Annotated in this window: 61 protein-coding genes and 2 pseudogenes (1 of these 63 only partly in view); 36 read left to right on the forward strand and 27 right to left on the reverse strand. The window is 56.7% G+C overall.

Annotated features, from left to right (window positions below):
- The 6 genes and pseudogenes from ACFDSS_RS01505 to ACFDSS_RS01530 all read right to left on the reverse strand — a co-directional run.
- Positions 1–295, reverse strand: a pseudogene (locus tag ACFDSS_RS01505) (mechanosensitive ion channel family protein); the annotation flags it as partial.
- A 1-nt stretch (position 296) separates the two neighbouring features.
- Positions 297–596 carry a 4a-hydroxytetrahydrobiopterin dehydratase gene (locus tag ACFDSS_RS01510; RefSeq protein ID WP_375253985.1) on the reverse strand — a complete coding sequence of 100 codons (300 nt, stop codon included), beginning with the start codon at positions 594–596 and terminating at the stop codon, positions 297–299.
- Positions 593–1,777: a GNAT family N-acetyltransferase gene (locus ACFDSS_RS01515; protein WP_375253986.1), complete on the reverse strand. Its 1,185-nt coding sequence runs from the start codon at positions 1,775–1,777 to the stop codon at positions 593–595. Before ACFDSS_RS01515 ends, ACFDSS_RS01510 begins: the two co-directional genes overlap by 4 nt.
- A gap of 31 nt (positions 1,778–1,808) precedes the next feature.
- A complete protein-coding gene (locus ACFDSS_RS01520) occupies positions 1,809–2,561 on the reverse strand; it encodes a glycerophosphodiester phosphodiesterase family protein (protein WP_375253987.1) in 753 nt (250 codons plus the stop codon).
- Positions 2,558–3,019 carry a RidA family protein gene (locus ACFDSS_RS01525; protein WP_375253988.1) on the reverse strand — a complete coding sequence of 154 codons (462 nt, stop codon included), beginning with the start codon at positions 3,017–3,019 and terminating at the stop codon, positions 2,558–2,560. The genes ACFDSS_RS01520 and ACFDSS_RS01525 overlap by 4 nt, the downstream gene beginning before the upstream one ends.
- Positions 3,020–3,086: 67 nt before the next feature.
- Positions 3,087–5,267 carry a transglycosylase domain-containing protein gene (locus ACFDSS_RS01530; RefSeq protein ID WP_375253989.1) on the reverse strand — a complete coding sequence of 727 codons (2,181 nt, stop codon included), beginning with the start codon at positions 5,265–5,267 and terminating at the stop codon, positions 3,087–3,089.
- Between the two features lie 272 nt (positions 5,268–5,539).
- On the opposite strand from ACFDSS_RS01530, the gene ACFDSS_RS01535 reads away from it, so the two are divergent.
- The 5 genes from ACFDSS_RS01535 (at position 5,540) to ACFDSS_RS01555 (ending at position 10,299) form a co-directional block, all read left to right on the forward strand.
- A complete protein-coding gene (locus ACFDSS_RS01535; protein WP_375253990.1) occupies positions 5,540–5,878 on the forward strand; it encodes a P-II family nitrogen regulator in 339 nt (112 codons plus the stop codon).
- 25 nt (positions 5,879–5,903) lie between these two features.
- Complete coding sequence (locus tag ACFDSS_RS01540) at positions 5,904–7,211, forward strand: ammonium transporter (RefSeq protein ID WP_375253991.1); 1,308 nt, start codon at positions 5,904–5,906, stop codon at positions 7,209–7,211.
- Between the two features lie 221 nt (positions 7,212–7,432).
- Positions 7,433–8,434 (forward strand): N-acetyltransferase DgcN, encoded by a 1,002-nt coding sequence (dgcN, locus tag ACFDSS_RS01545; protein WP_375253992.1) that lies wholly within the window; start codon positions 7,433–7,435, stop codon positions 8,432–8,434.
- Positions 8,435–8,476: 42 nt separating this feature from the next.
- Complete coding sequence (dgcA, locus tag ACFDSS_RS01550) at positions 8,477–9,436, forward strand: N-acetyl-D-Glu racemase DgcA (protein ID WP_375253993.1); 960 nt, start codon at positions 8,477–8,479, stop codon at positions 9,434–9,436.
- Positions 9,433–10,299 carry a D-amino-acid transaminase gene (locus ACFDSS_RS01555; protein ID WP_375253994.1) on the forward strand — a complete coding sequence of 289 codons (867 nt, stop codon included), beginning with the start codon at positions 9,433–9,435 and terminating at the stop codon, positions 10,297–10,299. Before dgcA ends, ACFDSS_RS01555 begins: the two co-directional genes overlap by 4 nt.
- 147 nt (positions 10,300–10,446) lie before the next feature.
- Here ACFDSS_RS01555 and ACFDSS_RS01560 read toward each other — a convergent pair whose 3' ends face one another.
- Genes ACFDSS_RS01560 through ACFDSS_RS01570 form a run of 3 tightly spaced genes read right to left on the reverse strand, consistent with a single transcriptional unit; the run spans position 10,447 to position 11,949 of the window.
- The gene (locus ACFDSS_RS01560) at positions 10,447–10,899 is read right to left on the reverse strand and encodes a TerB family tellurite resistance protein (RefSeq protein ID WP_375253995.1); all 453 of its coding nucleotides are present in this window, start codon (positions 10,897–10,899) and stop codon (positions 10,447–10,449) included.
- 4 nt (positions 10,900–10,903) lie between these two features.
- Complete coding sequence (locus ACFDSS_RS01565; protein ID WP_375253996.1) at positions 10,904–11,197, reverse strand: DUF1244 domain-containing protein; 294 nt, start codon at positions 11,195–11,197, stop codon at positions 10,904–10,906.
- Positions 11,198–11,211: 14 nt separating this feature from the next.
- On the reverse strand, positions 11,212–11,949 hold the full coding sequence (locus ACFDSS_RS01570) for an N-formylglutamate amidohydrolase (RefSeq protein ID WP_375253997.1): 738 nt from the start codon (positions 11,947–11,949) through the stop codon (positions 11,212–11,214).
- Positions 11,950–12,066: 117 nt separating this feature from the next.
- Between ACFDSS_RS01570 and pyk the strand changes: the two genes are divergently transcribed.
- The 9 genes from pyk (at position 12,067) to ACFDSS_RS01615 (ending at position 19,770) form a co-directional block, all read left to right on the forward strand.
- Positions 12,067–13,512 (forward strand): pyruvate kinase, encoded by a 1,446-nt coding sequence (gene pyk / locus ACFDSS_RS01575; protein ID WP_375253998.1) that lies wholly within the window; start codon positions 12,067–12,069, stop codon positions 13,510–13,512.
- A gap of 34 nt (positions 13,513–13,546) precedes the next feature.
- Complete coding sequence (locus ACFDSS_RS01580; RefSeq protein ID WP_375253999.1) at positions 13,547–13,771, forward strand: hypothetical protein; 225 nt, start codon at positions 13,547–13,549, stop codon at positions 13,769–13,771.
- A 222-nt stretch (positions 13,772–13,993) separates the two neighbouring features.
- On the forward strand, positions 13,994–14,194 hold the full coding sequence (rpmI, locus tag ACFDSS_RS01585) for a 50S ribosomal protein L35 (protein ID WP_375254000.1): 201 nt from the start codon (positions 13,994–13,996) through the stop codon (positions 14,192–14,194).
- A gap of 17 nt (positions 14,195–14,211) precedes the next feature.
- Positions 14,212–14,574: a 50S ribosomal protein L20 gene (gene rplT / locus ACFDSS_RS01590; protein ID WP_375254001.1), complete on the forward strand. Its 363-nt coding sequence runs from the start codon at positions 14,212–14,214 to the stop codon at positions 14,572–14,574.
- 150 nt (positions 14,575–14,724) lie between these two features.
- The gene (pheS, locus tag ACFDSS_RS01595) at positions 14,725–15,798 is read left to right on the forward strand and encodes a phenylalanine--tRNA ligase subunit alpha (protein ID WP_375254002.1); all 1,074 of its coding nucleotides are present in this window, start codon (positions 14,725–14,727) and stop codon (positions 15,796–15,798) included.
- A 111-nt stretch (positions 15,799–15,909) separates the two neighbouring features.
- Positions 15,910–16,338, forward strand: coding sequence for an ASCH domain-containing protein (locus tag ACFDSS_RS01600; protein WP_375254003.1), 429 nt, complete (start codon positions 15,910–15,912; stop codon positions 16,336–16,338).
- Between the two features lie 156 nt (positions 16,339–16,494).
- Positions 16,495–18,891, forward strand: coding sequence for a phenylalanine--tRNA ligase subunit beta (gene pheT / locus ACFDSS_RS01605; RefSeq protein ID WP_375254004.1), 2,397 nt, complete (start codon positions 16,495–16,497; stop codon positions 18,889–18,891).
- Positions 18,888–19,310: a GNAT family N-acetyltransferase gene (locus tag ACFDSS_RS01610; protein WP_375254005.1), complete on the forward strand. Its 423-nt coding sequence runs from the start codon at positions 18,888–18,890 to the stop codon at positions 19,308–19,310. The genes pheT and ACFDSS_RS01610 overlap by 4 nt, the downstream gene beginning before the upstream one ends.
- Before the next feature lie 13 nt (positions 19,311–19,323).
- Entirely contained in the window at positions 19,324–19,770 is a 447-nt protein-coding gene (locus tag ACFDSS_RS01615) for a YtoQ family protein (RefSeq protein ID WP_375254006.1), read from the forward strand.
- Between the two features lie 6 nt (positions 19,771–19,776).
- On the opposite strand, the pseudogene ACFDSS_RS01620 reads toward ACFDSS_RS01615, so the two are convergent.
- Positions 19,777–20,261 (reverse strand): annotated as a pseudogene (locus tag ACFDSS_RS01620) (glutathione S-transferase family protein).
- A gap of 155 nt (positions 20,262–20,416) precedes the next feature.
- Between ACFDSS_RS01620 and mscL the strand changes: the two are divergent.
- Positions 20,417–20,851: a large conductance mechanosensitive channel protein MscL gene (mscL, locus tag ACFDSS_RS01625; protein ID WP_375254007.1), complete on the forward strand. Its 435-nt coding sequence runs from the start codon at positions 20,417–20,419 to the stop codon at positions 20,849–20,851.
- A gap of 51 nt (positions 20,852–20,902) precedes the next feature.
- Here mscL and ald read toward each other — a convergent pair whose 3' ends face one another.
- Positions 20,903–22,021, reverse strand: coding sequence for an alanine dehydrogenase (gene ald / locus ACFDSS_RS01630; protein ID WP_375254008.1), 1,119 nt, complete (start codon positions 22,019–22,021; stop codon positions 20,903–20,905).
- A gap of 138 nt (positions 22,022–22,159) precedes the next feature.
- Here ald and ACFDSS_RS01635 point away from each other — a divergent pair, with 138 nt between their 5' ends.
- On the forward strand, positions 22,160–22,618 hold the full coding sequence (locus ACFDSS_RS01635) for an Lrp/AsnC family transcriptional regulator (RefSeq protein ID WP_375254009.1): 459 nt from the start codon (positions 22,160–22,162) through the stop codon (positions 22,616–22,618).
- Here ACFDSS_RS01635 and ACFDSS_RS01640 read toward each other — a convergent pair.
- Positions 22,615–23,829 (reverse strand): Coenzyme F420 hydrogenase/dehydrogenase, beta subunit C-terminal domain, encoded by a 1,215-nt coding sequence (locus ACFDSS_RS01640; protein WP_375254010.1) that lies wholly within the window; start codon positions 23,827–23,829, stop codon positions 22,615–22,617. The two genes, ACFDSS_RS01635 and ACFDSS_RS01640, sit on opposite strands and share 4 nt — an antisense overlap.
- Positions 23,830–23,968: 139 nt before the next feature.
- Here ACFDSS_RS01640 and ACFDSS_RS01645 point away from each other — a divergent pair, with 139 nt between their 5' ends.
- Both ACFDSS_RS01645 and ACFDSS_RS01650 read left to right on the forward strand, forming a co-directional pair.
- On the forward strand, positions 23,969–24,991 hold the full coding sequence (locus ACFDSS_RS01645; RefSeq protein WP_375254011.1) for an aspartate-semialdehyde dehydrogenase: 1,023 nt from the start codon (positions 23,969–23,971) through the stop codon (positions 24,989–24,991).
- Positions 24,992–25,139: 148 nt separating this feature from the next.
- The gene (locus ACFDSS_RS01650) at positions 25,140–26,792 is read left to right on the forward strand and encodes a DUF4139 domain-containing protein (RefSeq protein WP_375254012.1); all 1,653 of its coding nucleotides are present in this window, start codon (positions 25,140–25,142) and stop codon (positions 26,790–26,792) included.
- Positions 26,793–26,837: 45 nt separating this feature from the next.
- On the opposite strand, the gene ACFDSS_RS01655 is transcribed toward ACFDSS_RS01650, so the two are convergent.
- A complete protein-coding gene (locus ACFDSS_RS01655; RefSeq protein WP_375254013.1) occupies positions 26,838–28,484 on the reverse strand; it encodes a 4Fe-4S dicluster domain-containing protein in 1,647 nt (548 codons plus the stop codon).
- Between the two features lie 202 nt (positions 28,485–28,686).
- Here ACFDSS_RS01655 and greA point away from each other — a divergent pair, with 202 nt between their 5' ends.
- The 10 genes from greA to zapE are packed head-to-tail and all read left to right on the forward strand — an operon-like array spanning position 28,687 to position 36,949.
- Entirely contained in the window at positions 28,687–29,157 is a 471-nt protein-coding gene (gene greA / locus ACFDSS_RS01660) for a transcription elongation factor GreA (protein ID WP_375254014.1), read from the forward strand.
- 14 nt (positions 29,158–29,171) lie between these two features.
- Complete coding sequence (locus ACFDSS_RS01665; RefSeq protein WP_375254015.1) at positions 29,172–30,167, forward strand: hypothetical protein; 996 nt, start codon at positions 29,172–29,174, stop codon at positions 30,165–30,167.
- Between the two features lie 5 nt (positions 30,168–30,172).
- The gene (locus tag ACFDSS_RS01670; protein ID WP_375254016.1) at positions 30,173–31,102 is read left to right on the forward strand and encodes an AEC family transporter; all 930 of its coding nucleotides are present in this window, start codon (positions 30,173–30,175) and stop codon (positions 31,100–31,102) included.
- A gap of 37 nt (positions 31,103–31,139) precedes the next feature.
- Positions 31,140–31,967, forward strand: coding sequence for an S-formylglutathione hydrolase (fghA, locus tag ACFDSS_RS01675; protein WP_375254017.1), 828 nt, complete (start codon positions 31,140–31,142; stop codon positions 31,965–31,967).
- On the forward strand, positions 31,964–32,410 hold the full coding sequence (locus ACFDSS_RS01680; protein ID WP_375254018.1) for a YaiI/YqxD family protein: 447 nt from the start codon (positions 31,964–31,966) through the stop codon (positions 32,408–32,410). The genes fghA and ACFDSS_RS01680 overlap by 4 nt, the downstream gene beginning before the upstream one ends.
- Entirely contained in the window at positions 32,407–33,360 is a 954-nt protein-coding gene (locus ACFDSS_RS01685) for a DMT family transporter (protein ID WP_375254019.1), read from the forward strand. The genes ACFDSS_RS01680 and ACFDSS_RS01685 overlap by 4 nt, the downstream gene beginning before the upstream one ends.
- Before the next feature lie 28 nt (positions 33,361–33,388).
- On the forward strand, positions 33,389–34,012 hold the full coding sequence (locus ACFDSS_RS01690) for an HAD family hydrolase (RefSeq protein ID WP_375254020.1): 624 nt from the start codon (positions 33,389–33,391) through the stop codon (positions 34,010–34,012).
- Positions 34,009–34,923 carry an ornithine cyclodeaminase family protein gene (locus tag ACFDSS_RS01695; RefSeq protein ID WP_375254021.1) on the forward strand — a complete coding sequence of 305 codons (915 nt, stop codon included), beginning with the start codon at positions 34,009–34,011 and terminating at the stop codon, positions 34,921–34,923. The genes ACFDSS_RS01690 and ACFDSS_RS01695 overlap by 4 nt, the downstream gene beginning before the upstream one ends.
- Before the next feature lie 32 nt (positions 34,924–34,955).
- Complete coding sequence (locus ACFDSS_RS01700; RefSeq protein WP_375254022.1) at positions 34,956–35,888, forward strand: alpha/beta fold hydrolase; 933 nt, start codon at positions 34,956–34,958, stop codon at positions 35,886–35,888.
- Between the two features lie 2 nt (positions 35,889–35,890).
- A complete protein-coding gene (gene zapE, locus ACFDSS_RS01705; RefSeq protein ID WP_375254023.1) occupies positions 35,891–36,949 on the forward strand; it encodes a cell division protein ZapE in 1,059 nt (352 codons plus the stop codon).
- Here the strand turns inward: zapE and ACFDSS_RS01710 are convergent.
- Entirely contained in the window at positions 36,946–37,593 is a 648-nt protein-coding gene (locus ACFDSS_RS01710) for a carbonic anhydrase (RefSeq protein ID WP_375254050.1), read from the reverse strand. The genes zapE and ACFDSS_RS01710 overlap by 4 nt on opposite strands.
- A gap of 113 nt (positions 37,594–37,706) precedes the next feature.
- Between ACFDSS_RS01710 and ACFDSS_RS01715 the strand changes: the two genes are divergently transcribed.
- The 3 genes from ACFDSS_RS01715 (at position 37,707) to ACFDSS_RS01725 (ending at position 40,376) form a co-directional block, all read left to right on the forward strand.
- Positions 37,707–38,123 carry a hypothetical protein gene (locus ACFDSS_RS01715; protein WP_375254024.1) on the forward strand — a complete coding sequence of 139 codons (417 nt, stop codon included), beginning with the start codon at positions 37,707–37,709 and terminating at the stop codon, positions 38,121–38,123.
- 61 nt (positions 38,124–38,184) lie between these two features.
- A complete protein-coding gene (locus ACFDSS_RS01720) occupies positions 38,185–39,564 on the forward strand; it encodes a M17 family metallopeptidase (protein ID WP_375254025.1) in 1,380 nt (459 codons plus the stop codon).
- Positions 39,561–40,376, forward strand: coding sequence for an NlpC/P60 family protein (locus tag ACFDSS_RS01725; protein WP_375254026.1), 816 nt, complete (start codon positions 39,561–39,563; stop codon positions 40,374–40,376). Before ACFDSS_RS01720 ends, ACFDSS_RS01725 begins: the two co-directional genes overlap by 4 nt.
- Here the strand turns inward: ACFDSS_RS01725 and ACFDSS_RS01730 are convergent.
- Both ACFDSS_RS01730 and ACFDSS_RS01735 read right to left on the reverse strand, forming a co-directional pair.
- Positions 40,373–40,708, reverse strand: a complete 336-nt coding sequence (locus ACFDSS_RS01730) for a DUF2794 domain-containing protein (protein WP_375254027.1) — start codon at positions 40,706–40,708, stop codon at positions 40,373–40,375. The genes ACFDSS_RS01725 and ACFDSS_RS01730 overlap by 4 nt on opposite strands.
- Positions 40,709–40,923: 215 nt before the next feature.
- Positions 40,924–41,187: an I78 family peptidase inhibitor gene (locus tag ACFDSS_RS01735; protein ID WP_375254028.1), complete on the reverse strand. Its 264-nt coding sequence runs from the start codon at positions 41,185–41,187 to the stop codon at positions 40,924–40,926.
- A 97-nt stretch (positions 41,188–41,284) separates the two neighbouring features.
- Between ACFDSS_RS01735 and ACFDSS_RS01740 the strand changes: the two genes are divergently transcribed.
- Positions 41,285–42,397 (forward strand): S-(hydroxymethyl)glutathione dehydrogenase/class III alcohol dehydrogenase, encoded by a 1,113-nt coding sequence (locus ACFDSS_RS01740; protein ID WP_375254029.1) that lies wholly within the window; start codon positions 41,285–41,287, stop codon positions 42,395–42,397.
- Positions 42,398–42,438: 41 nt separating this feature from the next.
- Complete coding sequence (locus tag ACFDSS_RS01745) at positions 42,439–43,200, forward strand: NYN domain-containing protein (protein WP_375254030.1); 762 nt, start codon at positions 42,439–42,441, stop codon at positions 43,198–43,200.
- Here the strand turns inward: ACFDSS_RS01745 and ACFDSS_RS01750 are convergent.
- The 10 genes from ACFDSS_RS01750 to ACFDSS_RS01795 all read right to left on the reverse strand — a co-directional run bounded on the left by ACFDSS_RS01750 (position 43,197) and on the right by ACFDSS_RS01795 (position 50,492).
- Positions 43,197–43,814: a TetR/AcrR family transcriptional regulator gene (locus ACFDSS_RS01750; RefSeq protein WP_375254031.1), complete on the reverse strand. Its 618-nt coding sequence runs from the start codon at positions 43,812–43,814 to the stop codon at positions 43,197–43,199. The genes ACFDSS_RS01745 and ACFDSS_RS01750 overlap by 4 nt on opposite strands.
- Positions 43,815–43,883: 69 nt before the next feature.
- Complete coding sequence (locus ACFDSS_RS01755; protein WP_375254032.1) at positions 43,884–44,465, reverse strand: GNAT family N-acetyltransferase; 582 nt, start codon at positions 44,463–44,465, stop codon at positions 43,884–43,886.
- On the reverse strand, positions 44,462–46,564 hold the full coding sequence (gene glp, locus ACFDSS_RS01760) for a gephyrin-like molybdotransferase Glp (protein ID WP_375254033.1): 2,103 nt from the start codon (positions 46,562–46,564) through the stop codon (positions 44,462–44,464). The genes ACFDSS_RS01755 and glp overlap by 4 nt, the downstream gene beginning before the upstream one ends.
- Positions 46,561–47,052: a molybdopterin-guanine dinucleotide biosynthesis protein B gene (gene mobB, locus ACFDSS_RS01765; protein ID WP_375254034.1), complete on the reverse strand. Its 492-nt coding sequence runs from the start codon at positions 47,050–47,052 to the stop codon at positions 46,561–46,563. The genes glp and mobB overlap by 4 nt, the downstream gene beginning before the upstream one ends.
- Positions 47,049–47,636: a molybdenum cofactor guanylyltransferase MobA gene (gene mobA, locus ACFDSS_RS01770; protein ID WP_375254035.1), complete on the reverse strand. Its 588-nt coding sequence runs from the start codon at positions 47,634–47,636 to the stop codon at positions 47,049–47,051. Before mobA ends, mobB begins: the two co-directional genes overlap by 4 nt.
- The gene (locus tag ACFDSS_RS01775) at positions 47,633–48,535 is read right to left on the reverse strand and encodes a formate dehydrogenase accessory sulfurtransferase FdhD (protein ID WP_375254036.1); all 903 of its coding nucleotides are present in this window, start codon (positions 48,533–48,535) and stop codon (positions 47,633–47,635) included. The genes mobA and ACFDSS_RS01775 overlap by 4 nt, the downstream gene beginning before the upstream one ends.
- 200 nt (positions 48,536–48,735) lie before the next feature.
- Positions 48,736–49,350 carry a hypothetical protein gene (locus tag ACFDSS_RS01780; protein ID WP_375254037.1) on the reverse strand — a complete coding sequence of 205 codons (615 nt, stop codon included), beginning with the start codon at positions 49,348–49,350 and terminating at the stop codon, positions 48,736–48,738.
- A 3-nt stretch (positions 49,351–49,353) separates the two neighbouring features.
- Entirely contained in the window at positions 49,354–49,488 is a 135-nt protein-coding gene (locus tag ACFDSS_RS01785) for an aa3-type cytochrome c oxidase subunit IV (RefSeq protein WP_375254038.1), read from the reverse strand.
- A 66-nt stretch (positions 49,489–49,554) separates the two neighbouring features.
- Complete coding sequence (locus ACFDSS_RS01790) at positions 49,555–50,034, reverse strand: DUF6173 family protein (RefSeq protein ID WP_375254039.1); 480 nt, start codon at positions 50,032–50,034, stop codon at positions 49,555–49,557.
- Positions 50,031–50,492 (reverse strand): Lrp/AsnC family transcriptional regulator, encoded by a 462-nt coding sequence (locus tag ACFDSS_RS01795; protein WP_375254040.1) that lies wholly within the window; start codon positions 50,490–50,492, stop codon positions 50,031–50,033. The genes ACFDSS_RS01790 and ACFDSS_RS01795 overlap by 4 nt, the downstream gene beginning before the upstream one ends.
- A 103-nt stretch (positions 50,493–50,595) precedes the next feature.
- Here ACFDSS_RS01795 and ACFDSS_RS01800 point away from each other — a divergent pair, with 103 nt between their 5' ends.
- The 3 genes from ACFDSS_RS01800 (at position 50,596) to ACFDSS_RS01810 (ending at position 53,995) form a co-directional block, all read left to right on the forward strand.
- On the forward strand, positions 50,596–50,835 hold the full coding sequence (locus tag ACFDSS_RS01800) for a DUF6356 family protein (protein ID WP_375254041.1): 240 nt from the start codon (positions 50,596–50,598) through the stop codon (positions 50,833–50,835).
- A 114-nt stretch (positions 50,836–50,949) separates the two neighbouring features.
- A complete protein-coding gene (locus ACFDSS_RS01805; RefSeq protein ID WP_375254042.1) occupies positions 50,950–52,683 on the forward strand; it encodes a type I secretion system permease/ATPase in 1,734 nt (577 codons plus the stop codon).
- A 4-nt stretch (positions 52,684–52,687) separates the two neighbouring features.
- A complete protein-coding gene (locus ACFDSS_RS01810) occupies positions 52,688–53,995 on the forward strand; it encodes an HlyD family type I secretion periplasmic adaptor subunit (RefSeq protein WP_375254043.1) in 1,308 nt (435 codons plus the stop codon).
- Between the two features lie 362 nt (positions 53,996–54,357).
- On the opposite strand, the gene ACFDSS_RS01815 is transcribed toward ACFDSS_RS01810, so the two are convergent.
- Positions 54,358–54,579, reverse strand: the 3' end of a protein-coding gene (locus tag ACFDSS_RS01815) for an MBL fold metallo-hydrolase (protein WP_375254044.1). The gene runs 822 nt beyond the window's last position; 222 of the gene's 1,044 nt are visible here — the last part of the coding sequence; the start codon falls outside the window, past its right edge; its stop codon occupies positions 54,358–54,360.

The following is a 54,579-nucleotide window of genomic DNA, read 5'->3' on the forward strand; positions in this document are numbered from 1 at the left end:
CAACAACAGCTGTCGTCTGCACGCCGAACGTATTGAGTACAAAAAGGAATGCAAAACCAATAATGACGTAGCGCGAGACATTGCCCAAGAAGTTGAACAAGGTGATGTCGAGATGCGCATTCTTGCCCCCGATAGCGATCAGTTTGCGCCGCACCCATCCGCCCAACAGAAAACCGATAAACAGGATAGCCACTGCAGCCAGCACGTTGCCAACGGCGGACGCCAGGAATTCAAGGGTGAGCAAATCTAAAATGGTTTTCCCGTCCCAGATCACGGTCGTCAGTAGCGTTTCCAATTCAGCCTCCGGCGAGTTTGTCCATAATCGCGCCCAATTGCGCGTCGAGCGCGCTTAGGCCATCTGCGTCATGCGTGGTCAAGGTGACTTCGACCGTTTTATAGACGTTATACCATTCGGGGTGATGGTTCAGTCTTTCAGCGTGGATTGCGGCGCGGGTCATGAACCCGAAGGCCTCGACAAAGTTGGCGAAGACAAAACGCTTCTGCATCGCATCGCGCCCGTCCTGCATGGACCAGCCATTTGACAGAAGCGGGTCAATCTTGGCGGCACGCTCTGCTGCGGTCAATTTGTCGGTCATTGGTGATCCTCCATATCGGTTTTTCGGAATGGCCCGTAGCTGGTCAGCACTTCTATCTCCTGATCGACGGCATCCCTTTCGGCCTCAAGATAGCGGGCAACGGCGTCTTTGAACCCTGCATCGCCGAACCAATGCAGCGAATGCGTTGCAACAGGCAGATACCCGCGCGCCAATTTGTGTTCTCCTTGCGCGCCAGCCTCAACCTTGCCCAAGCCATGCTGGATCGCAAAATCTATGGCGCGATAATAGCAGATTTCGAAATGCAGGCATGGGTAATGTTCTGTGCAGCCCCAATAGCGTCCGTAAAGCGTATCGCGGCCAATGAAATTCAAGGCGCCTGCCACGGGCCTCCCGTCACGCATGGCCAGCACCATGAGCATATCATCGCGCATGGTTTGATGTGCGAGGTGAAAGAAACTCCGCGTCAAATAGGGCGTGCCCCATTTGCGATTGCCGGTGTCTTGATAAAAGACCCAGAAAGCATCCCAATGCTCCGGCTGGATGTCATCACCGGTCAGCATCAAAATCTCACCACCGAATTCACTGGCCCGGGCGCGTTCCTTGCGCATGTTTTTGCGCTTGCGGCTGGAAAGTGACGCAAGAAACGCGTCAAAATCGGCGTATCCATCGTTGACCCAATGAAACTGCTGGCCAATCCGAGAAAGCAACCCCATCTCCGCGCCTGCAAGCGCTTCGGCTTCGGTGCAGAACGTCGCGTGTAGCGATGAGACTTGGTTGTCCGCCGCAATTTGGACAGCCCCCTGGACCAGCGCAGACATGCCCGTTGCCTCAAACCCCGGTCTGGTCAGGAAACGCCGCCCGGTCGCGGGCGTAAAAGGGACCGCTATCTGGAGTTTTGGATAATATCGCCCGCCCGCGTTCTCATATGCATGGGCCCAGTTGTGATCGAAGATATATTCGCCCTGGCTATGACCCTTTGCATAAAGCGGGGCGACGGCAATCAATAAGCCGTCTTGCCTTGCAGTGATATAGCGCGGTTGCCAGCCCGTCCCCGGCCCGACGGAACCGCTGTCTTCCAATGCTTTCAAGAATCGATGCGTCGTGAAGGGGTCATTGGGGCGTCCATCCACGGCTTCGGGACAGGCGCAGGCGTCCCATTCAGCGGCGACTATCGCGCTGATGGCAGGGTGGGCCGTGACTTCGATGGTTGCGTCGCTCATGAGGTGCAACTTGGGTGCATCTGGCGGGGCGTCAAGCCAGATAGCCTTCAAAGGTGACATTATCGACGATCCGGCGGGCATCGGCCTCTTGCTTGGCAGAGCGGATCGTCCACGTGAAGACGCGCGCACCCTGCGACTTGAGCTCTGCGACGCGGGGGCGGCCAAGATCGGTGGCTTCGTGGCTGATGAAGCAAGACCCGGTGCGGTCATAGTCGGGAATGGCGCGCAGGGTGTTGCGCGTATCCGCCGGGAGTTCCGGCCAGAAGGCCGCCTCATAGCTGGAAGTCACGATGCCGCGCGGGATGTCAGGCGCAAGCTCTGCGCATTTCGCGACCGCATGTGGATTGAAGGACATCACGGCCACGTCGCCGTTGTAGTCCTTGAGAGCGGCGCAAGTCGCGGCTTCCAACGCGCCGATGTTGGGCCCCATTTCACCGTCTTGATCTTTGATCTCAATCAGGAGCGGAACGCGCCCTGCAACGCCCGCCAAGACGTCTTTCAATGTCGGGATAGTCCCGCCATCATTTTTCAACGGGATGTTCTGGAGCGCATCACAGGTCCGGTTTCGCACCGGCCCGGTTTCATTTGTCAGCCGATCAAGCATATCGTCATGAAACACCATTGCCTGCCCGTCGGATGAAAGCTGTACGTCAATTTCGATCCCGTAGCCCGCATCAAGCGCTGCGTTGATCGACCTGATGCTGTTTTCGACCCGCCCCGCCTTGCGGTCGTGCAAGGCGCGATGGGCGAAGGGGCGTGCCAGGAAAGACGCGGGCAGGATCATTTGATCTGGAAAATCGCTTCGATCTCAACCGCGACGCCGAACGGCAGGCTGGCGGCGCTCACGGCAGAGCGCGCATGGCGTCCCCGATCGCCCAATGCGGCGACCATGAAATCAGAGGCGCCGTTTATCACTTTGGGCTGGTCGCTGAAATCGCCAGTTGAATTCACAAATCCAACAAGTTTGACCACCCGCACGAGACGATCAATATCACCGCCGCAAGCCGCCCTGAGCTGTGCCAAAAGCGCGATCGCGCACGTCTTGGCAGCATCTGCGCCTTGCTCTGCGGTCATATCATCGCCCAGCTTGCCTTTTATCATACCGCCCGCATTGGCCGCGATCTGACCCGAAACATAGACCAAATCACCCGCCACAACATAGGGCACATAATTGGCTGCCGGGGCCGGGGCGTCTGGCAGTGTAACGCCCAATTCAGCAAGTCTGGTTTCGATCGCGCTCATCAGATATCTCCTGTTATTTGCTGCGACGCTAGCGGGCAACACTGGCGCGTGCAATCGCTGCTCGCGCCTAGTTCGTTCCGTCAGAGATGATTGTGTCCAGCAAATTCAGGATTGCATTGTCCAGGACTTCACCGCCCTGGCTTTCGACCAATCCGGTGCTTAATGGCTGTTGTGGGATCATCATCGGCAAAGGTGTTGGCTGGATGCCATCCAGCACACGGACCATGGTTTCGCGCCAGATTGTTGCCGGAAGCCCGCCACCTGTCACGCCGGTAAGCCTGCTGTTGTCATCCAGCCCCATCCAGACCCCGGTCACGTAGTCGCCGGTGAACGCAATGAACCAGGCGTCGCGCGACCCTTGCGTCGTGCCGGTTTTGCCAGCGATCTGCCAGCCATCGATGCGCGCGCGCCGCCCGGTGCCTTCCTCCACGACTTTCGTCATCATCCATGTAAGCTGCTGTGCGGCTTCCTGCCGGATGATCCGCTCACCGATGCCGCTTGTTTGCGCATCCATCAAAGAGCTGTCATCGCCCACAAAGCGCAAATCCGTCAGGCCGTAAGGTGTCACCGCAGAGCCGCCATTCAGGATGCCTGCAAAGGCCCCGGTCATGTCCAGCAACGTGCTTTCCGAGACGCCAAGCGCCAACGCCGGTCCAGCCGCAAGATCACCCCTGAGACCAAAACCACTGGCAACATTGCTTACCAAACCACGGCCGACTTCTTCCGACACCAGGATCGCGGGAATGTTTCGGCTTTCGGCGAGGGCCTGAATCATGGTCATCGGGCCTTTGAATTTACGATCATAATTTGCCGGGCACCACTGCGGTGATCCGCGACGGGTCCAACAGGTCGGTGCATCGTCAACCATGTCATAAGGCGACAGCCCCAGATCCAGTGCGGCTGCATAAATGAAGGGTTTAAAAGCCGACCCGGTCTGGCGGAGCGCTTGAGTGGCGCGGTTGAAGGCCCCCGTTGCGCTGATGTCGCGCCCGCCGACCATCGCGCGCACGGCCCCATCGGCGGACATCACTACAATCGCGGCCTGCGCCTCTGATTCTTCACTCACGCCGTTTTCGAAAACGGAAATCAATGCATCTTCAGCCGCCGCCTGTATCCGCTGGTCGAGGGTGGTGCGAATAATCACATCTTCTGTCGTGCTGCGGGTGAAAAACTCCGGGCCGCTGTTCATGACCCAATCGGCAAAGAACCCGCCAGAGCTTGCACGGGCAGCGTCTGAAAGCATTGCGGGATTGCGACGGGCGTCGTCGGCTTCAGCGGCGGAAAGGTAGCCTTCGTCTTCCATCAAGCCGATTACGACAGATGCGCGGTCTTGCGCGCGTTGCAGGTTACGCGTGGGGGCGTTGGCGGAGGGGGCCGTCAGCAAACCTGCCAGCATTGCAGCCTGCGCCGGGTTCACCTCTGCGGCCGAAATCCCGAAGTAGCGTTGCGCGGCGGCCTCGAAGCCACGGCTGCCTGCGCCAAGATACGCGCGGTTGAGGTAAATCGTGAGGATTTCTTCCTTGGTGTAGGCGATTTCCATGCCGACGGAGAACACAGCCTCGCGCACCTTGCGCCAAAGTGAAGTCTGGCGGCAATCGGCTTCATACGCCCTTTCACTTTCCCAGCGGTCAGGGTCATAGGGCACACCAAGACACAACAGCTTGGCAGTCTGTTGGGTGATCGTAGACCCGCCATTGCCGGACAACGGCCCACGGCCCTCACGCAGATTGATGCGCACAGCAGAGGCGATACCGCGCGGTGAAATTCCGAAATGCTGGTAAAAGCGCTTGTCCTCGGTTGCTACGACCGCGTTGTGCAAATCAGATGAAACCGTCTGGGCTGTCACCATCCCGCCAAATTGATCGCCGCGCCAGGCAAAGACGTCACCGGATATGTCCGTCATGGTCACGGAACCGCGTGCGCGCCCGTCGATGAGTTCGTCCATCGCAGGCATCTGACTTGCAAAATAGTAAGCAAAGCCACTCACGATCAGGCCGCCAACAAGTCCCATGCGCCATGCGAACGCCCAAACGATCCGAAGCAGCCATCGGAAAGGCAGCATCAGCCAGCCAATCAACCCGCGCGGCTTGCCCCGCTTTGGACTGGCCCGCTTTGGACTGGCCTTGCGGCGGGCGGCGGGTTGCTTTTTGGGTGCCGCCTTTTTGGGCGAGGTTTTTTTGACTGTCGGTTTGGTAGGATAACGTCGGTCCGCCACTAATGGCGGCCGCTTCTTGCCGGTTCCACTCATGCTCTGCTCGTCTGCCTTTGGGGCTTGTTGTGATTCACCATATAGGGTGCCGCATTGAATGTCGCGGGCAATGAGTCGTTGAAATTCGCTTTTTGATAAGCTTAAATTTTGAGCATTACTGCTAATTTGTGCAAAAATTGTGCAAATAGACAAAGAATCTATCCAGTTTGCACCCGCAGAAAGTTGTTCCCAGCGGTGTGGCGCGCTCTTTGTTCTGGTGCAAGCGGGCGCTGCCGTTGGTTGTCCGTACATGAATTTGCAAGGGGAAGATCGTGAAACTCATCATTGCAACAATCAAACCGTTCAAGCTGGAGGAGGTGCGTGAAGCGCTCACCACCGTTGGCGTGCGCGGGATGATGGTATCAGAAATCAAAGGCTTCGGCTCTCAGTCGGGTCACACAGAAATCTATCGCGGCGCGGAATACGCCGTGAATTTCGTGCCGAAGGTCAAGCTTGAGATCGTCGTACAGGACAGCATGGCCGATCAGGTCGTCCAGACGATCGCATCGACTGCCAAAACCGAGAAGATCGGCGACGGCAAAATTTTCATTCTCGACGTGGAAGGCGCCCTTCGGGTGCGCACCGGCGAGACCAATGACGACGCGCTTTAAGACCGCGAACCCAAGGGACAAACTGATGAAACTAACAAAACTACTTCCGGTCGGTGCAGCGTTGACGTTGCTTCCGACTTTCGCTCTGGCGCAGGAAACTGCTCCGGGATTTGACGAAATCGGCCCCTATATCATGACAACGCTGTTGTTCTTGATTGGTGGCTTTCTGGTGTTCTGGATGGCCGCTGGTTTTGCCATGCTTGAGGCTGGTCTTGTGCGTTCCAAGAACGTGTCAATGCAGCTGACAGAGAACATTGCCCTGTTTTCCGTTGCATCGTTGATGTATTGGCTGGTTGGTTTCAACCTGATGTATCCGGGTGAATTCAACGGCTTCTTCGCTTTCAACTTCGTGCCCACCACGCTTGAACCTGTTGGCCTTGCGGCCGCGGATGCATCGCTTGATTACGCCTCCGTCGCGTCTGACTTCTTCTTCCAGTTGATGTTTGTTGCAGCGACCGCATCCATCGTTTCCGGTGCTTTGGCGGAGCGCATCAAGCTGTGGCCATTCCTTGTCTTCGTCGTCGTTCTGACCGGCCTGATGTACCCGATTTCCGGTTCCTGGCAGTGGGGCGGTGGCTGGTTGTCCGAGTTGGGCTTCTCTGACTTTGCCGGTTCCACAATCGTTCACTCCGTTGGCGGTTGGGCTGCGCTGGCTGGTGCGCTGATCCTTGGGCCACGTTTAGGCAAGTACAAGGATGGCAAAACAGTGCCTATGCCGGGCTCAAACCTTGCCCTTGCGACACTTGGTACCTTCATCCTGTGGATGGGTTGGTTTGGCTTTAACGGTGGTTCGCAGTTGGCTGCGGGGACTGTTGGTGACATCACAGACATTGGCCGTATCTTTGCCAACACCAACATGGCGGCGGCATCTGGCGCTGTCGCGGCGCTGATCCTGACGCAGCTTGTGTATGGCAAGGTCGATCTGACAATGGTTCTGAACGGCGCGCTTGCCGGTCTGGTCTCCATCACGGCTGAGCCGCTTGCGCCATCCATGTTCGGCGCGTTGCTAACGGGTGCCGTTGGTGGTGTGATCGTTGTCTTCACCGTGCCACTGCTGGACAAGCTCAAGATTGATGATGTTGTCGGTGCCATCCCAGTTCACCTCTTTGCAGGTATCTGGGGCACGCTGGCGGTTGCTTTCTACACTGGCAATTGGGGCGCGCAGATCACAGGTATCATTGCTTACGGTGTGTTTACCTTCGTCATCTCGCTGGTTGTCTGGAGCCTTCTCAAAGCCGTCATGGGGATCCGCGTCTCCGAGGAAGCAGAGATCAATGGCCTGGATACGTCCGAGATGGGCATGGAAGCCTACCCTGAATTCTCCAACGGGTAAGCTTTCGCAACCTTTGACTGAAACGAACCCGGGCGTCCGCGCCCGGGTTTTTTTGCGCGCGGCGACGATTGGTTGGGAAAAATTCCCAAGATGCAGGGGTATGGCGCAAGAAATTCTCACCATGATCCCCAGTCCCGCCACATTCTGCGATGAATTTGTTTCTTCCCGCGCGATATCAATTGGTGAACGCGAATCCCACCCTTGAGCCACGGAGCCTCCACATGATCCAGACCCCATATCTTTTGTTTCTCGGCGATGCCCCTGACCAGCTTGCCGCCAAAGTCGCGCAGGGGATCAAGGACTGGCGCCCTGAAAACGCCGTTGGCCAATTCCGCATGGCAGGCTGCGGCGCCGATCTGGGCATCATCAATATGTCGCTAGAGGACGCAAAGGCCGCAGGTGCCAAGACCCTGGTGATCGGGGTGGCCAATCGCGGCGGGTACATATCGAGAGCCTGGAAAGAGGTCTTGGTGAAGGCGCTCCAAATGGGTTTTGATATCGCTTCAGGTCTGCACAACCTCTTGCGCGATGAGGATGAGCTGGTTGCCGCGGCGCGTGTGAATGGCCGGACTTTGTTTGACGTGCGTATTCCATCGGTCGCCTATCCGATTGCCAATGGCAAAAAGCGCGGTGGCAAGCGTTGCCTTGCAATTGGCACTGATTGTTCGGTTGGCAAGATGTATACTGGTCTGGCGATGGATGCAGAAATGCACAAGCGTGGCATGAAGTCGACATTCCGGCCCACGGGCCAGACCGGTATTCTTATCACTGGTGGCGGCGTGCCTTTGGACGCGGTGATTGCCGATTTCATGGCGGGCGCCGTTGAATACCTGACGCCTGACAATGATGAAGATCACTGGGATCACATCGAGGGACAGGGCAGCTTGTTCCACGTCTCTTACTCCGGTGTGACGATGGCGTTGATCCATGGTGGCCAACCCGATGCGCTGATCCTTGCCCATGAGCCGACCCGCACCCATATGCGCGGCTTGCCTGACTATGATTTGCCAAGCCTTGAGACCTTGCGCGACACTGCCTTGCCAATCGCGCGTATCGCAAATCCGCGTTGCCAGATTGTGGGCATTTCAGTGAACACACAGCATCTGTCGGAAGCTGATTCTGCGGCATATTTGGCAGAGATTGAAGATCGTATGGGGCTGCCGACTGTGGACACTTTCCGTCAGGGCGCTGCGCGTTTGGTTGACGCTCTGGAGCAGGTTTAATGCCTCCGGCGGGGATATTTATGCTCGGAAGAAGTGGCTGCAATGCAGATTGAGGTGACCCGCGACGTCTTCCAATTGGCGCAGGTGTTTACCATCAGTCGCGGTTCGCGGACGCAGGCGGAGGTTCTGACGGTGGCGGTGTCTGATGCGGGCGTGTCGGGGGTCGGTGAATGTGTGCCCTACGCCCGTTATGACGAGACGATGGGCAGCGTGTCCGATCAGATACTGGCATTTTCCGGGGATTGGGAATGTTTGTCGGATGAACTGCCCGCTGGTGCTGCTCGAAATGCTTTGGACTGCGCCTTGTGGGATCGTGCGGCAAAGTCTGCGGGCAAGCGTGTCTGGGAGCTGTTGGGGCTGCCAACGCCCCTGCCAGCGATCACGGCCTATACGTTGTCATTGGATACCCCCGGGGCGATGCAGCGACAGGCCGCAGAGAACGCAAAGCGTCCTTTGTTGAAGATAAAGCTGGGCACGCCTGATGACATGGCCCGGCTTGAGGCTGTGCGCCGTGGTGCACCCGATGCCCGTATCATCGTCGATGCCAATGAAGGATGGACCGCGGATGTCTATGCCGACCTCGCGCCGCATTTGATACGGCTTGGTGTGCAGATGGTCGAACAGCCACTTCCGGCAGGTCAGGACGATATGCTTGCTGAGATCGCACGACCCTTGCCGGTTTGTGCTGACGAGAGTTGCCATGACCGTGCCAGCTTGCCTGCATTGAAAGGCAAGTATGACATGGTCAATATAAAGCTCGACAAGACCGGTGGCCTGACTGAGGCACTGGCGCTCAAGTCTCAGGCAATCGCTGAGGGCTATGGCGTCATGGTTGGCTGTATGGTCGGTTCGTCACTTGCGATGGCGCCTGCGACAATTCTTGCGCAAGGCGCGTCCTTTACGGACCTTGACGGGCCGCTCTTATTGGCCGAAGACCGGGATGGACCTTTGAAATTCGATGAAAAAGGCGTGCACCCGCCCGCCGCTGCACTTTGGGGATGACCATGCGCACAGTCTATGTCAACGGCGAGTATCTGCCAGAAAATGAAGCCAAAGTGTCGATCTTCGATCGCGGGTTCCTGATGGCTGACGGTGTGTATGAGGTGACTTCCGTCCTTGACGGCAAGCTTATCGACTTTGCCGGACACGCAAAGCGGCTGGAGCGGTCATTGAATGAATTGGACATGCCGCATCCTGAAGTTTTGCCGGATTTGCTGGACGTTCATCGTGAATTGGTCCGGTTGAACGGTATAGACGAGGGTATGATCTATTTGCAGATTACCCGTGGTGCTCCTGATGACCGTGATTTTGTCTTTCCCGATCCTGGTACAACAAAGCCGACGGTGGTTTTGTTCACGCAGAACAAGCCCGGATTGGCCAATAGCCCGGCGGCCAAGACCGGTATCAAAGTCATCTCGATCGAAGATCAGCGCTGGGCGCGGCGCGACATCAAGACTGTTCAACTTCTCTTTCCCTCGATGGGTAAGATGATGGCGAAGGCTGCGGGCGTTGACGATGCCTGGATGGTTGAGGATGGTGCCGTGACCGAAGGCACGTCGAACAACGCATATATCATCAAGGGCAACACAATTATCACCCGCCATTTGGGCAATGAGATTTTGCACGGGATTACGCGCGCCGCCGTTTTGCGGTTCGCCAAAGAGGCGCAGATGCAAGTCGAGGAACGCAGCTTCACAATTGCAGAAGCACAAGCGGCAGATGAAGCCTTCATCACCTCTGCCAGCACATTCGTGATGCCGGTTGTTGAAATTGATGGCGTGGGCGTGGGTGCAGGAAAGCCCGGCCCTGTCGCGGCCCGTCTACGCGAGATCTATCTCGACGAAAGCCGCAAGGTCGCGGTTTAGGCTGCGTCCGCCCGGGTATCAGTTAGGCCGGATTATCGCTGCATTGCTTACATCATTTGGCGCGAAATTGCATCGGCCCGCGAGCCTGAAATAGGCATTGAACGACAGCACTGCATGGATATGTGCGATGGCACCCAAATTGTGCAGTCAGCCACGCGTGTCTTTTTGCGCTTCGATTTGCAGTTCAAGCGCGCGCGCTGGCGGCACGCCGAGCACCGCTTCGATCTGGTGCAGCAGCGCGTCTTCTGATGGGCGCTTCACACCATCCGCGAAGACCACCTGCCAGAGTGCGATCAGGGTCGCCTCTTTCTCCTCGGTGCTGATCGCGTGTTCCAAAATGGTTGCGATGTCGTCAGTGTCTGGCATCACACGTTCCAGAACCTCGCATTCTGCACGGAGTTTGGCCGCAGCGACCGGGTTGATATTGTGCCGCTTGGCGAGGATCCGGTCGATCATCGCTATTTCTTCGAACAGATAGGATGCATCAGCCTTTGCAGCCCGCACCATCAGCGCCCCCATCGCATGGCTTGCGTCCGCGTCGGGCAACCGCGTGTGGTAGGCTGCGGGATTGCCAAAGAAAGCCTTGAGGCGGTCAAACATTGCTTCAGCCGTGGCTTTTTTTGAAGGCGTCTTGCGCGGCAGCAGATGCATCAGTCTGATATTTCTCTTTCCATTCCGAGAAAGGCATTCCGTAGAAGGCTGCGCGTCCTTCGTCCTTGCTCATCTCGATGCCACGTTCATTCGCAGCCTCCTGATACCAGCGTGACAGGCAGTTTCGGCAAAAACCGGCGAGGTTCATCATGTCGATGTTTTGGGCGTCGGTCCGGTCTTCCATCAGATGCTTTTGCAGGCGGCGAAAGGCTGCAGCTTCAAGTTCGATACGGGTTTGGTCATCCATCGTGAAATGCATTCCTAAAGACCCGTGCGGGCCAGTACATCCATTAATATAGGCGCCAATCTGCTTGCCCAAAGGGCTTGGCCTGCGTCATCCGCGATAAGATCCTGACGCAGCTCTATCAGTACATTCGGACGCCCATGTTGCAAGGCGTGTCTGTCGACCGCGTCGCCGGGCAGATGGCCCGCATAGGGTTCATTGTCGCCCGTGCACCAGCCCTGCGCGCGGCTGGCCTCCAGCAAGGGCAGGGCAAGCCGGTTGTCATCCGCATAGAGCACACCCACTTCCCAAGGTCGTGGGTGCCGTCCGCGCAAACGTGGGGTGAAGCTGTGAATGGCGCAAATGACCGGATCTCTGACTTTGTTGGCTAAATCCGCGTAAGCCGCATGATAGGGGCGATAAAGACGCTGCAGCCGCTCCTCGATTTCAGCTGCATCCGCGTTGCGGTTGGCAGGAATGATCGTTCCGTCATAGAGCCGCATCATGATCGTCGGGTCGTCCTCACCGCGATTCGGATCGCAGACAAGCCGAGAAAACTGTGACAGGATCGCCGGACTATTGAGCAGTTCGGAAAGCTTTCGCGTGACGCCTGCAGCACCGATATCATAAGCGATATGACGTCCCATATCCGCCTCTGGCAGGCCAAGATCGCCGCCATGCACCCAATCGGGCACAATATTTGTTGCATGATCGCAACCAATCAACCAGCGCCCGGGACGTTCGGCACCGCAAATTTCAAAAGGTGTGTATGTCATTGTCGTCTCATTCTTTCGTATTTGCGTTTAGGCTAGTTGTCCCGCGAATGGAATTGCGCAATAAGGCCTCAACCCGCGCCGTTACCGCTAACGGCTATGCCGCATGAAGGAAAAGACATGAAACGCCATCGCAATGTGAAAATCGTCGCCACGCTTGGCCCCGCATCCAACGACTATGAGATGATCCGCGCCTTGCATGAGGCAGGTGCAGATGTCTTTCGTCTGAATATGTCTCATGGCGATCACGCTGAGATAAAAGTCCGCCACGAGATCATCCGTCAGATCGAAAAGGACCTTGATAGCCCGATCGCGATTCTGGCCGACTTGCAGGGTCCAAAACTGCGCGTCGGCGTCTTTGCCAATGGCGAGGAAGAGCTGGTGCCAGGTGCCGACTTCCGACTTGATCTGGATGAAGCAGAAGGCGATGCCACACGGGTGAAGCTGCCGCACAAAGAGATTTTCGACGCACTTGAGCCAGGTGCGCATCTGCTGGTCAATGACGGCAAGATCAAACTGCGTGTGAAAGACTGTGGTGCGACATTTGCCAACTGTGAGGTGGTCGTCGGCGGCACGATTTCAAACCGCAAGGGTGTGAATGTTCCGGACGTAATCCTGCCTTTGGCGGCGCTGTCTGACAAGGATCGCAAGGATCTCGAATTTGTTTGCGAATTGGGTGTTGATTGGTTGGCGCTGTCTTTCGTCCAGCGCCCCGCCGACGTTGAAGAAGCCCGCGCATTGGCAAAGGGCCGCGCGGCGATCCTGTCCAAGATTGAGAAGCCCAATGCTGTAAGAGTATTTGATGATATTCTGGCAGTGTCAGATGGCGTGATGGTAGCCCGTGGCGATCTGGGGGTTGAATTGCCCGTCCAGAACGTTCCGCCAATTCAAAAGCAGCTGGTGCGGAAATGTCGCGCGGCGGCCAAGCCTGTAATCGTCGCCACCCAGATGTTGGAATCGATGATTGATAGCCCGATGCCAACCCGTGCAGAGGTGTCGGACGTCGCGACAGCCATCTACGAAGGTGCTGACGCGATCATGTTGTCGGCTGAATCTGCCGCCGGTTCCTATCCGATCGAAGCCGTCACAACCATGAACAACGTCGCGGGAGAAGTCGAATCCGATCCGACCTATACCGATATCATTGAGGCATCGCGCAAAGCTGATGGCAAGACGGTTGCTGACGGCATCGTCTCTGCCGCCCGCGAGATCGCGGAAACGACGGATGTCAAAGCGATTTGCTGCTTCTCGCAATCGGGGACAACGGCTTTGCTGGTTTCGCGCGAACGTCCGCGCGTGCCGATCATTGCGTTGACCAACCATATCTCAACTGCACGGCGCTTGTGCCTGTCTTGGGGGACGAATTGTGTCGTGACCGGGCATGTTGACCGCTTTAAGGATGCGGTGGTTGCGGCGGTCCGTGCTGCGCGCAGCCAAGGGCTGGCGGAAGAGAAGGATATGGTCGTTGTTACCGCTGGCGTGCCCTTCAACACACCCGGCTCTACGAACATTCTACGGGTGGCACCATGCGAAGAACGTTTGATCTATACCGCAGATGCGGATTAAGCTGATCGCGAAGACCAAACAAAGGTAGAACGCGTTGGATCTTGATCTGATTTTCGTCACTGGTGTGGCATTGGTCGCTTTTGCGGTGCCATCGGGGATGAGCGCATATGTCGACAGGCGCTGGCCGCGGCAGGCAATCATGATGCTCGTTCTTGCCTTCGTTGCAATCGCTTACGCGTTGCAGGAAAATCCCGATACCTATTCGATCGCCACAATCGACGAAACCGTAGTCGACGTCTTGGGCCGCTACTTTAACTAGAGCGGCGTCCGTAAAATCTGCCAAGCAGATTTTGTCGGCGCCAAGACAAGCGCAACCGTTCGTCTTGTCTTGAAATCAAAAATCTGGTTCAGATTTTTTGGATTTCGCTTTAATCCCTTGCACATAAAGGGAATGCGGCCTATATCGCCGCTTCAACCCGCGCGTCCGGCCTATATGGCATGCCGAGTCGCGCGTTCGACCGACCCAAAAGAGGAGACGGAAATGCCGAAGATGAAGACAAAATCGAGCTGCAAAAAGCGGTTCAAAGTGACGGCCAGTGGTCGTGTGCTTGCAGGCCAGGCCGGCAAGCGTCACGGCATGATTAAGCGCTCGAACAAATTCCTCCGTAACGCTCGTGGCACAACCACATTGAGCAAAGCTGACGAGGGTATCATCAAACCGATGATGCCTTACGCACGTTAATTAGAGGGATTTGAGATATGCGCGTTAAAGGTGGAACCGTCACGCACCGTCGTCACAAAAAAGTACTCGACGCTGCCAAAGGATATTATGATCGCCGCTCCAAGACCTTCAAGGTCGCCAAGCAGGCTGTCGACAAAGCCAACCAATATGCAACCCGTGACCGCCATAACCGCAAGCGCAACTTCCGCGCTTTGTGGATCCAGCGGATCAACGCCGGTGTGCGTTCTGTCGATGAGAACCTGAACTACTCCAAGTTCATCAACGGCCTGACGCTGGCCGGTATCGAGATTGACCGCAAAGTGCTTGCTGATCTGGCGGTAAACGAGCCAGACGCATTTGCGACAATCGTTGGCCAAGCCAAGGATGCACTGCCCGCTTAAGTCGGTCATCCACAACAGCTTTCAGGCCGCGCGTGACAACACGTGCGGCCTTTTTTGTATCCGCAATGACCCGCGCTTTTGTACCCATCACTTGCATGGCACAAACGCAACGGGTAGCAGGACGAGAACGAAAAAGAGGACGCCCTCACCATGGATGATCTGAAACAAAAATACCTAGGCCTGATTGGCGATGCCGCGGATGAAGCCGCGATCGAAGATCTGCGCGTGCAAGCCGTCGGCAAAAAGGGTGAGATCAGCCTGAAAATGCGTGAACTGGGCAAAATGACCCCGGAAGAGCGTCAGGTCGCTGGCCCCGCGCTGAATGCGCTGAAGGATGAGATCAACAGCGCCCTATCCGCCAAGAAAGCCGCCCTTGCCGATGCCGCCCTTGATGCGCGTTTGCGCGGTGAGTGGCTGGACGTGACATTGCCCGCCCGCGACCGCGCCCAAGGGACGGTGCATCCAATTAGCCAAGTGACCGAAGAAGTCACCGCGATCTTTGCCGATATGGGCTTTGCCGTGGCCGAGGGCCCGCAGATCGAAAGCGATTGGTATAACTTCGACGCGCTCAATATTCCCGGTCACCACCCCGCGCGCGCCGAGATGGATACGTTCTATACCCACCGTGCCGAAGGTGACGACCGTCCGCCGCATGTCTTGCGCACGCATACCAGCCCCGTGCAAATTCGCTCAATGGAGAAAACCGGCGCGCCGACCCGCATCATCTGCCCCGGCCGTGTATATCGCGCGGATTATGACCAGACCCATACGCCGATGTTTCACCAAGTAGAAGGTCTGGCGATCGACAAAGACATCTCCATGGCGAACCTGAAATGGGTGCTGGAAGAGTTCGTGAAGTCATACTTTGAAGTCGACCACGTCGACATCCGCTTCCGCGCGTCGCACTTCCCGTTTACGGAACCCTCCGCCGAGGTGGACATCCGCTGTTCATGGGAAGGCGGCACGCTGAAGGTCGGTGAAGGCGATGACTGGTTAGAGATTTTGGGATCTGGCATGGTGCATCCCAAGGTGCTGCAAGCAGGCGGGATTGATCCGGCGGAATGGCAGGGCTTTGCGTTTGGCATGGGCATCGACCGGATTGCGATGCTGAAGTACGGCATCCCTGATTTGCGCGCGTTCTTTGACAGTGATCTGCGGTGGTTGCGGCATTATGGGTTTAACGCGCTGCAGCAGCCGACGCTGCATGGTGGGTTGTCGCGCTAAAGATAAGTCCCGCCCGGCATCGCCGGGCAGCGCCCGGACCTCCCCCATGGGGAGGGCGCTTCGCACCCACCCCGAGGTCCGAACGCCGCCCTTTGTTGAGAAAGACAATCTATGACCGACGACATTGAAGACCTCCAAGACACATACCCCGGCGCGGGCACTTTCAAGTTCGGTGACAATTCCCAGCTGTGTCAGCACCTGATCGCGCTTGTTCGCCAGGGCAAGAAAACTGCCACTTGCGCCGCGCTGTCCGACTTTGACGGCGAACCAGAGGCAATGCCAGTCGTGGGCCGCTGCGATATCGCGGCCAATTGGGATGACACCCCTGCATTGGTAATCCGGACCACCAAGGTCGAACATGTCCGCTATTGCGACGTGACCGAAGACATGGCGCTGGCCGAGGGTGAGAACGACACGCTTTTAGGCTGGCGCAAGGATCACAAAGCCTATTTCAAACGCAATGGCGGGTTCGACCCCGAGATGATGCTGGTGTTTGAGCATTTCGAACTGGTCGAGGATCTGGCGGGGCGTGAACTCTGAAAATCTATGACTTCTTTTGGTTTTTGACGTCCTGATCCCGGCTTGGGCGGTCTCAAAATGGGCGTTGGCACATTAGCGCAAATGACCGCCCCTCTTTCCCCCCATCGCTTTATCCGCTAATCCCCATGCAACAGATTTGAACCGCAGGACGGACCGATGAAATTCACGCTTTCTTGGCTGAAACACCACCTTGAGACCGACGCCTCTGTCGCTGATATTGCCTATGGGCTGACCGACCTTGGACTTGAGGTTGAGGGCATTGAAAACCCGGCGGAGCGTTTAGCGGATTTCAAAATCGGAAAGGTTTTAACCGCAGAAAAGCATCCCGATGCCGACAAGCTGAAAATCTGTCAGGTCGAAACCGCAGATGGCCCGACCCAGATCATTTGCGGCGCACCCAACGCGCGTGCTGGCATCACCGTTGTGATCGCCAGCCCTGGCACTTACGTGCCCGGCATTGATACGACCATCGGCGTCGGCAAAATCCGCGGCGTCGAAAGCTATGGCATGATGTGTTCCGAGCGCGAAATGGAGCTGTCCGAAGAACATGACGGCATCATCGAATTGCCCTCGGGCGAGGTTGGCCAGCGCTTTACCGATTGGCTGGGTGAAAACGCCCCTGAAAAGGTCGATCCGGTCATCGAGATTGCGATCACGCCAAACCGCCCCGATGCGCTGGGCGTGCGCGGGGTGGCCCGTGACTTGGCTGCGCGTGGTGTTGGCACGTTGAAACCTATTGCGGTTGAACCTGTGCCAGCGTCTTTCAAATCTGAACTAAGTGTGTCGATTGATGCTGATACGCTGGATGGCTGCCCGGTCTTTTGTGGTCGTCTGATCAAAGGCGTCAAGAACGGACCAAGCCCTGCTTGGCTGCAAGACAAACTGCGCGCCATTGGCCTGCGCCCGATCAGTTTTCTGGTCGATGTCACCAATTGGTTCACTTATGACCTGAACCGCCCGCTGCACGTCTTTGATGCCGACAAGGTCACCGGCAACCTGCGTGTGCATCGCGCCGCTGGTGGTGAAACCATCGTGGCGCTCGATGACAAGGACTACACGCTGCAAGCGGGTCAGATGGTCATTTCGGATGACAATGGCCCCGAAAGCATCGCCGGTGTCATGGGCGGGGCCGAGACCGGCTGCACCGAAGAAACCGTCAATGTCTTCGTCGAAAGCGCCTACTGGGATCCGGTGCAAATTGCCTACACCGGTCGCGCACTCAAGATTAATTCCGACGCGCGGTATCGTTTTGAGCGTGGCATTGACCCAGCTTTCACGCCGGAAGGCTTGGAACATGCCGTGCGTATGATCGTGGATTACGCGGGGGGTGAGGTCTCTGAGGTGATCCAGGCGGGTGAGGTGCCTGATACGGCGCGTGCCTATAAGCTGGATGCAAAGCGCGTGATCTCGCTCGTGGGTATGGACATTCCGGAGGCGACGCAGCGCACGACGCTGACGGCCCTTGGTTTCCGCATGGAAGGCAACATGGCCCACGTCCCGTCATGGCGCCCTGATGTGCAGGGCGAGGCCGATCTGGTGGAAGAGGTCGCGCGGATTGCGTCCCTGACTAAGCTGGAAGGCAAGCCATTGCCACGGATCAACGCCGGTGTTCCGCGCCCCATTCTGACGCCAAGCCAATCGCGCCAACAGGCGGCGCGCCGCACGGCTGCGGCGCTTGGATACAACGAATGCGTGACCTATAGCTTCATTGATGCGCAGGCTGCAAAGCTCTTTGGTGGTGGTGATGATGCCACCATGCTGGAAAACCCGATCAGTTCGGAAATGTCGCATATGCGACCGAACCTTTTGGGTGGTCTCTTGCGTGCAGCGGCCCGCAATCAGGCACGCGGTTTCATGGACATGGGCCTGTTTGAGGTGGGTGCCGGTTTTCACGGCGGCGAACCCGGAGAACAGCATAATCTGGTGACAGGTGTCCTGATCGGGCGAACCGGACCAAAAGATGTGCATGGTACCTCACGCCCCGTTGATCTTTATGACGCAAAGGCCGATGCAGAGGCTGTGTTAGCCGCAATTGGTGCGCCCGCGAAGATGCAAATCATGCGCGGTGCATCTGACTGGTGGCATCCGGGACGGCATGGCAAAATCTGTCTGGGTCCAAAGAAGGTGGTCGGCATCTTTGGTGAATTACACCCCAAAGTCCTGCGCGAAATGGATATCAAGGGCCCTGCCGTCGCCTTCACGATCTGGCCGGACGAAGTGCCGTTGCCCAAAAACAGGACAGCAACGCGCCCCGCTTTGGCGGCCACAGATTTGCAGGCGGTTGAGCGTGACTTCGCTTTTGTCGTGGATGCACAGGTCGAGGCGCTGGCTTTGGTGAATGCTGCTGCTGGTGCAGACAAGGCGCTTATCGCCGAGGTCCGTGTGTTTGATGAGTTCATCGGTGGATCGCTGGGCGAGGGCAAGAAATCACTCGCGGTCACGGTACGATTGCAGCCTAAGGACGCCACCTTGAAAGAGGCCGACATCGAAGCTGTCAGCGGCAAAATCGTCGAGAAAGTCACCAAAGCAACGGGTGGCGTGCTACGGGGATGATATTGCGCCGCGCCCAGCTTGATGATGCCATAGCGCTGACCAAGTGTATCAAGGCTGCCTATGCGCCGTTTATGGATTTGGGCCTGCCTCCCGTTGCCGAAGGGGTCGCGGATGATATTCGCAATCGAACGGTATGGGTGGCTGAATTCGACGGCACGGTGAAGGGCGGCATTGTTCTTGCCTTGGACAAAACCGCGCATATCGTTAATTTGGCTGTGCATCCGGATGCGGGTGGGCATGGGATTGGCAAGGCGCTGATCTGTGCTGCGATGGATGCGGCAAAAGCTGCTGGATATGCGCAGATCGACCTTGCGACGCACATCGAGATGACCGGCACACAGGCCTTCTATCGCAAAACCGGTTGGGACGAGACTGGCCGCGAGGACAATAAGGTGTACTTTAAGCGAGAATTGATTTGAAGGAGCACGCACCATGACACTGAAAATATACCTCTCAGGTGAAATTCACACAGATTGGCGCGATCAGATCACGACCGGAGCCACAGGTTTGAACGTGACATTTGACAGCCCTGTTACGCACCATGATGCTTCAGATGATTGCGGTGTCGCCATCATGGGGGCAGAGGAAAACAAGTTCTGGCACGACAACAAGGGTGCGAACCTCAATGCCATTCGCACCCGACATGGTATCGTCAATGCTGATATCGTCGTTGTGCGATTTGGTGAGAAATACAAGCAATGGAACGCGGCCTTTGATGCGGGTTATGCCGCCGCGCTTGGTAAATCATTGATCGTGATGCACGGCCCAGAGCATCAGCACCCCCTCAAGGAGGTGGACGCTGCCGCACTAGCCGTTGTGGAAACGCCGCAACAGGTTGTTGAAATTCTGAACTACGTGCTTAATGGCACACTGCCCTAAGGCAGACTATGCCGCGCGTTGGGACGGATCGGGGATGTGCTTGGCTTTGACAACCGCAGGACGGGCGAAGAACCGCTCAACGTAGGCAGGTACGTTTTTGAGGTCGTGACAGCCGACCACATTCTTGGTTCCGCAGAGCTCCGGCGCGTTGAGCCAGGGGGCTATTGCAATGTCAGCGATCGAATAGTCACCGGTGATCCAGTTCTTGCCATCCAGTTCTTTGTCCAACACAGCAAGAAAACGGATCGCCTCATCGTGGCAGCGTTCGCGGGGGCGCGGGTCTTGTTGTTGGGGTTCAGCGACAGGAATGCATCGCGTTTCACATCGTCATCGCTGAGAGTGACAAGGTGCGGCTCACAAGCCAGCCCCATCTCTTCGAGTGCGATGGAGGCTTTGACACCATTGGGTGTTGGGAACGAATAGAGCCGGATCACAGATGGGTCTTGGGCAGGCCAACGTGAAGTGATCGGAAATGCGGAGAGATCCGCCATGGGGTATATCCTTTTGGGATTGTTTCACAAATTTACCTTGGGGGGAATTCGGCAGAATAAAACCCGTGCCACTGTGAGAAAAAAGCGGTAGCACTGGGCGCAGTTGCGCAGCGGGCGTCAGACCCGCGCGCCAGTCAAGAAATATGGGGACTATCATGTTAAACGAATTCAAAACCTTCATTGCCAAAGGCAACGTCATGGATATGGCCGTTGGTATCATCATCGGCGCGGCTTTCACCGCGATTGTGACATCATTGGTGGGTGATTTGATTAACCCGATCATCGGCCTTGTGTCCGGTGGTGTCGATTTCACGAACAACTACGCGGTTCTTGCTGGTGACGTGCCAGAGGGCGCTTCGCTTGAGGCCGCGCGCGAAACTGGCGGGTCGATCTTTGCCTACGGTGCTTTCATCATGGCAATCCTCAACTTCCTGATCATTGCCTTTGTCGTGTTCATGTTGGTGCGCAACGTCAACAAGATTAAGGATGCGGCAGCCAAGGAAGAAGAAGCAGCTCCGGAAGCGCCGAAGGGACCAACTGAGTTGGAAGTACTGCTGGAAATCCGCGACGCATTGGCAAAGCAAGCCTAAGGCCAGAGAAACTAGGGCTGGTCTGCCAACGAGGGCAGACCAGCCTATCTCCTAAGACTTCAACGCCAGCGTTGGCGACATCACGTCGATCCCGAGAGCTTTGCCGACCGCATAATAGGTCAACATCCCTGCGTGGACATTGAGACCATTCAAGAGATGCGGATCGTCTTCGCAGGCTTTCCGCCACCCTTTATCGGCCAACGCCAACATGAAAGGCATCGTCGCATTGCCAAGCGCAATCGTGGATGTCCGTGCCACAGCGCCCGGCATATTTGCGACGCAGTAGTGCATGATCCCGTCCACGTCATAGATCGGATCCTGATGCGTTGTCGCCTTGGAGGTCTCGAAGCAACCGCCTTGGTCGATGGCCACATCAACAAGCGCTGCGCCGGGTTTGAGATCTGACAATTGCGCCTTGGAGATCAGTTTGGGCGCAGCAGCACCGGGGATCAAGACGGCGCCGATAATCAGATCGGCTGCGCGCGCCAGCTCTATCGTGTTGCCGGCGCTGGCGTAGCCGTTCTTGAATTGCCCGCCAAAGACATCATCGAGATAGCGCAGGCGCGGCAATGATCGATCCAGAACCGTCACATCCGCCCCCATTCCCGCCGCGATTTTCGCGGCATGGGTGCCGACAACGCCGCCCCCGATCACCAGCACACGCGCGGGGCCTACACCCGGCACGCCACCCATCAGCACGCCGCGTCCGCCATTGGCCTTTTGCATTGTCCAAGCGCCAACTTGTGGCGCGAGACGCCCAGCCACTTCAGACATCGGTGCCAGAAGTGGCAGACCGCCACGTTCGTCAGTGACCGTTTCATAGGCAATGCAAGTCGCACCGGAGGCCATCAGGTCTTTGGTTTGTTCAGGGTCAGGGGCGAGGTGCAGATAGGTGAACAAAATCTGACCTTCACGCAGCATCTTACGCTCTACCGGCTGCGGTTCTTTCACCTTTACGATCATATCGGCGGACGCGAAGACCTCAGCCGCGGTTTCAACAATCGCAGCACCAGCCGCAACATAATCGGCATCGGTGAAGCCAGCGCCGGCCCCGGCCCCGGCCTCCACCGTGACGTGATGGCCATGTCCTGCGGCTTCGCGCGCGGCATTCGGCGTCAGACCAACGCGGAATTCTTGTGGCTTGATCTCTTTTGGGCACCCAATATGCATGTTTCGGTTCCTCCCTTGCATTTGCGCAAGCATCGCGCGCATGTTTTGAAATGTGCTGGAGATTTACACTGTCTGTTTGCGATAACAGTGGTAGAACATTGCGCATTGGAGCCAATAATTCGAAGGATTATGCAAGAAATGGAATTAGACAGTATCGATCGTCGAATCCTAGCGTTTCTCCAGAAGAAAGGCCGCATGTCCAATGCTGAGCTGTCTGATTTGGCGCATCTTTCGGCTTCGGCCTGTCACAGGCGTGTCCAACGGCTTGAGAAAGAGGGTTTTATTCGCGATTACGTTGCCTTGCTCGACCCCCGGAAAGTCGGAAGGCCCACGACAGTGTTTGTCGAAATCACCCTCAGCGGGCAGGCGGATGAGGTGCTTGATGCATTTGAGAAGGCCGTCGCGCGCGTGCCGGATGTCTTGGAATGCCATCTGATGGCTGGATCAGCGGATTATCTTTTGAAGGTGGTTGCTGGCGATACAGAAGACTTTGCGCGCATCCACCGCCGATATCTGGCGACTTTGCCCGGCGTGGCACAAATGCAATCGTCCTTCGCGCTGCGCACCGTCAGGCAGACGACGGCGATGCCGGTTTAGTCCTTTTGTTCACCGTCCAGTGGCTGCAGATCATAAGGCTTGGCAAGGTTCCAGACATGCGCAGGCACCATATTCTTCATCTTTGCGGGTTCCTCCCTGCGCAGGTGCAAAATTGTCTCTGCCGCTTTCATCTCAACCCGCGCGCGCGCGAATTCCAATCCGCGCGGCCCTATTCTGGGCATCAGCCACGCCATGATCCCGCGCAACCATTCCGGCATCCGGCGCAAGGGCAATCCGCCCGCCGCCAGCTTGGTGTTGGCAACGAAACCTCTGACCGACCCCGCCCGTTTTCCGCGTGATCCCGGTGTCGCCAGCGTGACCTCCCCCGCCAATCCATCCAACATTTCTTGGCCACGCGCATTGCGTACGATCAGCCATTGATCACCTTCGCCTGCCATGTAGCCGACGGTGATGTCGGCCAGTCTGTTGGTGTAGTCAACGCAGGTGCGGCAGGTCACGGGAAAGAAATCATCAGGAAGATCGGACAACGGCAGTTTGAGAAACGGGATCACACGCTGGCTGCCGTCTGCGAAGCGCAATTCGACATGGTAATCCGCCCGAAATTCCAGATAGGTGACGGTTTCAGGGGCATCCGTCAGCAGCGCCAGAAACCCGTGGAAATTCTCGGTTGTGGTGTTATCCGAACAAGGGGTGCCAATCACATAAATTCGCTCAAAACCCAAAGAAGCTTCCAGCGCGCGCAGTGCATAAACCTGGCACGGGATGCCAATCACGGCGATGCGCTTGTGGCCTGCGTCGTTAGCCGGTTCGAGCAGTGCCAGAAGCGGCGCATAACCCATCCGCATCCCGCGTGCATGCACCAGATCGGCAGGATCGGTGATGATCGCGGGGCGCGGTCGCCACTTGTCTTGGCTGTCCGGCACCATGGTCAATACCGCATCAACAGCGCCGCTTTCCAAAAGCTGCTCCGCCAACCGCGTCGTCAGCCCCGTCCATTGCGCGCCTGTCCGTGCAGGCGTCAGCGCTGCGCGGTACATTTTGGGTGAAACGCCGAAAAAACGTTCATCGCCTTCATCTGATGCCCAGCGCCCATGCACCTGTTTTTCGAGCGCCGGATAGTCCGGTTTGATGAATTGGCAGGCCTTCCCGCACACAGATGGGTCTTTCATGCGCGACACGCCGCAGTCGGTACAAAGCCCGCGCGGGGCAGGGTCGCGGAAGTCAGGTGTGCCGGCGGCGGAAAGCGTCATATCCGCACTCTACGCTGACAACCAATAGTGTCTAGTTTGATTTACATTTTGCCAGACCGCGCTGCGATCGGCGCTGGCCCCCTTTCCCTTCACCTGAGCACGCGGTAAAGGGGCGCATCTGTAACAAGGAGCCAGCCAAATGGGCTATCGAATCGTCGTCGTCGGCGCCACAGGCAATGTGGGCCGCGAAATGCTGAACATCCTCGAAGAGCGGGCCTTCCCGATTGACGAGATCACCGTACTTGCCAGCCGCAAATCGTTGGGCACAGAAGTCAGCTTTGGCGATAAAACCCTGAAAACGAAGGACCTTGATACCTTTGATTTTACCGGATGGGATATGGCGCTGTTTGCTGTCGGCTCTGACGCGACCAAGATCTATGCGCCCAAAGCGGCGGCTGCGGGATGTGTCGTCATCGATAATTCATCGCTTTACCGTTATGACGCAGATGTGCCGCTGATCGTGCCAGAGGTGAATCCGCAGGATGTGCACGGCTATTCCAAGAAGAACATCATCGCGAACCCCAACTGCTCAACCGCGCAGATGGTTGTGGCGCTCAAGCCACTGCATGACCGCGCGACGATCAAGCGTGTTGTCGTCAGTACTTATCAATCCGTGTCCGGCGCTGGTAAGGGCGGCATTGATGAGCTGTGGGACCAGACGAAGTCGATGTACAACCCCACCGACGACAAGCCCCCAAAGCAGTTCACCAAGCAGATCGCCTTCAACGTGATCCCGCATATCGACAAGTTCCTCGATAGCGGTGAGACCAAAGAAGAATGGAAGATGGTCGCTGAGACCAAGAAGATCGTTGATCCAAAGATCAAAGTCACGGCCACTTGTGTGCGTGTGCCTGTCTTTGTGGGTCACTCCGAAGCGATCAACATCGAATTCGAAGATTTCCTCGATGAAGATGAAGCACGCGATATCCTGCGTGAAGCCCCCGGTGTGATGGTGATCGATAAGCGCGAAGACGGCGGCTATGTCACCCCCATCGAATGCGTTGGCGATTTCGCGACTTTCATCAGCCGCATCCGTCAGGACAGCACGATTGATAACGGGCTGAACCTGTGGTGCGTGTCCGACAACCTGCGCAAAGGTGCGGCATTGAACGCCGTGCAAATCGCGGAGTTGCTTGGTCGTGAGTGTTTTAAGAAGGGCTGATCTGACGACGATCAAGAATTTTCAAAGGGAGTCCTCATTGGCGCCCTTTCCCGTTTGCGCATCAAATTCTCACATCGCACCCAAGGAACATGCTCTGCGATCCGTCATAGTGGTATAGTCATCTTATCTGTTGCGCAGGAGGCCCCCGATGTTCCGTCCATTTCTCACCACCAGCCTGATCGTTTTGGCTGCCCCCGGTTTTGCCGACACGTTCACCGCGAACCCGCGCGTTGATACCGTGACGATCTACCCCGGTGTCGCGTCGGTCTCACGCCTCATCACAATGGACCTGCCCGCCGGTCAGCATGAGATTATCGTACCGGATCTGCCGCAGGGATTGTCGGCGCAAGGCCTCCGGGTGGCCGCGCCTGCCGGGTCGCAAATTGGGGCCGTAAACCTTGCCGATGATCGTCTGCCAGTCACACCAGATCTTGACAGCCCTGAAATCGTCGCGGCCAAAGCTGAGGTCGCGCGCATTGAAGACGTTCTGCGTGACAGCGCCGCGGAAGTCCAGGCGATGCGGTTGCAGGTCCGAGCCGCAGAGGAGCAAGTCGTCTTCCTGCAAAGCCTTTCCAAAGCGGGTGCCGCCGAAGGCGCGTCGATCACAGACATCCAGGCTTTGGCGCAAATGGTCGGGTCAGAGACATTGGCACTGCGCCAGCAAGCCTTTGCCGCCGAGCAGGAGGCGCAAGCGGCCGAACGCGCACGGCAGGACGATATCGACGCGCTCAACGATGCACGCCAGTCGCTCGCTGCGTTGATGGCGCCGGAACAGGCGGGTGCTGTGCTGACCTTCACGCTGACTGCGGCAGAGGCGGGGGTGGTCACAGTCGATATCACCAGTCTGGAAGGCTTCGCGAATTGGTCGCCGGTTTATGACATGCGCCTGACCACGGGTGACGCGCCCGCGATGGACATCGACCGCGCCGTCGTGGTCAGCCAGCAAACCGGGCAGGACTGGAATGACGTGCAGTTGATCCTGTCGACCGCACAACCGGGAGAGCAGACAGGCCCCAGCGCAGTCTTTCCGCAGCCGGCCCGGATTGTTGCGAAGGAAGACCTGGAAAACGGCGTCGGATTTTTGGCTGATACAGCCCAGCCCTTCGCGCAGATGCGTTCTGGCGAAATGGTTGTGGAAGAAGCAATGGAAGCGCCCATTGCGGTCACGGCGAAAGCCGATTTTAGTGGTGCATCAGTGACGTATGTCTATCCCGGTCGCGTTGATATTCGAAATGGCGTCGATGACCTCCGTCTGCCGCTGGACAGGTTGAACCTTGAAGCAGAATTTTGGGCAGAGGCCGTGCCGCGCCAAGATGATATTGCCTACCGCGTCGCAGAATTTACCAATTCAACGGATGAGGTGCTCTTGCCTGGTCAGGCGTTGCTCTTTGCTGACGGCACAATGATTGGTTTTGATTGGATGCCACTGCTGGCCGCAGGTGCGGACCAACAGATGGGGTTTGGGCCGCTGGATGGGCTGCAATTGTCCTGGACCATGCCGCAGAAATCGGAAGGTGACGCGGGCGTCTTTGTCTCATCGAACCAATTGAAAGAGCAGGTTGTCATGACCATTGACAACCGCACAGGGCAGGATTGGCCGGTGCTGCTGCGTGAGACCTTCGGTTATACTGAACAGGAAGACCTTGAAGTTGAATTCACGGCCAATCCACGGTTTGCGCGTCTCAACCCGGAAGGGAGACGCGGTATTCTGGAATGGGATCTGGATGTTTCAGCGGGAGAGGCGCAAGAGATTGTAATAGATTACACGCTGACTTGGCCAGAAGGCTATGTGCTGCGGTAGACTGCGCCACAAGGAATAGAGCCCCATGCGGGGCCCCTTGATCGTTTACATATTCGGGTAATTCGGCCCATCGCCGCCTTGCGGTACCGTCCATGTGATGTTCTGGCTTGGGTCCTTGATGTCGCAGGTCTTGCAGTGGACGCAGTTCTGGAAGTTGATCTGGAACTTCGTGTCATCACCTTCGCCCACAAATTCATAGACACCTGCTGGGCAATAGCGCGCCGATGGCCCTGCGTATGTCGGCAGGTTGATCCCCACCGGCACCGATGGATCGGTCAGTTGCAGATGTGCTGGCTGGCTTTCTTCGTGATTGGTGAAGCTGAACGATACGTTGGTCAGTCGGTCGAATGACAGCGTGCCATCGGGCTTAGGGTAGGCGATTTCCTTGTGCTTGCTGGCGGCCTCGGTCGCGTCGGCGTCGGATTTGCCGTGGCGCAATGTGCCAAGAAAGCCGATCCCGATTGTGTTCGCCCACATATCCATGCCGCCAATACCAAGCGAGGCGAGCAGCCCATATTTGGACCACAGCGGCTTGACGTTGCGCACCTTCTTTAAGTCTTTGCCAATCGCGCCTTTACGGACGGCTTCATCGTAACCATCCAGCAGATCGCCGCCGCGACCGGCTTTGATTGCCTCAATCGCGGCCTCTGCTGCGGCCATGCCGGACAGCATCGCGTTATGGTTGCCCTTGATGCGCGGCACGTTGACCATGCCTGCGGCACAACCCAGCAGCGCGCCGCCGGGGAACGCAAGCTGCGGCATCGACTGATACCCGCCTTCAGAAATGGCGCGCGCACCGTATGCGACCCGCTTGCCACCTTTCAGCAACTCCGCCACTTGTGGGTAATGCTTGAAACGCTGGAATTCCATATAGGGGAAAAGATGCGGGTTTTTGTAGTTCAGGTGGACGACGAAACCGACATAGACCTGATTGTTTTCAAGGTGATAGATGAATGACCCACCACCGGCGTTGCCTTCCAGCGGCCAGCCCATCGTGTGGGTGACGGTACCTTCGGAGTGTTTCTCTGGGTCGATTTCCCAGATTTCCTTCATGCCGAGGCCGTATTTCTGCACGTCGGATTTCGCGGCCAGATCGTATTTCGCAATCACTTGCTTTGAAAGGGACCCGCGCACGCCTTCACCCAGGAAGACGTATTTGCCGTGCAACTCCATGCCCGGCTCATAGGACGGGCCTGGCGTGCCATCAGCATTCTTGCCAAACTCGCCCGCGACAACGCCTTTGACTTCGCCGTTTTCGCCATAAACCACTTCGGAACAGGCCATGCCGGGGAAGATCTCTACCCCCATCTCTTCGGCCTGTTCGGCCATCCAGCGACAGACATTGCCCATTGAGACGATGTAATTGCCGTGATTATTCATCAATGGTGGCATCAGCATATTTGGAATGCGCAGATGGCCTGCCTCGCCCAACACATAAAAATTATCCTCTTTGACGGGGACGTTCAGCGGCGCGCCTTTTTCTTTCCAATCCGGTATCAGTTTGTTGAGGCCAACAGGATCCAGCACAGCACCGGAAAGGATGTGCGCGCCAACCTCAGAGCCTTTTTCCAGAACGACGATGTTCAGGTCAGCATCAAGTTGCTTCAGCCGGATCGCTGCAGAAAGACCAGCAGGACCGGCACCGACGATCACCACGTCATATTCCATCGCTTCGCGTTCAATCTCGGCCATCTGATTTTCCTCTAAACTCTTGGGCGCTTGCCCTTTTATTTAACTTCGGCAACGGTTACCTCAAGGTCAAAGCAGGGGCAATCAAGACACGACGTCAAATGCGTCTGACGCGACAGTTACACGCGTCAATGCCTTGACACTGCGCAGGCCCAATAGACTATGACCGTTTGAACAACTTTTTTAGCCCCGGGAGGGGATCACGATGGACAAGATACCACTGACACGCGCGGGCTTTAACAAGCTTGATGCTGAACTCAAACATCTCAAGAGCGTGGAGCGCCCGGCGATCATTCGTGCCATCGCCGAAGCCCGTGAGCATGGCGACCTTTCAGAGAATGCCGAGTATCACTCCGCCAAGGAAAAGCAGTCCTTTATCGAAGGGCGCGTGAAGGAACTTGAAGGTGTGATCTCGCTCGCGGATGTCATCGATGTGTCCAAGCTGTCCGGCACAATCAAATTTGGCGCGACGGTTGCGGTCGTGGATGAAGATACCGATGAGGAAAAGACCTATCAGATTGTCGGTGAATATGAGGCTGATATTGAAGGTGGTAAGCTGAATATGAAATCCCCACTGTCACGTGCTTTGATTGGCAAAGATGAAGGTGACAGTGTTGAAGTCCGCACGCCCGGCGGTGTACGCAGTTACAAAATTCTATCGATCAATTTTAAGTAGAAAGCCCGGCCATTATGGCGCAAGAAACTTCTTCTGATCCGGTATTGGCGTCTGAGAGACTGACAACCGGTGAGGCGGTGGCCATCGCGATTGCGGTGGCCTGGTTTGTTGTCATTGGCATCTTTTTTGCGATGCTGGACACTTCGCAAATGAGCAGTGTGGTTGATGATCGATTGCGGTGGACTCTGATGGTCATCGCTACGTTCGCGCCTGTTGGCATGATCCTTCTGGCGGTGTGGGTGGCGCGTTTCACGCGGATCATCCGTGCTGAACTGTACAGCATTCAAAATGCCATCGACGGGGTGCGGCAAATTCAAAGCGCCCAGCAGGCTTCACCTGAATATCCTGCACCCACCGCGCAACAATCCACAGTAGAGACCCGCGAGATCGCGATTGAAGAAAAGCCAGCCGGCGCGCCGATATCCGGGTTTTCGTCGCGCCGTGAGGTGTCGCGATTGATTGTGCCTCTTTCCGGACCGCAAGCCGCCGCTGACCAGCCATCACTGGCGCTGGAAACCGGGGTGGAAGAGGTCCCGCCAACGCTGGAGCGTGCCGACTACATCAAAGCACTGAATTTCCCCGATGATGAGCGTGACACTGCCGGTTTTGATGCACTGCGGCGCGCATTGCGGGACCGAACCGCCCGTCGGTTGGTGCAGGCGAGCCAAGATGTTCTGACGCTTCTGTCGCAGGACGGGATCTATATGGATGACCTGAATTCCGCGCCTGCGGATGCCAGCCTCTGGCGCAGTTTCGCCGCAGGTGAGCGCGGGAAGTCCATGGACCGTCTCGGCGCGGTCCGCGATCAGGCGGCGCTGAACCTGATCGCAAACCGTTCGCGCGAAGACACGATTTTCCGCGATGCCGTGCATCATTTCCTGCGCCGTTTTGATGAAATGCTTGTCAGCTTTGAGGATCAAGCCACAGACACCGACCTGCTGGCCTTGGCCAAGACTCGCACCGCGCGCGCATTCATGCTTCTGGCGCGCGCCTCAGGGACGTTCGACTAGACGGCATGTGGGACATTTTCCTTCAAACGCTGCCCTTCTTCATGCTGATCGCACTGGGCTACGGATCCGGGCGTACCGGCTTTTTCTCGCCTGAGGCGACGGCCTATCTGACGAAATTCGTCTTCTACTTTGCGCTCTCGGCGATGCTGTTCCGCTTTTCCGCGAACCTATCGCTTGAGGCGATCCTCGATTGGCAATTCGTGCTGGCCTATCTGAGCGCCTCTACCGTCATCTATGCTTTTGCAACCGTGGTGGCCTTGCGCCGCCGCGTGCCTTTGACCGAAGCCGCGGTGGAGGCACAATGCGCCGTGATCGGCAATGTCGGCTTCCTGGGTATCCCGATGCTCGTACTGTTGTTGGGGGAAGGGGCGGTTGGCCCGGTTATGATGGTATTGGCCGTTGATTTGATCGTGTTTGGCAGCTTGATTGTCATCCTCATCACAGGGTCACGCGACGGGCGCATGTCGCCGAAAGTCCTGTGGACGGTTGCCGTTGGCCTGCTCAAGAACCCGATGATTGTGTCCATCACACTGGGATTGATCGTGTCGTCGCTTAATCTGGCGGTTCCTTTGCCAATCAACGACTTTCTGACGCTCTTGGGTGCCGCCGCCACGCCCGGCGCGCTGTTTGCGATTGGCGCTTCGCTGGCCAGCAAGTCGGCGGAACGCCCTGCGGTCGCCGCATGGCTGTCGACCTGCAAACTTGTGCTGCATCCAACGGCTGTCGCTATAGCTGCACTCTACTTCTTCGATATCGATCCATATGCTGCCGGTGTCATGATTGCCGCAGCCGCCTTGCCGGTGGCGGGCAACGTCTACATCCTCGCACAGCACTACGGGGTTGCACCGACGCGGGTGTCTGCCTCGATCCTAATTTCGACAGCGGCGAGCATTGTAACGGTCTCATTGGTGATTGCATGGGTGACAAACTTCTAAACCTCCGGTAGCAATGACGAAAAGAAGGGGCGCGCGCGTGAAAACCATCTCTGAGAACCGCTGTTTTGGTGGCACGCAGGGCGTCTATGCGCATCGCTCCTCTGCTTGTGCGTGTGACATGACATTTGGTCTGTTTCTGCCCGCCGAAGCGTCCGATGGTCCCGTGCCGGTGTTGTGGTTTCTGTCTGGCCTGACCTGCACCCATGAAAATGCAATGGTGAAAGCGGGCGCACAGGCCTGGGCCGCTGAACAAGGCATTGCGCTGGTTTATCCTGATACCTCGCCGCGTGGCGATGATGTGCCAAATGATGAGGCATATGATCTGGGGCAGGGTGCGGGGTTCTATATTGATGCGACAGAGGCCCCATGGAACAAACATTTCAAGATGTGGACCTATGTTGCCGAAGAACTTCCCGCGCTTCTGGCAGAAAACTTCCCGCTGGACATGACGCGTCAGTCGATTGCCGGTCATTCGATGGGCGGGCATGGCGCGCTGACATTGGCGATGGCCTTGCCGGGGCGTTTCCGGTCGGTATCTGCTTTTGCGCCAATTTGCCACCCAACCAAGAGCGATTGGGGTCGCAAGCAGTTTGCGGCCTATTGGGGTGCAGAGGAAAACTGGGGTCCGCATGATGCAACCGTGCTGATGCAGGGCCACGGTTTCGACGGACCGGTCCTGATTGACACCGGTACCGACGATCAGTTCGGTGATCTGCTGGGCACAGAGCATCTGGCCCGCGCCATGGCGGAAAAACGTCAGGAAGGCCAGATCAGGTTGCAAAAGGGCTATGACCACTCCTACTTCTTCATTGCGACATTCATGGAAGACCACATGGCCTTCCATGCGGAGGCGCTCTACGCATGATTTACGTCGATGCCGATGCATGTCCGGTCAAGGCTGAGGTCGAACGCGTGGGCACGCGGCATAAGGTGCAGATCTTTGTGGTGTCGAACGGTGGCATTCGCCCGTCACAGAACCCTTTGGTGGAAACAGTTGTCGTGCCAGACGGCCCTGACATTGCCGACATCTGGATCGCGGAGCGTGCAACCAAAGGCGATGTGGTGATTACCGGTGACATACCGCTGGCGGCCCGCTGCATTGAAAACGGCGCAAGCGTTTTGAAACATAACGGTGAGGCGCTGACGCAGGCCAATATCGGTAATGTTCTGGCGACGCGCGACCTGATGGCGGACATGCGCGCGGCTGACCCCTTTCGCCAAGGCGGAGGCAAGCCATTTGGCAAAGCCGACCGCGCCCGTTTTCTGGACGCATTGGAGCGGGTGATCCGTGCGGAGACGCGGGCATGATGCATCTTTCACCGACAAAGCTTGGCGTCCTCTGCATTGCGATCTCGGTCGTTTTCTTTTCAATCAATGATGTGGCAATCAAGTTTCTGAGCGGGGATTACGCCCTGTATCAAGTCGTGCTGATCCGCTCAGTGATTGGCTTGTTGATTATCGTCGCGCTCATAGCGCCGCTCACATCCGGCTGGTCTATTGCCCGGACACAGCGACTGCCGATGCACATTTTGCGGGGGCTTTTTGTGGTTTTGGCCAATATGACCTTCTTCTTGGGTCTTGCCGCGATGCCGCTCGCTGATGCCGTTGCTATCTTCTTCATCAGTCCTTTGATTATCACGATCTTTTCTACGTTGTTTTTGGGTGAATCAGTAGGTCCGCGGCGCTGGATTGCAATTGCAGTTGGTTTCATTGGCGTGCTTGTGATGATGCAACCAGGAACAGAGGCTTTTCAGCTGGCCTCACTTTTGCCGCTTGCGGCGGCGTTTTGCTATGCCACCATTCACATCATCACGCGCCGGATTGGCGGCACGGAGAGTGCGGAGACAATGGCCTTCTACATCCAAATTATGTTCATTGTTGTCAGCCTCGCGATGGGGCTCGCATTGGGCAACGGGCAGTTTGGAGATCAGTCAGACCCGTCGCTTGCATTCTTGCTGAGGGAATGGAGCTGGCCGGTTGTTGCTGATTATCCTGTGTTTCTGATTATTGGTGTCGGCATTGGGTTGGGTGGCTTTTTGATAAGCCAAGCATACCGCGTGGCGGAAGCATCCTTTATCGCGCCGTTTGAATATCTTGCGTTGCCGATGTCGGTCGTCTTGGGGATGCTGGTCTTTAACGAATTCCCGGGTGGCTTGGACTATCTGGGCATGACATTTATCTTGGGGTCCGGGTTGTTTACCGTCTGGCGTGATACGCAAAACCAATCGAAAACTTTACAGGAGCCGCTGCGCCGCTAGTCTGAGGCAACGCAACCCGGGAGTTTTTATGCCGCAAGTTGAAGCCGTCGTTTTTGACATCGGGAACGTGCTTATTGAATGGCAGCCGGAGCGGTTTTTTGACAGCATCATAGGTGAAACACGCCGCAAGGCCATGTTCGCTGAAGTTGACTTGCACGGCATCAATGATGAGGTGGACCGTGGCGCGAACTTTCACGATACCATATTTGCCGCTGCTGAGGCGCATCCACATTGGCGCGGTGAAGTCGCGATCTGGCATGACCGTTGGATTGAGATGGCCGCGCCCGCCATTGACCATTCGGTGCGCCTATTGCGGGCATTGCGCGCCCGCGGCATACCCGTTTTCGCGCTTACCAACTTCGGTATTCAGACCTTTCAGATCGCAGAGCCGGTCTACCCCTTCCTGTCCGAATTCGACCGCAGGTATATTTCCGGTCATATGGGTGTGATAAAGCCCGATACCGAAATTTACGCCCGGGTAGAGGCGGACTGCGGGGTTGCGCCGGAGGCTCTCTTGTTCACTGACGACCGTATCGACAACGTCAAGGTTGCAGCCGCTCGTGGCTGGCAGACGCATCGTTTTGAGGGGCCTCAGGCATGGGCCGGCCGATTGGTTGCTGACGGGCTGTTGACAAAAGAGACTGCACAATGACGGCGATGATTTCTTACGTCGAAGGCCAGAAGCACCTTGATTGGCTTGCATTGACCGATGCATTAGCGGCAGGGCATGACGGCCCGGAGGCCGATGTCGCAGATGTTTTCTTGTATCAAGGTGACAATACGTTGCTGAATAGGTCGGCCTGGATTGCAGGGGTCGGGCTGGCGGTGAAATGCGCGACGATTTTCCCTGCCAACAAGTCCGCTGGAAGGCCGGCGATCGGTGGGGCGGTCAATCTTTTTTCCGGCAAGGATGGTGTGCTGGAGGCAATCCTTGATTTTCATCTGGTCACGAAATGGAAAACGGCTGGTGATAGCCTTCTGGCTGCCCGCAACCTCGCGCGCCCTGACAGTCGAAAGATCCTGATTGTTGGTGCCGGGACGGTGGGGCATTCATTGCGCGAAGCTTATGCCGCCGCCTTTCCCAAGGCGGAATTCACCATCTGGAACCGCTCCCGCGCGGCGGCGGAGGCTTTGCAAAAGGCATTTCCAGACGTCGCAATCGCTGATGATCTCGAAGGCGCCGTCAAAGCGGCGGATATTGTGACCTCGGCGACCATGTCGACGGAGCCCCTGTTGCATGGGGCGTGGTTCCAACCGGGTCAGCATATCGACCTGATTGGGGCCTACCGCCCTGACATGCGTGAGGTTGACGATACCGCGTTGCAGCGTGCGCGCGTCTTTGTGGACAGCTTGGAGACAACCGTCGGGCACATTGGAGAATTGAGAATTCCGATAGCCTCCGGTGCGTTTCATGCAGCTGATATCGTGGCTGATTATTACGGTTTGGATCGGTTCCAGCGGCAATCCCACGACGAAATCACACTCTTTAAGAACGGCGGTGGTGCGCATCTGGATTTGATGACCAGCCGTTACATACTGGAAGCTTGGCGCAGTTCAGGCTAGACGAAGATAAGTCAAAGTGAGGTTTTCAGGCAGTGGTTTGGGTGATCGTTATCGGCGCGGTGGTGGGCGCATTGCTGCTTGCGGCATGGCCAATCTACCTGGAACGCCGCCGCCGTCCGATTGGCCCCGATGCCCGCCACGGAGCCGACGGAGAGTTCGCGCTGCTCTCTCAAGGGGTTACCCGTTTTCGATGGGCAGGTTCGGCGCGCGGGCCTGTTGCGGTGCTTATTCATGGGCTGGCATCGCCGATGGTGACGATGGAGGCGATCGCGAAGGGTCTGGGCAACAATGGCTACCGGGTACTGATGTATGATCTTTACGGGCGCGGATTGTCGGATGCGCCACAAGGTGTGCAAAACCGCGCATTCTTCTTGCGTCAGCTCTCTGATCTGCTGGCGCTGCACAAGCTGAAGGACAATATCACGTTTGTCGGCTATTCGATGGGGGGCGCGATTGCAACGGCATATGCCGCCGAAAACCCCGGTCGGGTCAAGCAGGTTCTCCTTGTTGCCCCAACAGGTATCGTGACAAACGAACGTGGTTTCTCGCGTTTTTGTAGAAAGACATCGCTGCTGGGGGCGTGGGTCCACGGGATGTTTGCAGAGCGCCGGATCAACAAAGCCATCCCCCTGCATGGCGAAACCAAAGCCATCGACATGGTCCTGCGCGCCCAACGTCGTGAGTTGAAGCGACGCGGTTATCTGCCGAGCCTTTTGGCGAGCCGTCGCGGTATTCTCCGCGAAGTGCAAGAACATGAACATCGTCAGCTGGGCCGACAGGGCATTCGCGTTTGTGCGATCTGGGCAGGAGCAGACAAGATCGTGCCGCCACAGGCAATCGGCAAGCTTGCGGAATGGAACCGCGCTGCCCAACAAGAGGTTGTCGCGCGTGCAGATCATGCTTTGCCCTACACCCATGGCGACCAGCTGATCGCCGCGATGCGCGCATTATTGCACGACACCTGACAATGACAACGGTTCAACAGGCTTATCAGGCAGCAGTCGATGCGGGTGATTTGCATTCCGATGCAGCACAGCTTGGCGTCCTGCCAGAGCTTGAGCGCGTGCGCGTCGCGCTCAGCACGCCGTCAACAAAGCGCGGTTTGTTTCGCAAAGCACCTGAGGCTGCACGTGGACTTTATATGTGGGGCGGGGTCGGGCGCGGCAAATCCATGTTGATGGACCTGCTTTATGATCTGGTGACAGCACCCAAACAGCGCCGTCATTTTCACGCATTCATGCAATGGGTTCATGCGGAAATGACGGCCGCTCGCAAGACTGGCGTCGATGATGCAATCGCCCCTGTTGCAGCAAAGCTGGCCGCCGAAGTCCGCTTTCTGGCATTTGACGAGATGCAGATCTCTGACATCACGGACGCAATGCTGGTCGGGCGCCTGTTTGAAGCGCTTTTCGCGGCGGGTGTTGTGGTTGTGACGACCTCAAACAGGCCGCCCGATGATCTTTATAAGAACGGTCTGAACCGCCAGCTTTTCTTGCCTTTTATTGACCTGATAAAGGAAAAGATGGTGGTGCTCGAACTGGCGAGCGCCACGGACTATCGACAAGATCGGTTAAGCGGGACGCAAAGCTATTTCGCGCCAAACAATCGCGCCGCGCGCGATGCAATCAACGAGATTTGGCAAAACCTCAGCGGCGGGTCGTCAGAGATGCTCGTCTTGCATGTCAGAGGGCGCGAGGTCGATCTACCTGTTTTTCACAATGGTGTTGCGCGTGTGAATTTCTTCGACCTCTGCGGCAAACCGCTTGGACCGGCCGATTATCTGGCCTTGGCCGACGCCGTGCGCGTGCTGATCCTTGAGGACATCCCAGCGCTGTCACGCCATAACTTCAATGAAGCCAAGCGCTTTGTGACGTTGATCGACGCGCTCTATGAGGCGCGCGTGCAGTTGATTTGCTCAGCCGCGGCGGCACCGGAGATGCTCTATGTTGAAGGCACCGGGACGTTCGAATTTGAACGAACCGCAAGTCGGCTGCGCGAGATGCAATCGGATGATTGGATCAGCTAGAGCGGTTTGAAGCTGTTTGCCTTGGGGTCGTAGGCCTCAACACTGCCCTCTCCGATGTCATTCCAAAGGCCGTGGATCGAAAGACGCTCGCTTTCGACTGCGGATTTGACAAAGGGGAATGTCATCAGGTTTTCCAATGAAATCACGACGGATGATTTTTCAAGTGCGCGCTTGCGGGTTGCGTCATCACCATCAGGCAATCCGGCGTATCCGGGGCGCAGGATTTCCATCCAACGGCCTACGAAACTGCTGGCCTCTTCCAGTTCCGGCGCGTTGCCCGAACACATGTTGTAGCATCCTTCGACGCCGCCACAGCCGGAATGCCCAAGCACGATCAGATGGGCGACCTTCAGCCCGGTAATTGCATATTCGACCGCAGCGGACGTCCCGTGGTGGTGCCCGTCGGGATTAAATGGCGGCACCAAGTTCGCGATATTGCGGTGGATGAAAAATTCGCCCTGATCGGCGCCAAAAATCGAAGTTACATGCACGCGGCTGTCGCAGCAGGAGATCACCATTGACCGGGGATGCTGGCCATCTTCGGCCAATCGGCGGTACCAGCCGCGGTTCTCTGTATATACGGTTGCTTTCCAGCCGTGGTAACGGTTGACCAGATAAGCAGGGAGAGGGCGGGCATGTTGCATCGTCATATCTTTCGCAGCGTTATCATTGGATACGTTGCATTTTCGGGAAATTCGAGCATTTTTTCAGCGCGGCATCAACCTTCTGACAAGGATGTCGGGTTAAATCGTCAGTTATGAAGAATATCACACCCTTCCCCGTGGCCGCACACATGCCGTCGCCCGACGTGATCGCCCTGAACTGCACGCGGTCGCCGCAATTCGATCCAGAACCCTTGCACCGTCTATTCGCGGCAAAGGAATTTCACGTCGCTGAAGAGGTGGTGTGCCGGATGCTGGAGGACATCGCATTGCGTCTTGATATGTTGCAACGGGGGTTGGCCTCGACCACATTTGAACAGATGCACCGGCCCGCGCGCCGGATCTGGTTTGTCGCCCGCGAACTTGGCCTGACAGAGGTTGTGGCCGCCGCTGAACACGTGCGCACGTGCCTCGATCAAGCAGATGGTGTTGCGGTGAAGGCGACGATGGCCCGTCTGGAGCGTGGCTTTGACGTGGCCGTCGGCGAAATCTGGAATTTCCGCGATCTGTGACGTTGCGCCCTCTCGGGGCTGACCTTAGGTTGATCGGGCATCACAACACGCAGGAAATTTCATGCCCCTCGCCTTTGCCGAACCAACCGACCATGCCATTCCAGTTCATGTAGTGGAAAGCGATGGGTTGGATGCGATATTGGCGGGATTGCCAGACCATCAAGCCGTATGGGCAAAGGCGCAAGGTTTCCACGCGTCATTGGGCCAGATTGTGCTGCTTCCAGACGCGAATGGCGCGATTGAAGGTGTTTTGGTTGGCTTTGGCGATATCTCCAAACGCGCGCGCGGGCGTTTTCACATCGGCGCAGTGGCCGCAAAGCTGCCTGTAGGCGACTACGTAATCGCAAGCGGTTTGACCGGTGACGCGCTGGAAGAGGCGGCGCTGGCATGGTTGCTCGCAGGTTATAGCTACGATCGCTACTCTGGACCCGCCGCGCCGATCGCAGGACTTGTCGCCCCCGTGGGCGTGGATGCAAACCGTTTGCAGATCATCGCAAACGGAGAAGCGCTCACGCGGGAGCTGATTGACACACCGGCCTCCGATATGGGCCCTGATGAGCTGGAAGAAGCTGCGCGGACGCTGGCCAGCGAACATGCTGCAAAGATCAATGTCATTACCGGCGACGATCTGATTATGGCGAATTTTCCGATGATCCATACGGTTGGCCGCGCATCGACCCGCGCGCCGCGGTTGATTGATCTGCGCTGGGGTCACAAAGGCCCGCAACTGACATTGGTGGGCAAGGGGGTGTGCTTTGACACCGGTGGTTTGAATATCAAACCCGGCGGCTCAATGGGGTTGATGAAGAAGGATATGGGTGGGGCTGCAACCGTCATGGGCCTTGCGCATATGATTATGGCGCTTGATCTGCCTTTGCGTCTGCGGGTTCTGATCCCGGCCGTGGAAAACAGCATCAGTGGCAATGCTTTTCGACCGCAAGATATATTAACGTCGCGCAAGGGACTGACGGTTGAGATCAATAACACCGACGCAGAGGGCCGGTTGGTTTTGGCTGATGCGCTCACGTTGTCAGATGAGGATGATCCGGATCTGGTGATCTCAATGGCGACGCTGACAGGGGCCGCGCGCGTTGCCGTGGGCCCCGATATTGCGCCGTTTTATACCGATTGTGATGCGCACGCGCAGGCTGTTTCGGCCGCAGCGGCAAAGGTTGCTGATCCTGTTTGGCGGATGCCATTTCATACACCCTATGAGACGATGATTGAGCCGGGCATTGCCGATCTCGATAATGCGCCCAAGGGCGGGTTTGCAGGTAGTATCACTGCGGCCCTGTTTCTGCGGCGTTTCGTCGAAAGCCCTTATATGCATTTTGACATTTATGGCTGGCAACCAAGCACGCGCCCCGCGCGGCCCAAAGGTGGCGTCGGCATGGGCGCGCGCGCGGTGCTTGCGGCCTTGCCAAAGATGCTGGACCTGTGACCGACCGTCGCCTCACACCGGCAAACGGACGCGTGGCGGCGATGCATCTGGCCGGTCACGTTGAAGCTACACAATACACCGAAGGCTGGCCGCAAATGGTCAACTCTGAGGTGGTCGACCTACGCGCCCTACCTGATGGAAACCGCGACAGGCAACTGTTGATTGGCGCGGAAGTGACCGTGTTCGAGGATCGGGAAGGCTGGTCCTTTGTGCAAGCGGCGGACGGTTATGTGGGGTATGTGCCATCGCGCGAACTGACGCCCGTACTTCCCCCGACCCATTTTGTCAGCACAATTGCCACCCACGCCTACGTGGCAGAGGATTTCAAATCGCCAGAGCAGCACAGTCTTCCTTTTGGTGCCCGTGTGACCGTCCGCGATGAAAGACGGAAGTTTTTTGAAACCAACCTTGGCTTTGTCCCTAAGTCGCATCTGCGTGAAATTGCGCGGCCATTCAGCGATCCAGCAACGGTCGCGCAACTGCATTTTGGCGCGCCCTATCTATGGGGCGGTAATTCGAGCCGAGGGATTGATTGCTCTGGTCTGGTCAGCGCCGCGTTAGCCGCCTGCGGCCTGCCCTGTCCTGGTGACAGTGACATGCAATGCACGCAGCTTGGTAGTGCCACAGACGGGGACTATCGCCGTGGTGATCTGGTGTTCTGGCGGGGACATGTGGGCATGATTGTGGATGAAGAAACGCTCATCCATGCAAACGCGCATCATATGGCGACCGTCTATGAACCCGTCGCGCGCGCCATTTTGCGCATTGAAGCGCAAGGCGACGGTCCTGTCCTGGCCCACAAAAGGCTTTAGGTCACCGCGCGTATCAGCTTGCGCTCAAGCACCCGCAGAACTTGCCGTAGATCATTTCCGCGCTTGAGGATCTGACCGTCCATTCCAATGACCGCATACTGCCCTTGCTTCAGACGGAGCTTGGGGCGTTTTTCGATCCGGTAAAGCGGGTTTTCCGCAGACCGCCGAAACACGGAAAAAACAGCCACCTCCCGCAAGTGAGACATTCCATAATCCCGCCATTCGCCGGCAGCCACCATCCGCCCATAAAGTCCCAGAATCAGGCTCAATTCGGTTCTGTGAAACGCCACTTGCTCAGGCGCGTGAAACTGCGAGGGGGTTTGCATGGTCATACCCAAGAATTGCGCCAAATTCCCATAAAATCAAGGCGCCTTCATCGGGCGCCCTGATAACACCGCAAAGTGAACATCTTTCCGACACCTACGCTGCCCACTCGCAACATAACTCTGCGCAATTCTTTGTGGATAGCGAACAGCTATCCCGATGTGGTGGTCAATTGCCCCCACCCAGATTGCCGCATCGGGCCCTGTTCACCTGTCCTGCGGATTTACCCGCAAGTGATGCGCGCGATACGCCCGTCTTCGTCAACCATGAAATTGATCCGATCGGGCAAGAAATCCAGTGTGACAGCCTGATCGGGTCTTATCACCCGGACTTTCCCCAAAAGCAAAACCCGCTCCAACGCTGTCGCTGGCGCGCCAAGCAAAGTGGCATAGCTGGCGGCATTGCAGGTGTCTTCGGCAGGCATGGGTGCTGGCGTGGTGACCGCCACACAGCCAGCAAGTAAGATGAGAGTCAAAAGGTGCTTCATAGGTCTATTGTTCGGGCTTTTCGCCGCAACGCAAGAGATAGGTTGAAATTCAATTCCGTTTCGCTGATCGTCTTTCCAAAGCAATGGGAGATCAAACATGCGGACACGTGCAGCTGTTGCGCTTGAGGCGGGCAAACCGCTGCAGGTGATGGAAGTGAACCTCGAAGGCCCCAAGGCGGGCGAAGTTTTGGTCGAGATCAAAGCAACGGGGATTTGCCACACGGATGAGTTCACCTTGTCTGGCGCTGATCCCGAAGGGATGTTCCCCGCAATATTGGGGCACGAAGGGGCTGGTGTTGTCGTTGAAGTGGGCGAGGGCGTCACCAGTCTGAAGCCCGGCGATCATGTGATCCCGCTTTACACACCCGAATGCCGCGAATGTGAATATTGCCTGAACCCGAAAACGAACCTTTGCCAGAAGATCCGCAGCACGCAAGGCGCAGGTGTGATGCCTGACGGCACTTCGCGGTTCTCAATGCTCGATGGCACGCCGATATTGCATTACATGGGCTGTTCGACTTTTGCCAATCATACGGTTCTGCCAGAGATTGCTTTGGCGAAAGTCCGTGAGGATGCGCCATTCGACAAGATTTGCTACATTGGCTGTGGTGTGACGACGGGCATCGGCGCGGTCATCAACACCGCCAAGGTCGAAATCGGATCAACAGCGATTGTCTTTGGTCTGGGTGGTATTGGCCTGAACGTGATCCAGGGTTTGCGCCTTGCGGGTGCAGATCAGATTGTTGGCGTTGACCTTAATGAAGGTAAGGTTCCTATGGCTAAGAAGTTCGGGATGACCGACTTTGTGAACCCCAAGAACGTGACAGGTGATATGGTCGCGCATCTGGTTGAATTGACAGGCGGCGGCGCTGATTACACATTCGATGCTACTGGCAATGTTGAGGTCATGCGCACGGCACTTGAGGCCGCGCATAAAGGGTGGGGCGAAAGCATCATCATCGGCGTGGCCCCTGCGGGGGCAGAGATTTCAACCCGTCCGTTTCAGCTTGTCACGGGCCGTAGCTGGCGCGGCACGGCCTTTGGCGGCGCGTCCGGCCGGACCGATGTGCCCAAGATTGTGGATTGGTACATGCAGGGCAAAATCGAGATCGACCCGATGATTACGCATAAGCTGAGCCTTGATGATATCAACGAAGGGTTCGACTTGATGCACGCAGGCAAATCGATCCGCGCAGTGGTTGAGTTTTAGAACCCGCAGCTGTCGGCCAGCGTCAAACTGAAGGAAAGCCTATGCCCATCGACCGTAAATTGCTGGCCGTCTTGATCGATGCGGACAATATACCCGCGCGCCATGCAGGTGAAATCCTCTGCGAGGTCACCAAATACGGTGAACCGGCGCTGCGCCGGGTCTATGGCGACTGGTCGAGCAATGCTCTGGTTAACTGGAAAAAAGCTGTCGTTGAGTTGGGGATGGTCGCCAATCAGGAGACCGCCAACACGACGGGCAAGAACGCCAGTGATATCGGTCTGGTCATTGATGCCATGGATATCTTGCACACGGGGCGTTTTGATGGTTTCGTTTTGGTCTCTTCTGACAGCGACTTTACGGCATTGGCAAACCGCCTGCGCGAAAACGGGGTTGAGGTGATTGGGATTGGTGAAAGCAAAGCGCCAGTCAGTCTCAGGAATGTTTGCAATCGTTTCATCCTGATTGAGAACATCGTCAGTACCGACAAGGGATCCGTACCAACCAAGGCCCCCGCACCCCCGAAAGCTGCCACAAAGACCAAAACGGCAAAGCCGGCGGAGGCGGATACCACACGCCAGCCGCCGTCCAAGGTAATCCCTATTGTGAACAAGGCGATGGACAATATGGACCTTGAGGGAGACTGGTTTCCGCTGGGCGCGTTGGGTCAGTATATTACCAGGGCGAACCCCGACTTCGACTCGCGCACATATGGCAGTGCAAAACTTAGCGATTTGCTCGTGAAGACGGGGCGTTTTGAAGTCAAGAAAGACGGAAAAGCTGTCGAAGTACGCCGACTAGACTAAACCCCGTACCGCGCCATAAACATCTTCACCGCCCCATCAACAACCCGTCTTTTTTCGCCATCGCTGAATTCATCGGCCATATTGAAGACCATGCGCGGGAAAAGGTCGGCCTTGCACAGCTCATGAAATTGATCGGCCGCCAGTTCGAAGTCGTCAATCTGTACTTCGCCATTTGCCTGTGCCTTGTGGAAAAACGCAACCAGTCGGCTGCGCACCAGCATCGGGCCGCTTTCGTAGAATTCGCGGCCAAGTTCCGGGAAGCGGTCGCTTTCGCCGACACAAATCCGGAAAATCCGCTTGCCAAACTGTGAGGTGATGAACTCAATCATCCCTAGGGCGATTGCTTGCAAGACATCGGCAACCGGCGCGTCCATGTCGATTGTTTCAATCGCATTTTCGGCTTGCCGCTTGCACTGGTTCTTGGCGACCTGCATAAAAAGAAACCGCTTGTCCGGGAAATAGCTGTAAAGCGTGGCCTTTGAGACACCGGCCGCCTTGGATATATCGTCAACAGACGCCCCCTCGAAGCCATCGGACAAAAACACCTGTCTGGCGCCTTCCAGCACTTGATTATATTTGCGTCCTTTTTTGGGTTCGATCGTGCCGTCTGGCAATGATGCCTCCGCTCTTACGCCTCCATTATAAACTGAACGGTTTACTTCGGGCAAGGGTGACGCTGCACCCTATGCGACATCACGGACCATCGTCGTTGATGACCGGAAGCCGAAGATAAGACGCAAAAGACCAATCCTTGTGGTTTTCAGCGGCTTGAACCCGACCGCAAGATAAAGCGCCTTGGCGCGTGCGTTGGTGTCAATGACATCCAGCCTGACTTGGGAATAACCACGCTGGTGTGCCTCTTGGCAGATCGCATCCAGCAGGGCGGTTCCAATCCCTTTCCCGCGTGACTGGGGGGCCACAAAAAGCCCATCCATTAAGAAGCGGTCATTCTCCGTATCGCGTTCCAGTGCTGCAAGCAAAAGCGCACGCCACGCGGCACCCATGACGCCATAGACGCGGGTCAGATCGCGAAAACGACCGCCAACCAGCGCCCCTTCGATGGTCTTGAAGCCGACGACGCCCAAAAGCTGCCCCCCATCGTCAATCGCACAAAGTGCATGATCGGGGCGCTGGACGCTTTCAATGAACCGCAGACCCTTTTCGCGCGGTCCCAGAACTGTGCCAAGTTTCGTCCCGAAGGCTTGCCAGTAGAGATCAGCAGCGGCGGCAAGATGTGCGGGTGGGATTGGGGTGGTGATCTTCACAGGCCGAAACCGGTAAAGGGGATAAAACGCACCAGATCGCCATCCGAAATGGTCTGTGCGCCGTCATCGAGTTCCACCAACCCTGTCGCCCAGCTTAACCCTGATACCCGGCCAGAGCCTTCGGACGCGAAGACCTCGACTTGGTCATCAGTGACCCGTGCCCGCAAGTATTCACGCCGGCCTGCTTTCTTTGATTTTTTGAAGGCGGCGGGTAGCAGGTAGTACGCGGGGTCTTCCCAGTCTCCGCCTGCCATCACCCGCAGCGACGGGCCAGCGAAGACCAGCGCACATACCATCGCGGCGACCGGGTTCCCCGGCAGCCCGAAAACCGGCGTATTCTGCCAAAGCCCCAACGCCAAAGGCCGTCCCGGTTTCATCGCAATCCGCCACAATGCCAAAGATCCGGTGCCTTCCAACAGAGCGGACATATGATCTTCGTCACCGGCAGAGGCCCCGCCTGATGTCAAAATGACATCACAACGAGACGCCGCATCATCGAGAATACCGCGCAATGTTTCACGGTTGTCAGGCGCGCGGCCAAGATCGACGACGTGATAGCCCCAACGTGCTGCAAGCGCGCAAAGCATGGGTCGATTGGCGTCATAAATCTGACCGGTATCAGCGGTTTGTCCCGCCTCACGCAACTCATCGCCCGTCGAAAGAACCCCGATACGCAGTTTTTGATAGACACGCACTGCCCCAATACCGACGGCGGCCATCATGCCCAGATCAGCAGGGGTGATCAGCCTTCCACTTTGCAGGATAACTTGGCCATCCTGCATATCTTCACCCGCCCTCCGCGCGTTTGCGCCCAGTTTGAGGGGGCCGTGAAAGCTAATCTGACCGGCGGAGACCTTTACGTCTTCTTGCAATACGACTGTATCGACACCGTCCGGAGTGTTGGCGCCGGTCAAAATGCGGACTGCATGGCCCTCAGGAACTGTGCCCCCATATGGCGCACCTGCCGCCGACCGCCCATCAACAAGAACGAGATTGTTAAGACCACTCGGCGCAGGACCTTTGAACCCATAGCCATCGATCGCCGAATTCCGGGCGGGGGGGTGCGCGCGCTGGGTCGCGACGTCTTGCGCGAGCACACGCCCCGCCGCATCTGAGAGCGCGATCGTCTGATCTGCGACCACGACAGTCAGATGGTCGCGCAAGTGCTCTTGTGCTTCTTTCACGGGCGTCCAATGCGCACCTTGTGGCATCGCAAAACAGTCGTTCTTCAAAGGTGGCGGCGCGAATTGACCCATCGCTTCAGCGGTTAGCATCGCTTCATGCCCCAACCCAAGGATCGACCCCTCGGGCGTCTTTGGAACATCGCACATTTGCGCAATAAGTTCCGCAGGCAATGCAGAAAGCGTCTGCGCGAGTAAGACGACCTGATGGGCATCTTTAATCCGGCCTTCGGGCTGGGTTGCGGACACGGCTTTTGCGATCAAAGAGGGCCAGATCTCTACAAGCGCAATTGGTTTGTCGAGCGTCTCAAATGGCCAGACGGCGATGTCTGGCGCGAAGGATTTGCGTAGCCTGTTCAGCACCGGCAGGCCCATGATGACTTGACTGCCTACGGCCCCGACACCTGACAGTTGCCAGACTGCAAAAGCGCCCTTGGCCTGTTGTTCGGCGATCCGTTTTTCGGGCATATCGTGACCGTGACGCGCGCGGCCCTTGCGTGGAAGATGCGCGATATCGCGGCCCAACCCATTGCCCCAAAATGGCCCAATGCCGGGGAATAGTTCGTTGATTTCACCCGCAAGATCAAAGCGGTTGTTCGCGTCGGGCGTATCTTCGACCCGCTCTTCCAGCCAGTCCCAGACCGCAAAAGGGTCATCCGTGCCGGTCAGCACCTGACCGAATCCCTGCGGATAGCCAAATGCAAAGTCGAAACCCGCCAGTACACTTCGTCCAGCGGAGCGTTCGGCCTTCAATAACCCGTTGATCCAGACTTCGGCAACCTGCCGATTGCGTAGATAGACGGGTGCATCGGCCATACCGTCACGGGCCACACAGACCCATATTGCGTCTTTCTTGGGCTTTGGTCCGCGGTCTTTTCCGCCGGACCAATCGACCATCAGGAAGGTGTCAAAGCTCATAGCCCGACCTCGGACAGGATAAAATCAGCGATGGCCTTTGTGTCATTGAGATCAAAGACAGGTTGCCGAACGTCCAGAGGCGCATCGCTTGCAATCGCGCGTACCGTGTCGTCGTCAGGGGCGATCAGCGGGTTGCCTGTTTCGGCGCGGTAGGCCTCTACCTTGGGGTGGCGGTCGCGTTTGTAGCCTTCGACCAACACCAGATCGACCGGGTCGAGACGGGCGAGCAAATCTTCCAAAGATGCCTCGCGCGCATCGTGCAATTCGGTCATCAACGCCCACCGCGTGCGCGACGACAAGAGCACCTGATGCGCCCCTGCATCGCGATGCCGATAGCTGTCTTTGCCGGGATGATCGACGTCAAAACTGTGGTGCGCATGTTTCAGGGTCGAGACGCGAAATCCGCGGCCTGTGATCTCTGTGACAAGGCGCTCCATCAGACCAGTTTTGCCTGCGTTCTTGTAGCCAACGACACCGAAGATTTTCATAGCATGGCCTGTGCGGTGGCCAGATCGTCTGGCGTGTTGACGTTAAAGAAAGCCGCATCGTCAGGAAACTGTGCGGTGGTTCCGTTGTGTTTGTCAGTCCACATCACAACTTTGCGCAGCCCGTCCTTCAAGGCCGCGCGCAGGTCGTCACGCAGTGCTGTCGGCCAAAGCCCGAACGTCGGGTGCCGCCCGTCCGACGTGCGGGCCAAGGCGATATCCGTACCTGTGTTTTCAGCCGCCAGAATGAGTCGCGGCACCAAATCGCAAGGGAAGAATGGTGTGTCGGCAGCGGCGGTCACGATATGGTTCGCACCTTGCGCGGCGGCCCAATCAAGACCGGCCAGAACCCCCGATAAAGGCCCCGCAAATCCGGCTATGCTGTCGCTGACAACCGGCAGCCCGAATTCCCCAAATCGCGCTGGATCGCCGTTGGCGTTCAGCGCGATACCCGCCACCTGTGGTTCCAGCCGCGCGATGACGTGACCAAGGATCGTCCCATTGCCCAGTGGCAGCAGTCCCTTGTCGCCACCGCCCATGCGCGTGGCTTGACCCCCCGCGAGGATGACACCCAAAGGTTGCTTCATCGGCCAGCCCCTTTGCGTCCCATCTTGCGCGGTTCATCGGCCACCTTTGTGGGGTCTGCATCGCGGATCAAACGCGCTTCGCCTGCCAGACACACGAAACGCTGACCTTTCATCCGTCCGATCAAGGTTAGCCCGATTTGCTGTGCGATTTCAACACCCCAAGCCGTAAATCCAGACCGTGATGTGAGAACCGGAATACCCATCATCGCGGTTTTGATGACCATTTCAGATGTCAGGCGGCCCGTAGTATAGAGGATCTTGTCGTCGGCTGAGACACCTTCCGACAACATCCACCCGGCGATCTTATCTACCGCGTTGTGGCGTCCCACGTCCTCCATATAAACCAATGGACGATCGCCGTGGCACAGGATCGTGCCGTGGATTGCGCCAGCCTCCAGATATAGCGATGGCGTGCGGCTGATCGTTGCCGCGAGCGCATAGAGATCAGAGGTGCGCACCTTCAAATCAGGCAGGCTGACATCTTCAAGCCCCTCCATCATGTCGCCAAATACCGTGCCGACGGCGCAACCGCTGGTGCGCGTTCTTTTCTTCAGTTTTTCTTCATAGGTCGTCTGGCTGGCCGTGCGGACGACCACCGTTTCCAGCTCCTCGTCGTAGTCCACACCGAGCAGTTCATCATCGTCGCGCAGCATCCCTTGATTGCGCAAAAACCCTAGCGCGAGGTATGCGGGGTAGTCGCCAATCGTCATGGCAGTGACGATTTCTTGCGCGTTCAGAAAGATCGTCAGAGGGCGTTCTTCGACCACGTTGAGCTGGATCACGTGTCCGTTCTGGTCGGTCCCTTCAACCGCGCGGGTCAGACGCGGCTGCGCGGGATCGGGCGCAATCAGGTAACCTGAGGTGTCTTCAATGCGCGCCAATTTTATTTTTCCTGACATGGTGGATAAAAGATCGCCCAGCACCCGTTAAGCTAGGGCAAAGCCAAGATGACTTCTACATCGAAAACCGCGGGGCTGTCTCTGACGCGTCGGTCGTGTTTATGACAATCCCATTTGATGCAGGGCTCACGCCGGCGCAGGCGATGGGCTTCACAAAGCAGGTAAGAACAGGTGCGTGACGCTCTACGCCACGATGGGGATTACTGCCCTGCGCCGAGTGCCGTGCGTATTTGCGCGGCGGCAATGGATTTATCGTCGTCGTCGTCTTCACGGTATTCCTGAGTGACGACATTCGGGAGCTGTCCGAAGTCTCTTTGCAGGCTATTGGGGAACCAAGTCTGCCCAATGCTTCCAAACCCGGGAAGACGCCGCAGCAGTTTTGACGTCACGCGCGCGCAGTTTGCCTGTGCAACCGGCCCGGCCTGAAGCGAGAGGTTGAAGGCTTGTTCAGCAACTTCTGGCGGCACCTCGAAGTTTTGCCCGATGACATAGAAAGACTTTCGCGCATGGAAACTCACGTAGTATTCTTCAAGTCTTGGTGAGACGCCAAAAAGCACGTCATTGCGCTCTGGCATGACATCTTGCGACCATGACCCCGCTGGGTCGAACATGACGCGCTGATTGGCATTGATGAGTAGCGCCGTGTGGGCGCCGCTATTATCACGCACCTTTTTCATGGTGTAGAGCGTCAGGTATTTGCGGCCCGGTTCGCGGTAAATTGCGCGCGAAACCACGTCGTCCGGTGCCCACACTTCGGTCGCGCCACAGGCGGATAGCGCCAAAGGCAGGCCAATGATAAAGCGGCGACGGTCCATGTATCAGACCGCGACGAGCGCCAAAAAGATCAGAAAAATGATAATCCCGATTGCGGTTTTTGTGGTCCAGTTCATGAAGCTTGCAAATGTCTTTTCCTGAACGGATGTATCCATTTCACCGTGCTTGTGTTCTGCCATGATCCGGCTCCTTTTTGATCCTAGTTTCCCATTTCCATAGACGATTCATCGCGCCTTGTCACGCGGTCAAGACGTCTCATCGGTGTCCCGCTCTAGCGCCGTGGCGAGACGGAAACCAATGCGCGTCGGCTCTGGTTGGTCGATGTGTTTTGGGCTGGACACGAGTGACACATTCAACTGGCTGACATGCTGGATCAACTGTGTCTTTGCGCCGGCTTCATTGACACCATAGTAGGTGACGATGTCTGGGTCGTAATAGCCTAACCCTTCGATCCTGATGACCCCGGTATTGCCACTGGTCAGGCCCAAGCCGACTTCTTGGTCATTGTCTAGCTGCTTTTCAAAGTTCTGGATATACATGATGATCCGCTCGTAGGCCCACTGCGCGGCGCTCTTCTTTGTTGCGGGTTCAGACAGTGCCTTTGGCAAGGTGCCATCGGCGACGCTTGCGACATTGGGGTCTGTGTGCACTTCGCTGCTTTTGGGCAGGATATCGTTTTCCATCAGCTCGGCTGAGGTATCGATCTGCATCGTTGGTTTACTCATAGCGGCACCGCTGTTGTTTCCTTGATCTCCTGCATAACGAAACTTGCCGAAATGTCCGAAACAGAAATCTGTGATGTCAGCCTCTTGTAAAAGGCATCATAGGCCGGAACATCCGCAACGCGCACCCGCAGCACATAATCAAGATCACCCGTCATCCGGTAGGCCCCCACGATTTCTGGAAAAGCTTGCAGCGTCGCCTGAAACTGCTTCATCCATGCTGCGTCATGGGCATTTGTGCGGATCATCACCATCGCTGTCAGCGGCACGCCGACACTGGCAGGGTCCACCAAAGCCACGCGTCCCTTTATCACGCCGGACTGTTCGAGCGCCTTGATCCGTCGCCAACAGGCATTGCGTGAGAGATTGACGATCGCGCCTACCTCATCAACCGAAAGCGTAGCATCACTTTGGAGTGCCCGTAGGATTGCGCGGTCTATTATGTCCAAAGAATGTCCCATAGATGAGATGATATCCCAATGAACACAAAAATGGCAACTAAAGATGGGACGCATTCGGCCGTATGACGGGTTAGGTTGCCCCGAAGCAAACAGGAGACTGCACATGTCGGACACGACCCAGAATGAACCGCGCAAATCGACTTTTTCGGCGCTTTTTCTCGATCACCCGGCTACGGTGGATGAGACCTATTTCCAGCATATGCGGTTTGCATTCAGTTTTGCATTCTGGCTGGGCGTCGCGGCGATCGGCGCGCTTGTGCACGCGTTCATTCCGGCATTGTGTGAAACCACCGCAAGCCGCATCCTGAAGCGATTGAACGACCGTATCGCGCGTCGGCACTGACTTTGTTGGTTGAAGACTGGCGCTGCGCGCTCTGAAGGTAAGGATCACGGCAGTTCACATATTCAATTCTTGCCACTATACCTATAGTTGCCGAGTTTGGCTGTTGTAGGAGTGATGAGCGGATTGCCCGAGAAGTCAAATCAACAAAGCATCTTGTCGCTGGCTGCGGCAAGAAGTCGAAATCTCTTGATTATTGCCTTAGTGTTCAGCGTTTTCACAAATCTTTTGATGCTCACCGGACCGCTTTTCATGTTGCAGGTCTACGATAGGGTTCTCAGTTCGCGGTCAGAGGAAACGCTTGTTGCGCTGTTCGGTTTGGTTGCGCTGTTATTCTTCATCTACGGGTTGCTTGAATACGCAAGAGGTCGTGTCACGGCGCGGATAGGCGCGCGAATCCACAGCACGTTTGGCCCCTGCGTGTTCCGCGCCATCCTTGAGACATCAGCGCTGAAGAAGGGCACTGATGTTCAAAAGCATGGATTGCAAGACATCGAAGCGCTCAGGATCTTTTTCTCATCGCCGCTGTTGCTGGCGATATTTGATCTTCCTTGGACTCCTGTGTTCTTGCTGGCGATCTTTATCTTTCATCCGCTTCTGGGCTGGATGGCTCTCGCTGGTGGTGGTGTCTTGGTCATAACTGCGCTGATAAATCAGTTGCTGACCTATAAAAAAACTGAGAAGGCGCAACTCGCGAACCATTCGGCACATGGATTTGCAGGTCAAGTACAGGGCCTTAGCGAATTGGCTTGGTCTCAAGGCATGGGTTCGGTTCTCGAAACACGTTGGCAGCGTATCCAGAACGAAGCCCAGGACCTTGCGATCCGGGCGAATGATTGGACCGGCGGGTTCACGTCCTTTACCAAGGCGTTTCGGTTTTTGTTGCAGGCGGCGATGCTGGGTCTTGGCGCATGGCTGGTGTTGCAGAACGAATTGACCGCGGGTGCCATGATTGCCTCGACGATCTTGCTTGGGCGTGCGCTCGCGCCGATCGAACAATGCCTGCCATATTGGCCACTCGCGCAAAAGGCACGGCGCGGTTGGAAGAACTTGCAACACCTGCTGAACACGTTGGCCAAGAACGAGGAGCCAACCAGATTGCCTGCGCCAGAGGCATCTTTGAACGCTCGGGATGTATCTGTTTTTGTCCCAGGTCAGGAAAAGCCTGTTCTGAAATCCATTACTTTCTTTGTTGCACCAGGTGAAGCGCTCGGCATCATCGGAAGAAGTGGATCGGGGAAAAGCACGCTGGCCCGTGTCATCATGGGGTTGGTAAAGCCGACGATTGGCGAGATGCGCCTTGGAGGTGCAACGTTGCATCAATACGGCGCTGAAAGGTTGGGAAAACTCATCGGGTATCTGCCGCAGAATGTTCAGTTTTTCGATGGTACGATCGCCGAGAATATTGCGCATATGTCGTTAGAGCCATCTGCCGAGCAGGTGGTCGCAGCTGCCAAGAAAGCGCGTGTGCACGACGTTGTTCTACAGCTTGATGATGGCTACGACACACGCATTGGGCCCGGCGATCCAAAGCTGTCCGGAGGTCAGATGCAGAGGCTGGCTTTGGCGCGCGCTCTTTATGGCGATCCGACGGTGCTTGTTCTAGACGAACCAAACTCTGCGTTGGACAATGAGGGCTCTGACGCCTTGAATGCGGCTGTATCGGAAATGAAAGCCGCAAAGAAGTCCGTCATAATCATGACCCACCGCCCCGGTGCAATCATGGAGTGTGATCAATTACTGATGATCGAACGGGGTGAAGCCAGAATTTATGGCCCGCGCGACGAAGTCATCAAAAAGACGATGAAAAATGCCAGCGTCGTTCAGAAACAAATGAAGCAAGGCGAATAATGGCATGAGCTCAGATGATCCTATCAAGTGGAGCGCCAATAAGCCGATCTTTATCGGCATCTTCGGCATTTTCATTCTGCTCGGTGGACTGGCTTACTGGAGTCTGAACACCGAAATCGCAGGCGCAGTTGTCGCCAGTGGAACAGTCGAGGTTGAGGCCGAACGCCAGGTTGTCCAGCACCCTAACGGCGGCGTTGTATCCGCGATATTTGCACGCGATGGGGATATCGTTGCCGTCGGTGATGTTTTGATTGAGTTGGATGGCACGTTTCTCAAATCTGAACTGGAAGTTGTCGAGCGGCAGTTGATGGAGATCTTGGCGCGCCGGCTGAGGCTCGAAGCGGAACGTGATGAGCAAACCACGCTTGAAGTCTGGGGACTTGCAGACTTCCAGACGTTGGACCCGGAATGGATGGAAGGTCAGGTGCAAGGGCAGCGAAATCTTTTCGTTGCAAGATTGGCTTCGCATGAGAATGGGGTCGCACAGCTCAGGCAGCAATCCGAACAGATTGATAATCAGGTTCTTGGGATTGAAGCGCAGGCAGAGGCGCTGACCGATCAGTTGGAGCTGGTCAATTCCGAGGTTGCAGATTTGGATAACCTATTCGAACAAGGGTTGGTTCAGGCCTCACGCGTGATGACGATGAAGCGGGAGCAGGCCCGCCTGAAGGGCGACATTGGAGAGCTGGCGGCAGCCATGGCCGAGGCCCAAGGACGCAAGTCCGGGATTGAAATTGAAATCATCAATATGGAAAACCGTCGCAGGGAAGATGCAATTACGCAGCTGCGCGACCTACGATTTAGTGAAATCTCATTGGTTCAGAACCGCCAGAGCCTCGGGCAGCGCCTTTCAAGGCTCGATGTAAGGGCGCCATCAGAGGGGATCGTTTTCGGATCTTCCGTTTTTACAGAAAACGCAGTTGTCAGACCAGCGGATCCGATCATGTTCATCGTCCCCAAGGATCAACCGTTGCAGGTGTCGGCAAGGGTTGACCCGGTTCACGTGGATCAGGTTTTTGTCGGCCAGCCGGTATCGCTCAGGTTCAGCACATTTAACCAGCGCACAACGCCAGAAGTGCCGGGGATCGTGGTGCGGATATCTGCAGACACCTTTACCGATGATGCCCGCCAGATGACGTATTATGAAGCGGTGCTGCAGCCGGACAGCGCGGCTTTGGATGCGTTGGAGAATGTTGTCCTGGTTCCCGGTATGCCCGTGGAAGCGTTTTTGAAAACCGAAAGCAGGACCCCGCTTTCCTATCTCATGCAGCCGCTAACGTCGTACTTCAGGCGGGCATTCAGAGAGAGCTGATGTGCTTTCCCTTTGCCTAAGCGCCGAAACGCACAATGATTGTTCGCGCCGAATGAGGCAATCAAAAGACGCGTGAGGTCAAGCTTTCTGAAATGCCTGTGACCGTCATCGACAGTGTTGAGCATTCGAAAACCTCAAATCTGTCCCACAGGCGCTGACATCAGACATGTCGTGATGGGATCGGGACTATTTGAAAGGTCTTGTCGTGGTCTATGGCGCGATCTTGCTCCGGTTTGCGACTTCGAGATCACTTCTTTGGACGTTCGGAGGCTCTTTCAAGCCCCATTTCAGGCAGACAGCATGTGTTGTGTGACGGCTGAGACAGACCAGTGTTTTGAACATGCGGTTTCAGGCCATGCGTCCTAGTCCGTAACCCTCTGAAAACCCCAGGCGCCGTCTTCGCGTAGCACCCGCGTCGCGCGCCCTGTTTGTTGCAGGTGATTGAGGTGGGCGACCGCCTCAACCAGTGCCAGCCCGTATTCTGCTGCCGCAACTTCACGCTTGAAAACCGGCAAAAAACACTCCCCAGCGCTGCGCGGCGCATCCAGGAAACCGATCAGACGATCAAGCGCGCCGTGGTGGTT

This window comes from Yoonia sp. (genome assembly GCF_042093035.1).
Lineage (GTDB): Bacteria > Pseudomonadota > Alphaproteobacteria > Rhodobacterales > Rhodobacteraceae > Yoonia.

Excerpts from the sequence above, each read along its gene's own strand:
- ACFDSS_RS01715 (WP_375254024.1), top strand. The coding sequence starts at position 37,707 with ATGAAGAATATCACACCCTTCCCCGTGGCCGCACACATGCCGTCGCCC.
- mobA (WP_375254035.1), bottom strand. The coding sequence starts at position 47,636 with ATGAAGCAACCTTTGGGTGTCATCCTCGCGGGGGGTCAAGCCACGCGC.
- ACFDSS_RS01600 (WP_375254003.1), top strand. The coding sequence starts at position 15,910 with ATGACCGACGACATTGAAGACCTCCAAGACACATACCCCGGCGCGGGC.
- ACFDSS_RS01515 (WP_375253986.1), bottom strand. The coding sequence starts at position 1,777 with ATGAGCGACGCAACCATCGAAGTCACGGCCCACCCTGCCATCAGCGCG.
- ACFDSS_RS01655 (WP_375254013.1), bottom strand. The coding sequence starts at position 28,484 with ATGGCCGAGATTGAACGCGAAGCGATGGAATATGACGTGGTGATCGTC.
- ACFDSS_RS01740 (WP_375254029.1), top strand. The coding sequence starts at position 41,285 with ATGCGGACACGTGCAGCTGTTGCGCTTGAGGCGGGCAAACCGCTGCAG.
- pheT (WP_375254004.1), top strand. The coding sequence starts at position 16,495 with ATGAAATTCACGCTTTCTTGGCTGAAACACCACCTTGAGACCGACGCC.
- ACFDSS_RS01610 (WP_375254005.1), top strand. The coding sequence starts at position 18,888 with ATGATATTGCGCCGCGCCCAGCTTGATGATGCCATAGCGCTGACCAAG.
- ACFDSS_RS01530 (WP_375253989.1), bottom strand. The coding sequence starts at position 5,267 with ATGAGTGGAACCGGCAAGAAGCGGCCGCCATTAGTGGCGGACCGACGT.
- ACFDSS_RS01565 (WP_375253996.1), bottom strand. The coding sequence starts at position 11,197 with ATGGATGACCAAACCCGTATCGAACTTGAAGCTGCAGCCTTTCGCCGC.
- ACFDSS_RS01785 (WP_375254038.1), bottom strand. The coding sequence starts at position 49,488 with ATGGCAGAACACAAGCACGGTGAAATGGATACATCCGTTCAGGAAAAG.
- rplT (WP_375254001.1), top strand. The coding sequence starts at position 14,212 with ATGCGCGTTAAAGGTGGAACCGTCACGCACCGTCGTCACAAAAAAGTA.
- ACFDSS_RS01680 (WP_375254018.1), top strand. The coding sequence starts at position 31,964 with ATGATTTACGTCGATGCCGATGCATGTCCGGTCAAGGCTGAGGTCGAA.
- dgcN (WP_375253992.1), top strand. The coding sequence starts at position 7,433 with ATGATCCAGACCCCATATCTTTTGTTTCTCGGCGATGCCCCTGACCAG.
- ACFDSS_RS01800 (WP_375254041.1), top strand. The coding sequence starts at position 50,596 with ATGTCGGACACGACCCAGAATGAACCGCGCAAATCGACTTTTTCGGCG.
- ACFDSS_RS01810 (WP_375254043.1), top strand. The coding sequence starts at position 52,688 with ATGAGCTCAGATGATCCTATCAAGTGGAGCGCCAATAAGCCGATCTTT.
- ACFDSS_RS01670 (WP_375254016.1), top strand. The coding sequence starts at position 30,173 with ATGTGGGACATTTTCCTTCAAACGCTGCCCTTCTTCATGCTGATCGCA.
- ACFDSS_RS01685 (WP_375254019.1), top strand. The coding sequence starts at position 32,407 with ATGATGCATCTTTCACCGACAAAGCTTGGCGTCCTCTGCATTGCGATC.
- ACFDSS_RS01560 (WP_375253995.1), bottom strand. The coding sequence starts at position 10,899 with ATGTTTGACCGCCTCAAGGCTTTCTTTGGCAATCCCGCAGCCTACCAC.
- mscL (WP_375254007.1), top strand. The coding sequence starts at position 20,417 with ATGTTAAACGAATTCAAAACCTTCATTGCCAAAGGCAACGTCATGGAT.
- zapE (WP_375254023.1), top strand. The coding sequence starts at position 35,891 with ATGACAACGGTTCAACAGGCTTATCAGGCAGCAGTCGATGCGGGTGAT.
- ACFDSS_RS01520 (WP_375253987.1), bottom strand. The coding sequence starts at position 2,561 with ATGATCCTGCCCGCGTCTTTCCTGGCACGCCCCTTCGCCCATCGCGCC.
- greA (WP_375254014.1), top strand. The coding sequence starts at position 28,687 with ATGGACAAGATACCACTGACACGCGCGGGCTTTAACAAGCTTGATGCT.
- mobB (WP_375254034.1), bottom strand. The coding sequence starts at position 47,052 with ATGAAAATCTTCGGTGTCGTTGGCTACAAGAACGCAGGCAAAACTGGT.
- ACFDSS_RS01650 (WP_375254012.1), top strand. The coding sequence starts at position 25,140 with ATGTTCCGTCCATTTCTCACCACCAGCCTGATCGTTTTGGCTGCCCCC.
- ACFDSS_RS01665 (WP_375254015.1), top strand. The coding sequence starts at position 29,172 with ATGGCGCAAGAAACTTCTTCTGATCCGGTATTGGCGTCTGAGAGACTG.
- ACFDSS_RS01540 (WP_375253991.1), top strand. The coding sequence starts at position 5,904 with ATGAAACTAACAAAACTACTTCCGGTCGGTGCAGCGTTGACGTTGCTT.
- ACFDSS_RS01615 (WP_375254006.1), top strand. The coding sequence starts at position 19,324 with ATGACACTGAAAATATACCTCTCAGGTGAAATTCACACAGATTGGCGC.
- ACFDSS_RS01525 (WP_375253988.1), bottom strand. The coding sequence starts at position 3,019 with ATGAGCGCGATCGAAACCAGACTTGCTGAATTGGGCGTTACACTGCCA.
- rpmI (WP_375254000.1), top strand. The coding sequence starts at position 13,994 with ATGCCGAAGATGAAGACAAAATCGAGCTGCAAAAAGCGGTTCAAAGTG.
- ACFDSS_RS01745 (WP_375254030.1), top strand. The coding sequence starts at position 42,439 with ATGCCCATCGACCGTAAATTGCTGGCCGTCTTGATCGATGCGGACAAT.
- ACFDSS_RS01790 (WP_375254039.1), bottom strand. The coding sequence starts at position 50,034 with ATGAGTAAACCAACGATGCAGATCGATACCTCAGCCGAGCTGATGGAA.
- ACFDSS_RS01645 (WP_375254011.1), top strand. The coding sequence starts at position 23,969 with ATGGGCTATCGAATCGTCGTCGTCGGCGCCACAGGCAATGTGGGCCGC.
- glp (WP_375254033.1), bottom strand. The coding sequence starts at position 46,564 with ATGAGCTTTGACACCTTCCTGATGGTCGATTGGTCCGGCGGAAAAGAC.
- ald (WP_375254008.1), bottom strand. The coding sequence starts at position 22,021 with ATGCATATTGGGTGCCCAAAAGAGATCAAGCCACAAGAATTCCGCGTT.
- pheS (WP_375254002.1), top strand. The coding sequence starts at position 14,725 with ATGGATGATCTGAAACAAAAATACCTAGGCCTGATTGGCGATGCCGCG.
- ACFDSS_RS01635 (WP_375254009.1), top strand. The coding sequence starts at position 22,160 with ATGGAATTAGACAGTATCGATCGTCGAATCCTAGCGTTTCTCCAGAAG.
- ACFDSS_RS01720 (WP_375254025.1), top strand. The coding sequence starts at position 38,185 with ATGCCCCTCGCCTTTGCCGAACCAACCGACCATGCCATTCCAGTTCAT.
- ACFDSS_RS01570 (WP_375253997.1), bottom strand. The coding sequence starts at position 11,949 with ATGACATACACACCTTTTGAAATTTGCGGTGCCGAACGTCCCGGGCGC.
- ACFDSS_RS01710 (WP_375254050.1), bottom strand. The coding sequence starts at position 37,593 with ATGCAACATGCCCGCCCTCTCCCTGCTTATCTGGTCAACCGTTACCAC.
- ACFDSS_RS01735 (WP_375254028.1), bottom strand. The coding sequence starts at position 41,187 with ATGAAGCACCTTTTGACTCTCATCTTACTTGCTGGCTGTGTGGCGGTC.
- ACFDSS_RS01695 (WP_375254021.1), top strand. The coding sequence starts at position 34,009 with ATGACGGCGATGATTTCTTACGTCGAAGGCCAGAAGCACCTTGATTGG.
- ACFDSS_RS01730 (WP_375254027.1), bottom strand. The coding sequence starts at position 40,708 with ATGACCATGCAAACCCCCTCGCAGTTTCACGCGCCTGAGCAAGTGGCG.
- dgcA (WP_375253993.1), top strand. The coding sequence starts at position 8,477 with ATGCAGATTGAGGTGACCCGCGACGTCTTCCAATTGGCGCAGGTGTTT.
- ACFDSS_RS01805 (WP_375254042.1), top strand. The coding sequence starts at position 50,950 with ATGAGCGGATTGCCCGAGAAGTCAAATCAACAAAGCATCTTGTCGCTG.
- ACFDSS_RS01555 (WP_375253994.1), top strand. The coding sequence starts at position 9,433 with ATGACCATGCGCACAGTCTATGTCAACGGCGAGTATCTGCCAGAAAAT.
- ACFDSS_RS01795 (WP_375254040.1), bottom strand. The coding sequence starts at position 50,492 with ATGGGACATTCTTTGGACATAATAGACCGCGCAATCCTACGGGCACTC.
- ACFDSS_RS01775 (WP_375254036.1), bottom strand. The coding sequence starts at position 48,535 with ATGTCAGGAAAAATAAAATTGGCGCGCATTGAAGACACCTCAGGTTAC.
- ACFDSS_RS01690 (WP_375254020.1), top strand. The coding sequence starts at position 33,389 with ATGCCGCAAGTTGAAGCCGTCGTTTTTGACATCGGGAACGTGCTTATT.
- ACFDSS_RS01510 (WP_375253985.1), bottom strand. The coding sequence starts at position 596 with ATGACCGACAAATTGACCGCAGCAGAGCGTGCCGCCAAGATTGACCCG.
- ACFDSS_RS01640 (WP_375254010.1), bottom strand. The coding sequence starts at position 23,829 with ATGACGCTTTCCGCCGCCGGCACACCTGACTTCCGCGACCCTGCCCCG.
- pyk (WP_375253998.1), top strand. The coding sequence starts at position 12,067 with ATGAAACGCCATCGCAATGTGAAAATCGTCGCCACGCTTGGCCCCGCA.
- ACFDSS_RS01780 (WP_375254037.1), bottom strand. The coding sequence starts at position 49,350 with ATGGACCGTCGCCGCTTTATCATTGGCCTGCCTTTGGCGCTATCCGCC.